The 41092-nt window shown below is 74.4% G+C and carries 41 protein-coding genes and 2 pseudogenes (1 of these 43 running past the window's edge); 29 read left to right on the top strand and 14 right to left on the bottom strand.

The annotated features are described in order from the left end of the window. Window positions 1-77 precede the first annotated feature (77 nt). From AB0I41_RS18500 to rraA, 6 genes and pseudogenes are all read left to right on the top strand, one after another. Window positions 78-641: a tripartite tricarboxylate transporter TctB family protein gene (locus AB0I41_RS18500; protein WP_357108681.1), complete on the top strand. Its 564-nt coding sequence runs from the start codon at window positions 78-80 to the stop codon at window positions 639-641. Continuing rightward, the gene (locus tag AB0I41_RS18495) at window positions 642-2144 is read left to right on the top strand and encodes a tripartite tricarboxylate transporter permease (protein WP_357108656.1); all 1503 of its coding nucleotides are present in this window, start codon (window positions 642-644) and stop codon (window positions 2142-2144) included. Further along, entirely contained in the window at window positions 2141-2533 is a 393-nt protein-coding gene (locus AB0I41_RS18490) for a universal stress protein (protein ID WP_357108653.1), read from the top strand. The genes AB0I41_RS18495 and AB0I41_RS18490 overlap by 4 nt, the downstream gene beginning before the upstream one ends. A gap of 5 nt (window positions 2534-2538) precedes the next feature. After that, window positions 2539-3177, top strand: a pseudogene (locus tag AB0I41_RS18485) (MFS transporter); the annotation flags it as partial. A 28-nt stretch (window positions 3178-3205) separates the two neighbouring features. After that, window positions 3206-3775 carry an MFS transporter gene (locus AB0I41_RS18480; protein ID WP_357108651.1) on the top strand — a complete coding sequence of 190 codons (570 nt, stop codon included), beginning with the start codon at window positions 3206-3208 and terminating at the stop codon, window positions 3773-3775. Next, the gene (rraA, locus tag AB0I41_RS18475; protein WP_357108678.1) at window positions 3769-4251 is read left to right on the top strand and encodes a ribonuclease E activity regulator RraA; all 483 of its coding nucleotides are present in this window, start codon (window positions 3769-3771) and stop codon (window positions 4249-4251) included. The genes AB0I41_RS18480 and rraA overlap by 7 nt, the downstream gene beginning before the upstream one ends. A gap of 9 nt (window positions 4252-4260) precedes the next feature. On the opposite strand, the gene AB0I41_RS18470 is transcribed toward rraA, so the two are convergent. After that, entirely contained in the window at window positions 4261-5070 is an 810-nt protein-coding gene (locus tag AB0I41_RS18470) for a hypothetical protein (RefSeq protein WP_357108649.1), read from the bottom strand. Window positions 5071-5144: 74 nt separating this feature from the next. Here AB0I41_RS18470 and AB0I41_RS18465 point away from each other — a divergent pair, with 74 nt between their 5' ends. Both AB0I41_RS18465 and AB0I41_RS18460 read left to right on the top strand, forming a co-directional pair. Then, window positions 5145-6089: a Ppx/GppA phosphatase family protein gene (locus tag AB0I41_RS18465; protein WP_357108646.1), complete on the top strand. Its 945-nt coding sequence runs from the start codon at window positions 5145-5147 to the stop codon at window positions 6087-6089. A gap of 76 nt (window positions 6090-6165) precedes the next feature. Beyond that, entirely contained in the window at window positions 6166-6972 is an 807-nt protein-coding gene (locus tag AB0I41_RS18460) for a sugar phosphate isomerase/epimerase (RefSeq protein ID WP_357108642.1), read from the top strand. 19 nt (window positions 6973-6991) lie between these two features. Here AB0I41_RS18460 and AB0I41_RS18455 read toward each other — a convergent pair whose 3' ends face one another. From AB0I41_RS18455 to AB0I41_RS18445, 3 genes are read right to left on the bottom strand one after another with little or no spacing between them, the layout of a single operon-like run. Beyond that, entirely contained in the window at window positions 6992-7564 is a 573-nt protein-coding gene (locus AB0I41_RS18455; RefSeq protein WP_357108640.1) for a CGNR zinc finger domain-containing protein, read from the bottom strand. 19 nt (window positions 7565-7583) lie between these two features. Then, window positions 7584-8750 carry a glutathionylspermidine synthase family protein gene (locus tag AB0I41_RS18450; RefSeq protein ID WP_357108637.1) on the bottom strand — a complete coding sequence of 389 codons (1167 nt, stop codon included), beginning with the start codon at window positions 8748-8750 and terminating at the stop codon, window positions 7584-7586. Window position 8751: 1 nt separating this feature from the next. Continuing rightward, window positions 8752-9030, bottom strand: coding sequence for a hypothetical protein (locus AB0I41_RS18445; protein ID WP_357108634.1), 279 nt, complete (start codon window positions 9028-9030; stop codon window positions 8752-8754). Between the two features lie 141 nt (window positions 9031-9171). On the opposite strand from AB0I41_RS18445, the gene AB0I41_RS18440 reads away from it, so the two are divergent. After that, complete coding sequence (locus AB0I41_RS18440) at window positions 9172-10092, top strand: proline dehydrogenase family protein (protein ID WP_357108631.1); 921 nt, start codon at window positions 9172-9174, stop codon at window positions 10090-10092. A gap of 1 nt (window position 10093) precedes the next feature. Here the strand turns inward: AB0I41_RS18440 and AB0I41_RS18435 are convergent. Then, window positions 10094-10216 (bottom strand): annotated as a pseudogene (locus AB0I41_RS18435) (VOC family protein); the annotation flags it as partial. A gap of 60 nt (window positions 10217-10276) precedes the next feature. Here AB0I41_RS18435 and AB0I41_RS18430 point away from each other — a divergent pair. From AB0I41_RS18430 to AB0I41_RS18385, 10 genes are all read left to right on the top strand, one after another. Then, window positions 10277-11068 (top strand): alpha/beta fold hydrolase, encoded by a 792-nt coding sequence (locus AB0I41_RS18430; protein ID WP_357108629.1) that lies wholly within the window; start codon window positions 10277-10279, stop codon window positions 11066-11068. Next, window positions 11061-11639 carry a WHG domain-containing protein gene (locus AB0I41_RS18425; protein ID WP_357108626.1) on the top strand — a complete coding sequence of 193 codons (579 nt, stop codon included), beginning with the start codon at window positions 11061-11063 and terminating at the stop codon, window positions 11637-11639. The genes AB0I41_RS18430 and AB0I41_RS18425 overlap by 8 nt, the downstream gene beginning before the upstream one ends. Further along, window positions 11639-11974, top strand: a complete 336-nt coding sequence (locus AB0I41_RS18420; protein WP_357108624.1) for a YrdB family protein — start codon at window positions 11639-11641, stop codon at window positions 11972-11974. The genes AB0I41_RS18425 and AB0I41_RS18420 overlap by 1 nt, the downstream gene beginning before the upstream one ends. A 599-nt stretch (window positions 11975-12573) precedes the next feature. Next, the gene (locus AB0I41_RS18415) at window positions 12574-13953 is read left to right on the top strand and encodes an efflux RND transporter periplasmic adaptor subunit (RefSeq protein ID WP_357108621.1); all 1380 of its coding nucleotides are present in this window, start codon (window positions 12574-12576) and stop codon (window positions 13951-13953) included. A gap of 59 nt (window positions 13954-14012) precedes the next feature. Continuing rightward, on the top strand, window positions 14013-14906 hold the full coding sequence (locus AB0I41_RS18410) for an ABC transporter ATP-binding protein (protein ID WP_357108675.1): 894 nt from the start codon (window positions 14013-14015) through the stop codon (window positions 14904-14906). Further along, on the top strand, window positions 14903-16087 hold the full coding sequence (locus AB0I41_RS18405) for an ABC transporter permease (protein WP_357108618.1): 1185 nt from the start codon (window positions 14903-14905) through the stop codon (window positions 16085-16087). Before AB0I41_RS18410 ends, AB0I41_RS18405 begins: the two co-directional genes overlap by 4 nt. 248 nt (window positions 16088-16335) lie before the next feature. After that, complete coding sequence (locus tag AB0I41_RS18400) at window positions 16336-16545, top strand: helix-turn-helix domain-containing protein (RefSeq protein WP_088960133.1); 210 nt, start codon at window positions 16336-16338, stop codon at window positions 16543-16545. 219 nt (window positions 16546-16764) lie between these two features. Then, window positions 16765-16866: an AURKAIP1/COX24 domain-containing protein gene (locus tag AB0I41_RS18395; RefSeq protein ID WP_007465623.1), complete on the top strand. Its 102-nt coding sequence runs from the start codon at window positions 16765-16767 to the stop codon at window positions 16864-16866. A 120-nt stretch (window positions 16867-16986) separates the two neighbouring features. Next, entirely contained in the window at window positions 16987-18060 is a 1074-nt protein-coding gene (locus tag AB0I41_RS18390; RefSeq protein ID WP_357108615.1) for an NAD-dependent epimerase/dehydratase family protein, read from the top strand. A gap of 296 nt (window positions 18061-18356) precedes the next feature. Beyond that, on the top strand, window positions 18357-19214 hold the full coding sequence (locus tag AB0I41_RS18385) for a lysophospholipid acyltransferase family protein (protein ID WP_357108673.1): 858 nt from the start codon (window positions 18357-18359) through the stop codon (window positions 19212-19214). A 43-nt stretch (window positions 19215-19257) separates the two neighbouring features. On the opposite strand, the gene AB0I41_RS18380 is transcribed toward AB0I41_RS18385, so the two are convergent. The 4 genes from AB0I41_RS18380 to AB0I41_RS18365 form a co-directional block, all read right to left on the bottom strand. Then, window positions 19258-20133 carry an HAD-IB family hydrolase gene (locus tag AB0I41_RS18380; RefSeq protein WP_357108612.1) on the bottom strand — a complete coding sequence of 292 codons (876 nt, stop codon included), beginning with the start codon at window positions 20131-20133 and terminating at the stop codon, window positions 19258-19260. 112 nt (window positions 20134-20245) lie between these two features. Further along, the gene (locus AB0I41_RS18375; RefSeq protein WP_357108610.1) at window positions 20246-21115 is read right to left on the bottom strand and encodes a DUF5667 domain-containing protein; all 870 of its coding nucleotides are present in this window, start codon (window positions 21113-21115) and stop codon (window positions 20246-20248) included. A 232-nt stretch (window positions 21116-21347) separates the two neighbouring features. Next, on the bottom strand, window positions 21348-22283 hold the full coding sequence (locus tag AB0I41_RS18370; RefSeq protein ID WP_357108607.1) for an ECF subfamily RNA polymerase sigma factor, BldN family: 936 nt from the start codon (window positions 22281-22283) through the stop codon (window positions 21348-21350). Beyond that, window positions 22280-22435 carry a hypothetical protein gene (locus AB0I41_RS18365; protein ID WP_357108604.1) on the bottom strand — a complete coding sequence of 52 codons (156 nt, stop codon included), beginning with the start codon at window positions 22433-22435 and terminating at the stop codon, window positions 22280-22282. Before AB0I41_RS18365 ends, AB0I41_RS18370 begins: the two co-directional genes overlap by 4 nt. Window positions 22436-22712: 277 nt before the next feature. Here AB0I41_RS18365 and AB0I41_RS18360 point away from each other — a divergent pair, with 277 nt between their 5' ends. Genes AB0I41_RS18360 through AB0I41_RS18350 form a run of 3 tightly spaced genes read left to right on the top strand, consistent with a single transcriptional unit; the run spans window position 22713 to window position 25285 of the window. After that, a complete protein-coding gene (locus AB0I41_RS18360) occupies window positions 22713-24371 on the top strand; it encodes an AMP-binding protein (protein ID WP_357108602.1) in 1659 nt (552 codons plus the stop codon). Next, the gene (locus AB0I41_RS18355; RefSeq protein ID WP_357108600.1) at window positions 24361-24615 is read left to right on the top strand and encodes a glutaredoxin family protein; all 255 of its coding nucleotides are present in this window, start codon (window positions 24361-24363) and stop codon (window positions 24613-24615) included. The genes AB0I41_RS18360 and AB0I41_RS18355 overlap by 11 nt, the downstream gene beginning before the upstream one ends. A gap of 19 nt (window positions 24616-24634) precedes the next feature. After that, the gene (locus tag AB0I41_RS18350; protein WP_357108597.1) at window positions 24635-25285 is read left to right on the top strand and encodes an HAD hydrolase-like protein; all 651 of its coding nucleotides are present in this window, start codon (window positions 24635-24637) and stop codon (window positions 25283-25285) included. 40 nt (window positions 25286-25325) lie between these two features. Here the strand turns inward: AB0I41_RS18350 and AB0I41_RS18345 are convergent, their stop codons facing one another. Together AB0I41_RS18345 and AB0I41_RS18340 are read right to left on the bottom strand one after the other, a co-directional pair. Then, on the bottom strand, window positions 25326-25979 hold the full coding sequence (locus tag AB0I41_RS18345) for a response regulator transcription factor (RefSeq protein ID WP_357108594.1): 654 nt from the start codon (window positions 25977-25979) through the stop codon (window positions 25326-25328). A 37-nt stretch (window positions 25980-26016) separates the two neighbouring features. Further along, window positions 26017-27309, bottom strand: a complete 1293-nt coding sequence (locus tag AB0I41_RS18340) for a sensor histidine kinase (protein ID WP_357108590.1) — start codon at window positions 27307-27309, stop codon at window positions 26017-26019. Between the two features lie 433 nt (window positions 27310-27742). Here AB0I41_RS18340 and AB0I41_RS18335 point away from each other — a divergent pair, with 433 nt between their 5' ends. Genes AB0I41_RS18335 through hemB form a run of 5 tightly spaced genes read left to right on the top strand, consistent with a single transcriptional unit; the run spans window position 27743 to window position 33445 of the window. Then, complete coding sequence (locus AB0I41_RS18335; RefSeq protein WP_357108587.1) at window positions 27743-28513, top strand: redox-sensing transcriptional repressor Rex; 771 nt, start codon at window positions 27743-27745, stop codon at window positions 28511-28513. Beyond that, window positions 28510-29880, top strand: coding sequence for a glutamyl-tRNA reductase (locus AB0I41_RS18330; RefSeq protein ID WP_357108584.1), 1371 nt, complete (start codon window positions 28510-28512; stop codon window positions 29878-29880). The genes AB0I41_RS18335 and AB0I41_RS18330 overlap by 4 nt, the downstream gene beginning before the upstream one ends. Beyond that, complete coding sequence (gene hemC / locus AB0I41_RS18325; protein ID WP_357108581.1) at window positions 29877-30872, top strand: hydroxymethylbilane synthase; 996 nt, start codon at window positions 29877-29879, stop codon at window positions 30870-30872. The genes AB0I41_RS18330 and hemC overlap by 4 nt, the downstream gene beginning before the upstream one ends. Then, entirely contained in the window at window positions 30869-32449 is a 1581-nt protein-coding gene (locus AB0I41_RS18320) for a uroporphyrinogen-III synthase (RefSeq protein WP_357108578.1), read from the top strand. The genes hemC and AB0I41_RS18320 overlap by 4 nt, the downstream gene beginning before the upstream one ends. Before the next feature lie 12 nt (window positions 32450-32461). Then, window positions 32462-33445, top strand: a complete 984-nt coding sequence (gene hemB, locus AB0I41_RS18315; RefSeq protein WP_357108575.1) for a porphobilinogen synthase — start codon at window positions 32462-32464, stop codon at window positions 33443-33445. Window positions 33446-33707: 262 nt separating this feature from the next. Here the strand turns inward: hemB and AB0I41_RS18310 are convergent, their stop codons facing one another. From AB0I41_RS18310 to AB0I41_RS18300, 3 genes are all read right to left on the bottom strand, one after another. Beyond that, window positions 33708-36983, bottom strand: coding sequence for a lamin tail domain-containing protein (locus AB0I41_RS18310; protein ID WP_357108572.1), 3276 nt, complete (start codon window positions 36981-36983; stop codon window positions 33708-33710). 96 nt (window positions 36984-37079) lie between these two features. Then, window positions 37080-38096, bottom strand: a complete 1017-nt coding sequence (locus tag AB0I41_RS18305; protein ID WP_357108670.1) for a GNAT family N-acetyltransferase — start codon at window positions 38094-38096, stop codon at window positions 37080-37082. 72 nt (window positions 38097-38168) lie between these two features. Further along, complete coding sequence (locus tag AB0I41_RS18300; RefSeq protein ID WP_357108570.1) at window positions 38169-39602, bottom strand: lytic murein transglycosylase; 1434 nt, start codon at window positions 39600-39602, stop codon at window positions 38169-38171. Between the two features lie 56 nt (window positions 39603-39658). Between AB0I41_RS18300 and AB0I41_RS18295 the strand changes: the two genes are divergently transcribed. Both AB0I41_RS18295 and AB0I41_RS18290 read left to right on the top strand, forming a co-directional pair. Beyond that, a complete protein-coding gene (locus AB0I41_RS18295) occupies window positions 39659-39880 on the top strand; it encodes a zinc ribbon domain-containing protein (protein ID WP_357108567.1) in 222 nt (73 codons plus the stop codon). Window positions 39881-40034: 154 nt separating this feature from the next. Continuing rightward, window positions 40035-41092: the beginning of an adenylate/guanylate cyclase domain-containing protein gene (locus tag AB0I41_RS18290; protein ID WP_357108564.1), read on the top strand. 1774 nt of this gene lie beyond the right edge of the window; the window shows 1058 of its 2832 coding nt (coding positions 1-1058); it begins with the start codon at window positions 40035-40037; its stop codon lies off the right edge, out of view.

Raw genomic sequence — 41092 nt, 5'->3', positions numbered from 1 at the left:
ACCCGGCGGGCTGCCCCGCCGGGTCGGCGGCCCCCGCCGCGAGCGACGCCGAGCCGGCCGCGGAGCGTACGCCCCACCTGCCCGAGCAGGCGCGGCCCGGCGCGGCCGACGTCCCGCCGAGCGACGCGGACCCGGCGGCCGAGGCCGCCCCGGCGCGCAAGCCGGACCGGGCCCAGTACGGGGTGTGCGCGTTCCTCGCCCTGGTCGGCGCGCTGGTGATCTTCGACGCGACCCGGATCGGGCACGCCCTCAACACCGCCGACCCGATCGGCCCGAAGCCGGTGCCGATCCTGCTCGGCGTGCTGCTGCTGATCGTCGCGGCGGTCTACGCGGTCGACGTGGCCCGCGGCGGCGCCGGTGAGCCGGAGGCCGGCGAGGACGTCGACCTGAGCAGCCCGATCGACTGGCGGACCGTGCTGCTGCTGATCGGCGCGTTCCTGGTCAACGCCGTGCTGATCGACCGGCTCGGCTGGGTGATCAGCGGGACCCTGCTCTTCTGGGGCTCCGCGTTCGCGCTGGGCAACCGGCACTACGTCCGCAACCTGCTGATCGCCGTCGCGCTGTCGCTGATCACGTTCTACACGTTCGCCATCGGGCTCGGCGTCAACCTGCCCGCCGGCGTGCTGCAAGGGATCCTGTAGATGGACAACCTCGGCAATCTGCTCGACGGGTTCGCCAACGTGGTGACCCCGATGAACCTGCTGATCGCGCTGCTCGGCGTCACCATCGGCACCGCCGTCGGGGTGCTCCCCGGCATCGGGCCGGCGATGACCGTGGCGCTGCTGCTGCCGGTCACCTACGGGATGGAGCCCACCCAGGCGTTCATCATGTTCGCCGGCATCTTCTACGGCGGCATGTACGGCGGCTCGACCACCTCCATCCTGCTCAACACCCCTGGCGAGTCGTCCTCGGTGGTGACCGCGATCGAGGGCAACAAGATGGCCAAGGTGGGCCGGGCCTCGCAGGCCCTGGCCACCGCCGCGATCGGCTCGTTCGTCGCCGGCACCATCGCGACCCTGGCGCTCGTCCTGGTGATGCCGCCGGTGGTGACGTTCGCGGTCAGCCTCGGTGCGCCGGACTACTTCGCGGTGATGCTGCTGTCGTTCGTCGCGGTCACCGCGGTGCTCGGCTCCTCCCGGGTACGCGGCTTCGCCTCGCTGCTGATCGGCCTGGTGATCGGCGTGATCGGCATCGACCAGAGCGGCCAACAGCGCCTCACCTTCGGGCTGCCGCAGCTCGCCGACGGCATCGACGTGGTCGTGGTGGCGGTCGGCATCTTCGCCGTCGGCGAGGCGCTCTGGATCGCCGCGCACCTGCGCCGCCGGGCCGCGGAGGTGATCCCGGTCGGCCGGCCGTGGATGGGGAAGCAGGACTGGAAGCGGTCCTGGAAGCCGTGGCTGCGCGGCACCGCGTTCGGGTTCCCGTTCGGGGCGCTGCCGGCGGGCGGGGCGGAGATCCCCACCTTCCTGTCGTACACCACCGAGAAGAAGCTCACGAAGCACCCGGAGGAGTTCGGCCGGGGCGCGATCGAAGGCGTCGCCGGCCCGGAGGCGGCCAACAACGCCTCCGCCGCCGGCACGTTGGTGCCGCTGCTGGCGATCGGCCTGCCCACCAACGCCACCGCCGCGGTGATGCTGGCCGCCTTCCAGCAGTACGGCATCCAGCCCGGTCCGTTGCTGCTCACGCAGGAGTCCGGCCTGGTGTGGACGCTGATCGCCAGCCTCTTCGTCGGCAACCTGCTGCTGCTGGTGCTCAACCTGCCGCTCGCCCCCGCCTGGGCACGGCTGCTGCGGATCCCGCGCCCGTACCTGTACGCCGGGATCCTCTTCTTCGCCACGATGGGCGCGTACGCGGTCAACGCCTCGCCGTTCGACCTGTTCCTGCTGCTCACCCTCGGCCTGCTCGGGTTCGGCATGCGCCGCTTCGGGCTGCCGATCCTGCCGCTGATCGTCGGGGTGATTCTCGGGCCCCGCGCCGAACTGCAGGGCCGGCGGGCGTTGCAGCTCTCCGGTGGTGAGCTGCACGGGCTGGTCGGCGGCTGGGTGTCCTGGCTGATCTACGCCATCGTCGCGGTGGTCCTGCTCTGGCCGCTGCTCCGGCGGTTCGTGGTCCGACCTGTTCGGGAAAGGCTGGTGACCGGATGACCATCCTGGTGGGGTACGTCCCCTCGGCGCTCGGTGAGGCGGCGCTGCGTGCCGCGGTGGAGCAGGCCCGGTTCCGGGACGAGGCGCTGCTGGTGGTGAACACCTCGCGCGGCGACGCGTACGTCGACCCGCGCTTCGCCCAGGAGGGCGACCTGGAGCGGGTGGTCCGCGAGTTGACCGCGGACGACGTGCCGCACACCGTCCGGCAGCTCGTCCGGGGCAAGGACGCGGCCGAGGAGATCGCGGAGATCGTCGAGGCGGAGGAGATCTCGCTGGTGGTGATCGGCATCCGGCACCGCACCCCGGTGGGCAAGCTGATCATGGGGTCGACCGCGCAGGAGATCCTGCTCCGGGTGCCGTGCCCGGTGCTCGCGGTGAAGGCCGACTGAGTGGGATGTCCCGCGCTGTCCACGGGGGCCCCGGGCTGACCGGGGTCCCCGTGCGTACCCAGACGGGCCTGCTGCTCACGCACACCGTCGTGGTGCAGGCGGTCACCTTCATGCTGCGTCCGGCGTCCGCGTACCGGGCGCTGGACCTGGACGTGCCGGCGGCCTGGCTCGGCGTGCTCGGGGCCAGCTTCGCCGTCGTACCGCTGGTGCTGGCGGTCCCCTCCGGCCACGCGGTCGACCGGTTCGGCGAACGCCGGATCGTGCTGGCCGGGTCGGGTCTGCTCACCGCCGCCGGCGCCTGCTTCGTGCTCTTCGCGGACTCGGTCGCCGGCCTGGTCGTGGCCAGCATGGTCCTCGGCACCGCGCACCTCTGCGCGGTGGTCGGGCAGCAGGCGCTGGTCGCCAACCGCACCCCGGCGAACCGGTACGACGCGGCGTTCGGCTACTACACCTTCGCCGCCTCGCTCGGCCAGGCGCTCGGCCCCGGGCTGATCGTGGCCTTCGGCGGGAACCGCCCGATCCCGGACACCGGGGCGATCTTCCTCGGCGCCACCGCGCTCACCCTGCCGCTGCTGGTGGCCGCCGCGTTCCTCCGCCCGTCGGGGCACCACCGGCAGCCGGCCGGGCCGGCCGCCCGGCGGAATGGGCGGCCTGCTCCGCCAGCCCGGACTGGTGCGCGCCCTCGCGGTCAGCTGCGTCGTCCTCGCGGCGGTCGACATCACCCTGGTCTACCTGCCCGCCCTCGGCGCCGAGCGGGGCATCGCCGCCGGCTCCATCGGCGTACTGCTGGGGTTGCGGGCGGTCGCGTCGATGGCCTCGCGGCTGCTGCTCGGCCGGCTGGTCGCCGCCGTCGGCCGGCGCCGGCTGCTGGTCGGCACCGTCGCGCTCTCCGCCGCCGGTCTCGGGCTGCTGCTGCCGCCCCTGCCGCTCTGGGCGATGGTGGTGGTGGTCACGGTCTCCGGGCTGGGCCTGGGCGCCGGGCAACCACTGACCATGTCGTTCCTGGCCGAGTCCGCCCCGCCCGGGCTGCGCGGTCGGGCGATGTCCCTGCGACTCACCGGCAACCGGCTCGGCCAGGTGATCATCCCGAGCGTCGCCGGTGCGCTCGCCGCCGGCGCCGGAGCGGCGGGCGTGCTCGCCTGCACCGCCGCCGGCCTGGCCGGCGCGGCCGTCGCCGCGGCCGGCCTGCACCGGAGCCCACCCGCCGATCCGGCCGAACCAGAGAGGGAAGAACCATGCTGACTCCCACCGCCGACCTCTACGACCGGTACGGCGACGTGCTCGGCTCGTGCGACACCCAGCTGCGCCAGTACGGTGGCGTCCGCGCCTTCGCGGGGCCGGCCGTCACGGTGCGCTGCTTCGAGGACAACGCCCTGGTCAAGTCGATCCTCGCCGAGCCGGGGGCGGGCCGGGTGCTGGTGGTGGACGGTGGTGGATCGGTGCACACCGCCCTGATGGGCGACCTGATCGCCGGCAGCGCGGTGGAGAACGGGTGGGCCGGGGTGGTGATCAACGGCGCGGTCCGGGACGTCACCGCGCTGGCCGCCCTGCCGATCGGCATCAAGGCGCTCGGCGCCAACCCGCGCAAGAGCGCGAAGACGGGAGCCGGCGAGCGGGACGTGCCGGTGTCGTTCGGCAACTGCGTCTTCACGCCCGGGGCCGAGGTGCACAGCGACGACGACGGCGTGGTCGTCCTGCCGGCCGACGTGCGGGAGTAGCGCCGCCGGTCAGCGCTCGCTGGCCGGGTGCGGGGCGACCTGGCCCTGGCTCAGCCGGGCCCCGCACAACTCCGCCAGCTTCACGTACGCGGGCGCGCCGATCAGCGCGGTCAGCTCCGGGCCGTACGAGACGTACATCGGCTCGGTGCCGACGTGCGCGTCGGTGGAGGAGGTGCACCACCAGTCCAGGTCGTGCCCGCCCGCGCCCCAGCCCCGCCGGTCGAACTCGGTCAGCGTCGAGACCAGCACCTTGGTGTTGTCGGGCCGCTTGCTCCACTCCTGCTCGCGGCGGATCGGCAGCTGCCAGCAGACGTCCGGCTTGTATTCCAGCGGGTGCACCCCGTCGCGCAGCGCCTGGCCGTGCAGGGCGCAGCCGCCACCGCCGGGGAAGTCGGCGTCGTTGAGGAACACGCACGGCGCGTCGACCTCGCGGGTGGCGGTGCGCCGGGCCGGGTTCTTGCCGTCGATCGTGTCGTTCTCGGTCCAGTTCTTGAAGCCCCTGCGGAAGTGCTGCCAGGTCTGCGGGGTGAGCCGCTTGACCGCGGCCCGGACCCGCTTCTCGTCGTCGGAGTCGGTGAAGAACGCGCCGTGCGAGCAGCAGCCGTCGGCGGCCCGGCCGGCGATGATGCCGTGGCAGCCCTTGCCGAAGACGCACGTCCAGCGGGAGAGCAGCCAGGTCAGGTCGGCCCGGACCAGGTGCCGCTCGTCGGCCGGGTCGACGAACTCGATCCACTCGCGGGGGAAGTCGAGCTCCACCTCACGGCTGCGCGGGTCGTCCGGGTCGTCCACCAGCCCGTGCACTTCCACCTGGCTCGTCACCCGGACCAGCGTACGCGGGGTGAGCGGCGCCGGCCGGCGAGCCACGGAAACGCGTTGGCCCTAGGGTCGACAGCATGCGGATGGGTGTCCTCGACGTCGGTTCCAACACGGTGCACCTGCTGGTGGTCGACGCCCACCACGGGGCGCACCCCTGGCCGGCGCACTCGGAGAAGGTGGTGCTCCGGCTGGCCGAGCAGATCGGCCCGGACGGCGCGCTGACCGAGGAGGGCGCCGACGGTCTGGTCAAGGCGGTCGGCATGGCGCGGAGCGCCGCCGCCGGGCTGGCCGTCGACGACCTGCTCCCGTTCGCCACCTCCGCGGTGCGCGACGCCACCAACGCCGCCGAGGTGCTGGCCCGGGTCCACGACGAGACCGGGGTACGGCTGGAGGTGCTCTCCGGCGCGGACGAGGCGCGGATGACCTTCCTCGCGGTCCGGCGGTGGTTCGGCTGGTCGGCCGGGCGGCTGCTGGTGATGGACATCGGCGGCGGCTCGCTGGAGTTGGCGGCCGGCATCGACGAGGACCCGGACGTCGCGGTCTCGCTGCCGCTGGGGGCGGGGCGGTTGAGCCGGGAGCGGCTGCGGATGGACCCGGCCGGGCAGGCACCGCCGTCCGCCGAGGCCGTGGAGGAGCTGCGGGAGTACGTCGACGCGCTGCTCGACCCGGTGGTGGAGAAGCTGACCGGGGTGGGCTGGGAACGTCCCGTCGCCACCTCCAAGACCTTCCGGATGCTGGCCCGGCTGGCCGGCGCGGCACCCTCCGGCGCCGGGCTCTGGGCCCGGCGCAGCCTCACCCGTACCGGCCTGCGGCAGGTGATCGGCTTCATCCGGCACATCCCGCCGGCCCAACTGGCCGAGCTGGAGGGGGTCAGCGCGGGGCGGGCGCACCAGCTGCTCGGCGGGGCGGTGGTGGCCGAGGCGGTGCTGCGCCGCCTGGACGTACCGTCGCTGGACATCTGCCCGTGGGCGCTGCGGGAGGGCGTCATCCTCAGACGATTGGATCAGCTGGAGCCGATGTGATCCGTGTCGGTCGTTCTGCGTCATTTGACGCTGCTCGTCCTGAAGCGTGGTGACCGGTCGGGCTACCCTGAGAGGTGTGACTTCCCGCGTCCCGGTGCTCCTGTCCACCTCCTCGGTCTTCCCTGAGCGGACCGCCGCGGCGTTCCAGCTGGCCGCGGCGCTCGGCTACGACGGCGTCGAGGTGATGGTCTGGACCGACGCCGTGAGCCAGGACGCCGGCGCGCTGCGCGGCCTCTCCGAGCACTACGGCGTGCCGGTCCTCTCGGTGCACGCGCCGTGCCTGCTGGTGACCCAGCGGGTGTGGAGCCCCGACCCCTGGGAGCGGCTGCGCCGGTCGGGGGAGCTGGCCGCGACCCTGGGGGCGCCGACGGTGGTGGTGCACCCGCCCTTCACCTGGCAGCGGGACTACGCGCGCAACTTCGCGGGCGGGCTCGACGCGATCGCCGGCGAGTACCCGGACCTGCGCTTCCCGGTGGAGAACATGTACCCGGTGCGGATGGCCGGCCGGCAGTTCGTGCCGTACGTGCCGGGCTGGGATCCCACCGGGGCCGGGTACGCCTCCTACACCCTCGACCTGTCGCACTGCGCCGCCTCGCACACCGACTCGCTGGCGATGGCGGACCGGATGGGCGACCGCCTGGCGCACGTGCACCTCGGCGACGGCACCGGCGAGGGGCGCGACGAGCACCTGGTGCCCGGGCGCGGCAGCCAGCCCTGCGCCGAGCTGCTGCGCTCGCTGGCCGGCCGGGGCTTCACCGGCTCCGTCGCCGTCGAGGTGACCACCCGGGGCGCGAAGAGCCGCGCCGTCCGCGAGGCCGACCTCCGCGAGGCCCTGGCCTTCGCCCGCGCCCACCTCACCGCCCCCTCCCCGATCGACGCCTGACCCCACCCGCCGGGGTGGGTCAGCGGGCGGGGGTGAGGGAGTCGGGTTGGGTGGGGACGGGGAGTTGATCGACGGCGGCGCGCTTGCGGGCGCGGTGGGCGGCCACGTGGGAGCGGGTGGCGCAGCGCTCCGAGCAGAACCGCCGGCAGCAGTTGGACGAGGTGTCCAGGTAGACGTTGCCGCAGCGCTCGTCGGCGCAGACCCCGAACCGGGCGCTGCCGTACTCGCAGAGCCAGACCGACAGGCCCCAGACCGCGCCGGCCAGGTATTCCGCGCTGACCGACGCGCCCCGGCTGGTCACGTGCATGTGCCAGTCGCTGGAGTCGTGGCCGGAGATCCGCGGCTGCACCGGGAACGCCTCCAGCAGGGCGTTCAGCTCGGCCACCGCCTGGACGTCCCGCCCCGAGGTGCCGTACTCGAACACGTCACGCAGGCGCTTCTGCGCCCGCCGGAAGATCGCCAGGTCCCGTTCGGCGACCTCGTCGCGCATCCACGCGTTGTCGTCCGGGAAGAGGGCCCGCAGGTCGTCGAGGTCGTCCAGAGGGGCGTTGACGAGGTCAACGCCGGTCCGGGCGTACGCGTCGAAATTCACGCCACCAACGGTAGACGACTCACGGGGTGCGCGGCGCGTCGATGTAGTGCGGCAGGAACCGCGCGTAACCGTCGGTGATGAGGCTTCCGCTCTCCCGGACGCCGACTCCGGCCGACTCGCCGTCCACGATCCAGCTCCCCAGCACCGTACGGTTGCCGGCGAACTCCGGCAGCGCCCGGAACTCCTGGTAGCAGAAGCCCTCGTCGCCGTAGCCGCCCGGACTGGTGATCTCGGCGTCGCCGGTGACGATCCGCACCGACGCGCCCTCCCGGCCGAGCAGCGGCTTCGCCACGTACTCCGGCATCCCGCGCGGCGAGTCCAGGTAGGCCGGCAGCAGGTACTCGTGGCCCGGGTACAGCTCCCAGAGCACGGCGAGCAGCGCCTTGTTGGACAGCAGCAGCTTCCAGGCCGGCTCGATCCAGGTGGTCGGGGTGCCCGGCTCCAGCGCCGCCGGCCCGTACGGCTCGGCCAGCATCCACTCCCACGGGTAGAGCTTGAAGCAGGTGGTCACCGGCCGGTCGTCCGCGTCGACGAAGCGCCGGCCGTTCCAGCCGACGTGCTGGATCGGCAGCAGCGTGACGTCCAGCCCGGCCTGGCGGGCGGTCTCGGCCAGGTACCCGGCGGTGATCTGGTCCTCGCCGGACTCCTCCTCGTTCGACCAGGCCACGTGCACCCGCCTGTCGTGCAGGCCGGCGCCGATCTTCGCCCAGGCGCCCACCAGCCGCTCGTGCAGGCTGTTCCACTGGTCGGCGTCCGGGTGCGTCTGCTCCAGCCAGTACCACTGGATGATGCTCGCCTCGACCAGGGCGGTGGGGGTGTCGGCGTTGTACTCCAGCAGTTTCGGCGGCCAGCTGCCGTCGTACCAGAGGTCGAAGCGGCCGTAGAGGGTCGGCGGCCGCTCGCGCAGCGACCGGGCGACCGCCTCGGCGGCCCAGGCCGGGATGCCGAACTCGGCGTACCGGCCGCGGGCGACGACGTGCTCGGCCGCGGCCACCGACATCCGGTGCAGTTCCTCCGTCGCCTCCTCCAGCCGCAGTACCTCGGCCAGGTCGAAGACGTACGCGGCCGTCTCGTCCCAGTACGACATGGTCCCGCCGTCGGGCAGTTCGGTGTCGACGTACACCAGGCCCTGAGCGCGGATGGTGGCGTCCCAGTTCGGCCGGGGGGTGGCCGCCTCGCGCCGCACCTCAGCCGCCGCAGGAGGCGAGGTGCGTGCCGAAGCCGCCGCGCTCGGGCAGGGCCGCGGCCACCGGCCGGGGCTCGGCGCCGCCCGCGCCGGTGGTGACGGCCGGGACCCGCAGCGCCAGCGCGACGGTGTCCCCGCCGCCGGCCGGGCCGAGGGCGCAGTCGTCGTCATCATCGTCGTCGGAGGTCAGGTTGCAGCCGGAGAGGGCGAGCGCCAGGGCGGTGAGCGCGCCGAGCTGCACGGAGGCCGACCGGAGCCGGCGGCGGGGGTGTCGATCCACGGCATCGTTGTAGCTGATCGACACCACTCCCGTCGTCCCCCGGACGGTGCCCGTGATGCGGTTGGGACGCCTGTCACCGGCCGTCCCGGCGGCCCGGCCGCCCCCCGGCGGAGCCCGGCGCACGGGCGATACGCTCGGCTCATGCTCCGTTCCGTCATCCTCGCCGCCTCCCGGTCATCCCAGGTCGAGCGGCTCATCGCGACGGCCCCGTTCACCCGGGACGTCGTCCGCCGGTTCGTCGCCGGCGCCGGCACCGACGACGCGTTGCGCGCGACCCGCGAGCTCGTCGGCGACGGCCTCGCGGTCACCCTCGACAACCTCGGCGAGGACACCGTCACCTCCGAGCAGGCCAACGCCACCCGCGACGAGTACCTCAAGCTGCTGAAGCTGCTCTCCGCCGCCGGGCTCACCCCGGCCGCCGAGGTCAGCGTGAAGCTCTCCGCGCTCGGCCAGAAGTTCGACGAGCAGTTGGCGTACGACAACGCCCGGGCGATCTGCGCGGCGGCCGACGAGGCGGGCACCACGGTCACCCTCGACATGGAGGACCACACCACCACCGACTCGACCCTGAGCGTGCTGGCCGACCTGCGCAAGGACCACCCGTCGACCGGCGCGGTGCTCCAGGCGTACCTGCGGCGGACCGAGTCGGACTGCCGCGAGCTGGCCGGTGCCGGGTCCCGGGTACGGCTCTGCAAGGGCGCGTACAAGGAGCCGGAGTCGGTGGCGTACCAGTCGGCCCGCGAGGTGGACAAGTCGTACGTCCGCTGCCTGAACGTGCTGATGTCCGGGGACGGCTACCCGATGCTGGCCACCCACGACCCGCGCCTGATCGCCATCGGCGAGGACCGGGCCCGCTGGTTCGACCGCGGCCCGGACCGCTTCGAGTTCCAGATGCTGTACGGCATCCGGCCGGAGGAGCAGGCCCGGCTGGTCGGCGAGGGGTACACCGTGCGGACCTACCTGCCCTACGGCGAGGACTGGTACGGCTACCTGATGCGCCGGCTCGCCGAGCGGCCCGCGAACCTGATGTTCTTCGGCCGGGCGCTGGTCTCCAAGAAGTGACTCAGCCGTTCGACCAGCCCCGGGTGCTCAGCACCAGCCGGTAGCCGTCCGGATCGGCCACCGTCACCCCCCAGCGGTCCCAGTACGGGCCGGCGGAGACCCTCGTCCCGCCGGCCCGTTCCAGTGTCGCGACCGTCAAGCCCCACCCTTGACGGACAAGGCTAATTGCATTAGCTTTTTGGCTATGAAGATTAGCCAGCTGGAGCGGGACGGCGGCACCATCGCGTACGAGGTGCACGGCGAGGGCCCGCTGGTGGTCCTCTCGCACGGCATGGGGGAGAACCGGCGGTCCTTCCGTCACCTGATCCCGCTGCTGGTCGAGGCCGGCTACCGGGTGGCCTCGGTGGACGTCCGGGGGCACGGCGACTCCAGCGCGCACTGGCCGTCGTACGCCCCCGCCGAGGTCGGCGCCGACCTGCTGGCCGTGGTGCGTACCCTCGGCGGCCCGGCCACCCTGGTCGGCAGCTCGTCCAGCGCGGCGGCCGTGGTCTTCGCCGCCGGCGACGCGCCCGAGCTGGTCAACGGCATCGTGCAGATCGGCGCGTTCGTCGCCGAGCCCAGGCCCAACCCGGCGATGCGGCTCGCCCAGGCGGCGGTGCTGCGCAGCCCCCGGCTGTTCGGCATGTTCCACCGGACGCTCTTTCCCTGCGACCGGCCCGCCGACGACGCCGCGTACCGCAGGGAGCTGGTCGCCGGCCTGCGCGGCCGGATGGCGGCGGTCCGTGGGGTGATCGCGCCGGTCGCCCCGTACTGGACGGCGCGGGCGGCCGACGTGCGGCAGCCGGTGCTGGTGCTGATGGGCGCGCAGGACCCCGACTTCGCCGACCCGGGAGCCGAGGCGCGCGCCGCCCGCCGGCTCTTCGCCACCGCCGAGGCCCGCATGATCGCCGACTCCGGCCACTACCCGCACGCCGACCGGCCGGCGGCCACCGCCGCCCAACTGGTCGAGTTCCTGGCGGTGACCTCCCGTGCCTAGGGCCGGGCTCACCCCGTCGACGGTGGTCCGCGAGGCGGCCCGCCTCGCCGACGAGGTCGGCTTCGAGCGGCTGACCCTGGCCGCGCTGGCCGGCCGGCTCGGCGTCGCGCTGCCCAGCCTCTACAAGCACGTCAAGGGCGCCGACGCGTTGAGTCAGAAGCTGGCCGCGCTGGCCGTCGCCGAACTGGCCGCCGAGATGACCTCGGCGGCTGCCGGGCGGGCCGGTCGGGACGCGCTGCGCGCGGTCGCCGATGCCTGGCGGGGATACGGCCACCGGCATCCCGGCCGCTATCCCGCGGCGCAGCAGGTGCCCGACGCGAGCGACCCCGAGCACGTCGAGGCCGGCCGGCGGGCGGTCGACGCCGTCTACGCGATCCTGCACGGGTACGGCCTGACCGGCGACGCCGCGGTCGACGCGGCCCGGATCTTCCGCAGTGCCGTGCACGGGTTCGTGACCCTGGAGGCGGCGGGCGGGTTCGGGCTGCCTCGGGAGATCGACCGTTCCTTCGATCAACTGGTGGCCACCCTGGACATCGCGTTCCGGAACTGGCCCGACCCGGGGAGGTCCTGATGACGGCCGTGCTGCTGGCATTCGCCTTCCTGCTGGAGCTGGCCCTGCTCGTCGCCGCCGGCTGGTGGGGGTTCACCCTCGACGCCCGCCTGCCGGTGCGGCTGCTCGCCGGGCTCGGTGCGCCCCTGCTGATCGCGGTCCTCTGGGGGACCTTCTGCTCGCCCCGGGCGGCCGTGCCGCTCCCGGCCGCCGCCAAGTACGCCGCCCAGGCGGCCTGCTTCGTCACCGGCGGCGTGCTGCTCGCGCTGGCCGGCCGGCCGGTGCCGGCGGTCCTGCTGGTGGTCCTGTGGGTGGCGGACAGCGTCCTGCTCCGCCTCGCGGGCGAGCCGGTCTGATCCCCGCCCTGCCGCGCGGCCGAGCCGGACGCCCGGTCCGACCTCGGTCCCCTCCGCTGCGTCTGCCGGGCCGTTGGCGGGGCCGGGGCCGTCCGGCTGCCGTGCCCACCTGTGGTGTCCTTTGGAACTGATGTCGTAAACGAATCAGTCGGTCCTGACGGAGAGCAGAGCTACCTCGCCCGTACCGCTTCACGCGCCCGTCGCCGGGCATGGTCGTCGTCGCCGGACACCGGCCGCCGCCACCAGCCGCTACCATCGGCGCGTTCCCACTGCTCCGCCCGTCTCCCACTGCCATCGGTGCCTTCCCACTGCGTCGCTGCGGTGTGCGGCCGATTCGTTGTCGCTGCGGTCCGGGGCTGATTCGTTCACGTCATCAGCTCCAAAGGACGCCAGCACGACGTCCGGTCCCGGCCCGTCCGGTCCCGGCCCGTCCGGTCCCGGCCCGTCCGTCCCCGCCGCGTCGGTCCCGGCGGGCGGGGCGGGGCGGTGCCTGGGCCGGGCTCTGGTGAGACCGGACGCAGGATCCAGGAACCGGTGCCCGAGTGTCCGGCAGACCAGCGCATGGTGCTGTTCGTGCGCTGCCCCCTTAGCATCGAGCGGTGCGCCGCCCCCACCCGCCGCGGCCCCCCAGAGCCACGCGGCCCCGCCTGCTCACCGTCCTGGTCGCCGTCAGCGTCCTGATGGCCACCACCGCCGCCTCATGCGGCGACGAGAAGTCGAACGTCACCTCGGCCACCGCGGAACGATCCGCGGTGGCCGAGGTCATCGACGCCCCGGCGACCGTGACCGCCCGGGCCGCCGCCACCCTCACCGCCCCCGCCGACGGCATCCTGGCCAGCCTGCGAGTCCAGCCCGGGCAGCGGGTGAAGCGCGGCCAGGTCCTCGCCGTGGTCGACTCGCCCTCCGCTCAGCAGCGGCTCCGCCAGTCGAAGGAGGCGCTGATCGCCGCGAAGCGCGCCGGTCGGGGCGTCGGCACGGGTGACCTGACCGGCAGCCGGCGCGGCACCGACAAGGCCGCCGACGAGGCGTTCGATGTCGCCCGGGACGCCGCGAACAAGATCGCCGACGAGCAGCTTCGGGACGCGCTGCTGACCCAGGTGATCTCCGCGCAGAAGCAGTACGCCGCCGCCGCGCGCAGCGCCGATCAGGCGGTCCGCTCGGTGCAGCGGGGCGTCGCGGGGTTGAACTCCGCCGTGGGTGCGCTGTCGTCCGCGCAGCGGCTCCAGGCCCAGCAGGCGTACGACCTGGCGAAGGCGACCGTCGACGCGCTGACCCTGCGCGCCCCGATCGGGGGAGTGGTCCAGCCGGGCGGCACCCCGGCCGGTGGCGGAACCGGTCTCGACGCGCTGCTCGGCGGCGGTCAGCTGCCCGCCGGTCTCGACCCGTCGGCGCTGGCTCCGGCCCAGGCGGCGCCCCCGCCGGGGGTGGACGACGCGATCGGTGCCGGTGGTCGGGTCACCGCCGGTGCGGCGATCCTGACCATCGTGGACACCGGCGCGCTCGGCCTGGCCGCCGAGGTGGACGAGACGGACGTGCTGCTGGTCCGGCCCGGGCTGACCGCGACGGTCGAGCTGGACGCGGTCACCGGGGCGGCGTACGAGGCCACGGTCCGCTCGGTCGACGTGCTACCCACCAGCTCCGCCCGGGGCGGGGTGACCTACCGGGTGCGCCTCGCCCTCGGCGCCGGGAAGCTGGGCGAGGGCGGGCCCGCGCCGACGCCCCGCCCCGGCATGAACGCCATCGTCCACCTCCAGGTACGCCAGGCCGTCGACGCGATCACGGTCCCCGCCTCGGCGGTCTTCTCCGCCGACGGTCGGGACTCGGTCTGGGTGGTCCGCGACGGGAAGGCCGACCGCGCCCCGGTGACCGTGGGCGTGCAGGGGCCCGACCTGGTGCAGATCCTCGACGGGGTGCAGGCCGGCGACCGGGTGGTGATCCGCGGCGCCGACGAGGTCACCGACGGCCAGGAGGTCCGGTGACCGCCCCGACGGGCGGGTCGGGCGCTGCTCCGACGGGGCCGCCGCCTCGGCCGCCTGCGATCGAGGCGGTGGACGTCTCCCGGACCTATGAACTCGACGGGGTGGCGGTGCCGGCACTGCGCGGCGTGTCGCTGACCGTGGCGCCGGGGGACCACGTGGCCGTGGTCGGGCCGTCCGGCTCCGGCAAGTCGACGCTGATGCACCTGCTCGGCGGGCTGGACCGGCCCACCGGCGGACGTCTGGTCATCGGCGGCCAGGACGTGGGCACCCGCTCCGCGGCGGAGTTGGCGACGCTGCGCAACGAGACCATCGGCTTCGTCTTCCAGGCGTTCCACCTGCTGCCGCGGACGTCGGCGGTGGACAACGTGGCGCTGCCGTTGGTCTACCGTGGCGTCGGGGCCCGGCAGCGGCGCGAGCGGGCGGCGGCGATGCTCGGCCGGGTCGGCCTGGGACATCGGCTTCACCACCGCCCCAACCAGCTCTCCGGCGGCGAGCAGCAGCGGGTGGCGATCGCCCGGGCGCTGGTCACCGATCCGACGGTGCTGCTCGCCGACGAGCCGACCGGCAACCTGGACACCGTGACCGGCCAGGCGGTGCTGGCCCTGCTGGAGCAGCTCAACGCCGAGTCCGGAGTGGCCCTGGTGCTGGTGACCCACGACAGCGAGGTGGCGGCCCGGGCCCGGCGGCGGATCGCGATGCGCGACGGGGTGGTGGTCTCCGACACCGCGTCGACCGTTCATGATCGACCGCCGTCCGGGGGCGTGGACGGACCTGACACACTGGGGGACGCTCCCAGCGCGGAGCCCCGGTCCGCGTCCGGAAGCGGCCCGGGGCACCCGTCCGGTGGCTCCGGTGGCGCCATCGGAGCCACCGGACGCCTTCCGCGCGATCCGGCGGCCGATGGGCGTACCGCGGAGCCGGCGGGCGGCGAGCAGGCCGGAGGGGCGTCGTGAGGGTCGCCGAGGCGTGGCGGGTGGCGCTGGACGCGCTGCTGGCCAACCGGATGCGCAGCGCGCTGACCATGCTCGGCGTGATCATCGGGGTGGCGTCCGTGGTGCTGCTGGTGGCCATCGGCACCGGTACGAAGCAGAAGGTCGAACAGCAGGTCGAAGGGCTCGGCTCGAACCTGCTGCTGGTGGTGCCGGGCCGGATCGACGTGGGCACCGCCCCGGTGGTCTCCCCGCTGACCCTCGCCGACGTCGACGCGGTGTCCCGGGTGGTCGGCGACCCCGGCCGGGTCGCGGTCACCATCGCCTCCGGCGCGACGGCCCGGGCCGGCAACCGCTCCGACTTCACCACCGTGCAGGGGGTGCTGGAGACCACCCCGGCGGTCTTCACCCGCTCGCTCGCCCGGGGCCGCTACCTCACCGGCGCCGATGTGGACACCAGCCGGCGGGTGGCGGTGCTCGGCGCGTCGGTCGCCCGCGCGCTCTTCCCCGACCGGGACCCGCTCGGCCAGCAGGTCGCCCTCGCCGGCGTCCGGTTCCGGGTGATCGGCGTCTTCGCGCCGCTCGGGCAGAGCCTCGGCGTCGACCGGGACGACGAGGTGCACGTGCCGGTCACCGCGGCACAGCGGCTCTGGGGCACCCAGCGGGTGGACGGCATCGCGGTCAAGGCCCCGGACCGGGAGCGGATCGGCGAGCTGGGGGACCGGATCGTCGCCGAGTTGTCCCGTCGGCACCCGGACACCGAGTTCAGCGCGGTCACCCAGCAGCAGATTCTCGGCGTACTCGGTGACATCCTCGGGGTGCTCACCGGCGTGCTCGCCGCCATCGCCGGCATCTCGCTGCTGGTCGGCGGGGTGGGCGTCTCCAACATCATGCTGGTCTCCGTGCGCGAACGGACCCGGGAGATCGGCCTGCGCAAGGCCGTCGGTGCCCGCCCCCGCGACATCGGCGTGCAGTTCCTGCTGGAGGCGGTGCTGCTCACCGCGATCGGCGGGCTGACCGGGATGGCGCTCGGCGTGGGCGCCGCGCTGCTGGTGGACGCCTTCTCGCCGATCCCGGCCGCGATCACCTGGTGGTCGCTGGCGCTGGCGTTCGGGGTGTCGGCGGCGGTGGGCATCGTCTTCGGCGTGGTGCCGGCGCAGCGGGCCGGCCGGCTCGACCCGGTGGTCGCCCTCCGCGCCGAGTGAGCCCGTCCGCCGCGTCCGCCGACGGGGGCGCGGAGTTGCGCCGCCACCGGTCCCGGGAATGGGACGGGCGGCGTGCACGGGGGTGAAACGGCAGATCACGGTCGGGTGAACGGCGGCCCGTACATGATCAGTTGTACGAAGGGATCGCGCCGGTCACAGCGGCCCCGCTACCGTACTGGTAACACGCGCGTTGCCGCCCGGACGGAAGCTCCGGTCGCTCGGCACGCATGGGATGGGTCGGGTGAGCCATGGCCGGGTCGCAGTCCGACGGTCGGCTGTCGGATGTCAAGTTCCTGACCGTCGCCGAGGTGGCGTCGGTGATGCGGGTGTCCAAGATGACGGTCTACCGCCTGGTGCACAGCGGTGAACTCACCGCGGTACGGGTCGGCCGGTCGTTCCGGGTGCCCGAGCACGCGGTGCACGACTATCTTCGGGGCGCTTTTCAGGAAACCGCCTGACCCGCCCCTGGGCGGTCCGCCGAGTGCGACGTAACGGGCATCGACGGGGGCGCGTTGGTCCTGCTGACGCGCTCCCGCTACCCTGGACCCGATCGTGACCCTCACCGGTGAGCCCCGACGCCACCAGGCTGGTCCGGTCCGTTGTCCGCAAGCGGTCACCGGCGCCACCGACGTGGCGCCCCTGGTCCGCCCCGCACGTTTGCATTGAAAGGCTGTCGTATGGGCTCGGTGGTCAAGAAGCGCCGCAAGCGCATGGCTAAGAAGAAGCACCGCAAGCTGCTGCGCAAGACCCGCGTCCAGCGTCGCCGTCTCGGCAAGTGACCGATGCCGGGCCACGGCCCGGCATCCGGCACCACTTGCCAACAGTCGACCCTCGGAGGCTCAGGTGATCAGGCCGCGGACGTCCCGGCTCGATCCCGCCCGCCGGTCAGGGCGTGCGAGATGACCCCCGGTGGCACCTCAGGTGCTCCGGGGGTCGTCGTCGTGACCGGGGTCGGCCGCTACCTCGGCGCGCACGTCGCCGCCCGGCTCGCCGCCGACCCGCGCATCGAGCGGGTGATCGGCGTCGACCCGGCCACCCCGGGCCCCGAGTTCACCGACCTGCTCGACCGGGTCGAGCGGATCCGGCTCGACCTCGGCTCGCTCGGCGGGCTCCTCGCCGACCTCGACGTCGACGCCGTGGTGCACCTCGCCCTGGTCAGCGCCCCCGACCCGCAGCACGGGGGCCGGGCGGCGATGAAGGAGCAGAACGTCATCGGCACCATGCAGCTGCTCGCCGCCTGCCAGCGGGCGCCGCGGCTGCGCAAGCTGGTGGTCCGCTCCTCGACCGCCGCGTACGGCGCGTCCTTCCGCGACCCGGCGGTCTTCACCGAGGAGACCGAGCCGCGCGAGGTGCCGCGCGGCGGTTTCGGCCGCGACATCCTCGACATCGAGGGGTACGTCCGCGGGTTCCGCCGCCGCCGTCCCGACGTCACCGCGACGGTGCTGCGCTTCGCGCCGTTCATCGGCTCCACCGCCGACACCACGCTCACCCGCTACTTCTCACAACCGGTGGTGCCCACCGTCTTCGGGCGCGACCCGCGGTTGCAGTTCGTGCACTCCGACGACGCCCTGGAGGTCCTGCACCGGTCGATCGCCGAGGACCACCCGGGCACCTACAACGTCGCCGGGCCGGGGGTGCTCTCGCTCTCCCAGGCGATCCGCCGGGCCGGTCGGGTCGCCGTACCCGTGCTGGAGCCCGGCCTGTCCGGGGCCGCCGCGCTCGCCCGCAGCCTCGGCTTCGGCCGGTACGGCCTCGACCAGGTCGACCTCTTCGTGCACGGCCGGGTGGTCGACACCAGCCGGCTGGAGCGGGAGTACGACTTCACCCCGCGCTCCACCGCCGCCGCGTTCGACGACTTCATCCGCGCCCACCACCGCGGGGTGGTGCTCACCCGGGACAGCCTCGCCGCCGCCGAGCAGTTGGTGCTCGAGAGCATCCGGCAGGTCCGGTCGGCCGTCCGGGAGCGGTCGTGAGCCGACCCGACGAGCGCCCCGACGGCCGGTACGACGTACCGCTGGGCGTGACCGGACCGGACGCGCAGCCGGCGCGGCGCAACGGGCACCGGCGCACCACGGTCGCCGGCGCCCCGGATCCGGTGGCCCTGGACGAGCCGGACACCTCCGCCACCGACGAGCCGGTCCCGTCCGCCCCCGAGGGGTCGACCCCGTCCGGCACCGGCGAGCCGGGCACCGGGGGGCGGGACCGGTCGACCGGCGGTGACGCGGACGAGGCCGGGCGGGTCCCGGCGACCGCGCCGGGCGGGCCGGCGGTGCCGGACCGGCCGGGGGACCACTGGGACAACAAGGTCGCGGCCGGGCTGGCCTTCCTGCGCCGGCGGCTCTCCGGCGAGTACGAGGTCGACGAGTTCGGCTTCGACCCGGAACTGACCGACTCGGTCTTCCACCCGCTGCTGCGGCTGCTCTACCGGGACTGGTTCCGCACCGAGGTCACCGGGCTCGAGCACGTGCCCGCCGACGGGGCGGGCCTGGTCGTCGGCAACCACTCCGGCACGGTGGCGCTGGACGCGCTGATCCTCTCCACCGCCCTGCACGACCAGCACCCGGCGCGCCGCTACCTGCGGCTGCTCGGCGCCGACCTGGTCTTCCGGATGCCGGTCGTCTCCGAGATCGCCCGCAAGACCGGCGGCACGGTCGCCTGCAACCCGGACGCCGAACGGCTGCTCGGCAACGGTGAACTGGTCGGCGTCTTCCCGGAGGGCTTCAAGGGCGTCGGCAAGCTCTACTCCGACCGCTACAAGCTGCAACGCTTCGGCCGGGGCGGCTTCGTCTCGGCGGCGCTGCGCACCGGCACCCCGATCGTGCCGGTCGCCATCGTCGGTGGCGAGGAGACCTACCCGATGCTCGCCGACATCAAGCCGCTCGCGCGGCTGCTCAAACTCCCGTACTTCCCCGTCACGCCGACCTTCCCGTGGCTCGGGCCGCTGGGCATGGTGCCGCTGCCGAGCAAGTGGCTGATCGAGTTCTGCCCGCCCATCCCGACGGCGCACCTCATCGACTCCGCCGACGACCCGCTGGTCGTGTTCAACCTCGCCGACCAGGTCCGCGAGACCATCCAGCACACCCTGCACAAGCTGCTGGAGCGTCGCCCCGACCCGTTCGGCCCCTGACCGCCGCAGAGCATCGGGCCGTCGCCCGTCAGGCGGCGGCGGGCTACCGGGTGCGGCGGCGGCGGTGCAGGGCCAGGCCGGCGCTGACCGCGCCGGCGAGCAGCCCGGCCGCGGCGGTCGACGGTACGGCGATCTTGACCGCCCGGCGCCCGGTGCGGAAGTCCCGGACCTCCCAGCCCCGCTCGCGGGCCTGCCGCAGCAGCGCCCCGTCCGGGTTGATCGCCACCGCCCGCCCGACGGCGGTGAGCATCGGCAGGTCGTTGGCCGAGTCGCTGTAGGCCGCGCAGCGGCTGAGGTCCAGCCCCTCGACCGCGGCGAGCTGGCCGACCGCCTCCGCCTTGGCCGGCCCGTGCATCAGGTCGCCGACCAGGCGGCCGGTGTACGCGCCGTCGACTACCTCGGCCACCGTACCGATCGCGCCGGTCAGGCCGAGCCGGGTGGCGATCACCCGGCCGATCTCCACCGGGGCGGCGCTGACCAGCCAGACCCGCTCGCCGGCGTCGAGGTGCCGCTGGGCGAGTCGGCGCGTACCGGCCCAGATCCGGGGGGCCATCAGCTCGTCGAAGATCTCTTCGGCGAGGCGTTCGATCTCGTCCACCCGCCAGCCCTCGATGAAGGCCAGGGCGGCCTCCTTCGCCTGCGACATGTCGACGGCGTTCTCGGTGGCCAGCAGCCGGAACCGGGCCTGCTGCCAGGCGAACCGGGCCAGGTCGCCGGTGGTGAAGTACTTGCGGGCGGCGAGCCCGCGGGCGAACCAGTAGATCGACGCGCCCTGCATCATCGTGTTGTCCACGTCGAAGAAGGCCGCGACGGTGGGGTCGGGCTCCGCGGGGACGGGTCGGTCGACCTCAGCGTCGGCCCAGCCGGCGGTGTGCCCGTGGACGTCGGTGCTGACCGTGACCTTGCGGCTGCGGGCCATGCGGACCTCCCTCCGTACGACGACCGCGAGTGCCTGCGCCCCTGAGCCTAGTCGGGGGTCGGTTACGCGCGGCCGTCCGAAGGCGCAACGGTGGTGTGAACGGCTCCGCCGGTCAGCGGTCGCTCGGGCAGGTCGACGGGGTCGGGCCGAGGGCGTCGCTGCCGGCCGGCGCGGGCAGGCCGCAGGCGATGGCGGCGCGCAGCACGTCGGAGCGCTTGTGGATCGCGTCCAGCAGGGCCAGCGAGCGCCGGGTCCGGTCCCGCTCGGCGCGGGTGGCCCCGTCGAGCAGTCCACCGACCGCCTTCCGTTGCCCGGTCACGAAGGTGTTCACCGCGTCCAGCCCGGCCGGGTCGGAACGCTGGGCGGCGGTGGTGGTGAGCAGCCGTACGCCCTGGCGGGTGTCGGCGTCCATGTCGTCCATCACCGCGCTGAACCCGGCCGGATCGCCGCGGAGCGTGCCGGCCTCGTCCAGCCGGGTGCGGGCGAAGTCGAGGAAGAGCTGGCCCCGGCTGAGGCCCGAGCTGGCCAGGGCGAGCTGGGCGCGCTCGGTGGACCGCTTCATGCCGTACAGCGCGTCGCCGGGGACCGCGTCCTCGCTGGCGGCGGAGATGCCCGACACGGCGACGGCGCCGGCGGCGATACCGACCAGGATGGCGCCCCGGGCGCGGACCTGACGCGCGGTCACCGCGCCCAGCAGCGAGCCGCGCGGGGTGGCGTCGACCGTGCCGGCCGGTGTGGTCCCGGCCGCGCCGATGCCCTCCCGCTCCGCGGTCGCCACCAGCATGGCGCGGAGTCCGGTGCGGAACTCGGCGTCGACCTCGACGTCCGGCCGCTCGGCGACGAGCCGCTGCCCGACCGCCACCAGGGCGGTGAGCCGGTCGTCGGCGCGGGACCGGACGTGGTGACGCCGACCGCCGTTCGCCTCGTCGAGAAGCTGGGCGAAACGTGCGGCCCGACGACGGGAGAAGAGGTCACTGTCCACCGTAGGCACCCCCTCTCGCTGGTCACGGCCGGTCGGCCGCGGTGGTTCCCAGCGACCGGCAGCGGCGTACGCCGACGGACGAAGGTGTTGGCCGGCCGCGCTGCCCCGGACCGGATCGGTCCGGGGACGCCGGGGCAACCACCGGTCGCACCCGGAGAAACGGTCCGTGCCGGGCACGGGTTACGGGGCGGCCGCTGCCGAAATCACGAAGAGTGATCTTCGTCACCGGGGATCAGGGCTGGAAACCGTCCGGGAGCAGGCGGGCGAGGGCGCGGACGGCGCGGTATTGCAGGGCCTTGATCGCACCCTCGTTCTTGCCCATCGTGCGGGCCGTCTCAGCCACCGAGAAGCCCTGGAGGAAGCGGAGCACGATGCATTCCTGCTGCTCCGGGTTGAGCTGCTTGACCGCGGTGAGCAGCGCGACGTTGGTGATGTGCTCGACCACCGCCGCCTCCGGGCTGCCCTCCGGGCCGCGGTCCTCCCGGTCGGCGTCGAGCACGTCGCCGGTGGTGACCTCCAGCCGGTAGCGGCCGGACTTGAAGTGGTCCGCCACCAGGTTGCGGGCGATGGTCACCAGCCAGGCGCCGAGGTCGCGGCCCTGCCAGGTGAAGCTGCCGATCCGCTTGAGGGCCCGGAGGAACGTGTCCGAGGTGAGGTCCTCCGCCAGTTGGCGGTTGCCGACCCGGAAGTAGACGAAGCGGAAGACGGTGTCGACGTACCGGTCGTAGAGCAGGCCGAAGGCCTCGGCCTCGCCGGCCTGCGCGCGCTCCACCAGCGCCCAGACCTCGGTGGCCGGGTCGGACGGGTCGGGCCGGCTGGGAAAGCCGGTGGCCGGCGTCGTGGCCGCCGGGACCGCGGGCAGGACGGCGGTGTCGGCGGCGGGCACGGCCGGCAGCACGGCGGTCTCGGCCCCGGACGGGTCGGCCACCGCGGGCGGCTCGCCGACCCGCCGGCTCTGCGCCGGCATGGTGGGGCGGGCCGGCGACGCGACCCGGCCACCGGCCGGCATCGCGTTGCCACCGGGTACGGCCGGCCGGGGCGGGGCCTCGTTGTGCCGGTTGCGCAACCGATCGGAGCCGAGACCCGGGTCCAGCCGCTCGTTGGGCGACGTCCGGGGTGTCGGGCCGGTCAGGCCGGCGGGCCGTTCCGCGTAGCCGAAGGTGGTCACCGCGCCTCCCCGGTCCGCTCCACGACCGGCCGGGCGGGGCGGCGACGGGGCACCGCGGCGTCCGGCCTGCCCCGGGCGGGCAGGGCCGGGTGGGGGTGTGCCGACGTACGGCAGATCCCCTTGAGGTGCTGGTCCAATGCGCTCACAGGCACGGGGGCCTCCTCGGGCTGAGGGGTGTCGACTCACGGCAAATCGGGTGAGCCGACCCGAGTGATGATAGGGCCAACGTCACCCGCACGTGGCAAGTCCGTTACACAGGGCCGAAGTATTTCCCGCCGCGTCGCACGGATGGCGGACCGTTTGTCCGTCGTGTGCGGTTGACTTTCACGTCGTGACTCGATCCGGAGTGGAAGTCCTGGTCGGAGCGGACGTACCCCGCCGTCGGCGGGTCGGCGTGTCGCCGGGTGGCGGCGCGCCCGTGCCGCGGGCATGGTCCGCCGGGGTGCTGCTGTGCCAGACTCAGCGACCGTGCAGGACGCCTCCGACAGCTCCGCGCCCGACCTCGTCGACCGGCTCCGCCGCGCGGCCGCCGACCACGGCGACCGCCCCGCGTTGCACTGGCGTGAGGTGACCCTGACCTGGTCCCAACTGGACGCCCGGGTGACCGCCGTGGCCCGGGCCCTGGCCCGCGCCGTGCCGGCCGGGTCGGCCGACCCGCCGGCGCGGGTGGCGATCGCGTGGGCGAACACGCCGGACTTCGTGGTCGCCTACCTCGCCACGCTGCGCGCCGGGCTGGTCGCGGTGCCGGTCAACCCCGGCCTCACCGCCCGGGAGCTGCGGCACGTGCTCGCCGACTCCGGCGCGACGCTGCTCTGTGGCACCGAGGCCGTCCAGGACCGGGTGGCCGGTCTCGCCGACGAACTGCCGGCGCTCACCGCCGTACACACCACCCTGCCCGAGGATGCGGGGGAGCCGCCGGCGCGGCCCGGCGGCGACCTCGCGGTGCTGCTCTACACCTCCGGCACCGAGGGGCGGCCCAAGGGCGCGATGCTGCCGCACCGGGCGCTGGCCGCGAACCAGGACCAGGTGGGCCGGATCTCCCCGCCGGTGGTCGGCCCCGGAGACACGGTGCTGCTCGCGTTGCCGCTGTTTCACGCGTACGGATTGAACTCGGGGCTGGGAGCGGTGGTCCACCATGGCGCGACCGGGGTGCTCGTCGACGAGCTCGGCCCCGGCTGCGCGCTCGACGAGATCGCCCGGCACCGGGTCAGCGTGCTGGTCGGCGTACCGTCGATGTTCCTCGCCTGGTCCACGGCGGACGCCGGCGCGGTCGCCGCGGCCATGGCGTCGGTGCGGGTCGCGGTCTGCGGCGCGGCGCCGCTGGACCCGGCCACCGCGGCGCGCTTCACCGAGGTCACCGGCCGTCCGGTGCACGTCGGGTACGGCCTGACCGAGACCGCCCCGGTGCTCACCTCCACCCTGGTCGGCGGCGAGCCGAAGCCCGGGTCGATCGGCCGGCCGCTGCCCGGCGTCGAGTTGCGCCTGGTCGGCGGCGACGGGGCCGACCTGTGGCGGGACGGCGTCGCCGAGCCGGACGACGACCCCGACGACGACCCCTGGCTCGTCGACTCCTCGCCCGGCACCGACCCCGGCCAGATCGTGGTACGCGGGGCGAACCTGTTCGCCGGCTACTGGCCGGACGGTCGGGGCGGCCCGGACGCGGACGGCTGGTGGGCCACCGGCGACGTCGCCTACGCCGACGACGACGGGGACCTCTTCCTGGTCGACCGGCTGGGCGAGCTGATCCTGGTCAACGGCTTCAACGTCTACCCGCGCGAGGTCGAACTGGTGCTCGACGCACACCCGGGGGTGGCCGGCTCGGCTGTCCTGGGTGTGCCGCACCCGCGCACGGGTGAGACTGTGCGGGCGTACGTGGTGCCGGCGCCGGGGCATCCGGTCACCGGCGAGGAACTGCTCGCCCACTGCGCGCGTAACCTGGCCCGGTTCAAGTGCCCGACCGCCGTCGAGTTCGTCGACGAACTCCCGTACTCGGTGATCGGGAAGGTACGCAAGACCCAGCTGCGGTCGGCGCCGTCCCCGGCGGCGCCGCCCCGGCCCCGACGCACGGAGGTCCCCGATGTCCAGTGACGCCCGGCTCACCCTGATCACCCGGCCCGGCTGCCACCTCTGCGAGGACGCCAAGGCCGCGCTGGACCGGGTGGTGGCGGTCACCGGCGACCGGTGGGTGGAGAAGGACGTCACCGGCGACGTCGAGCTGGAGCGGGAGTACGGCGACCGGCTGCCGGTGGTGCTGCTCGACGGCAAGGAGCACGGCTACTGGCGGGTCGAGGAGGAGCGGCTGCTGCGGGACCTGACCACGCCGCAGCTCTGACCAGGTTTATGGTGCTGCGATGACCCCGGCGCGCGACCACCTGGTGTGGGACTGGAACGGCACCCTGCTCAACGACCTCAGCCTGGTGGTGGCGGCCACCAACGTGGCCTTCGCCAGCGTCGGCGGCCCGCCGGTGACCTCCGAGGAGCACCGGGTGCGCTTCCGCCGGCCGATCGCCGACTACTACGCCGAGATGCTGGGGCGGGCGGTCGACGCCGAGGCGTTCGGCGCGCTCGACCGGATCTTCCACGACGCGTACCGGGCCGGGTTGACCAGCTGCGCGCTGGCCGACGACGCGCTGGCGGCGATCGGCGCCTGGCCGGGCAGCCAGTCGCTGTTGTCCATGTGGTTCCACGACGAGCTGGTGCCGACCGTGCAGACCTACGGACTGACCCCGCACTTCGCCCGGGTGGACGGGCTGCGCGCCACGGTCGGCGGGGGCCACAAGGCGGAGTGGCTGGAGAAGCACCTGGCCGAGCTGGGGCTGGCCGGCGACTCGGTGGTGCTCATCGGCGACTCGGTCGACGACGCGCACGCCGCGGAGAGCGTCGGCGCCCGCTGCGTCCTCTACACCGGCGGCCTCTCCGACCCGGCCGCCCTCCGCGCCACCCCCCACCCCACCGCCGACACCCTCACCGAGGCCGTCACCCTCGCCACCACCCTTCCCTGACCCACGCGCCCCCGGGCCCTCTCGTGGGGGTGGGGGCGGGTCAGGCGCGGAGGTGGGTGAGGACGGCGAGGACCCGGCGGTGCTGGTCGGTGTCGGGGGGCAGGTGCAGCTTGGTGAAGATGTTGCGGACGTGCTTCTCCACCGCGCCGTCGGTGACCACCAGGGACTTCGCGATGGCGGTGTTGGAGCGCCCCTCGGCCATCAGCGCCAGCACCTCCCGTTCGCGCGGGGTCAGCTCGCGCAGCGGGTCGTCCCGGCGCCGGCGGACCAGCAGCTGGCCGACCACCTCCGGGTCGAGCACGGTGCCGCCGGCGGCCACCCGGGCCAGCGCGTCGAGGAACTCGTCGATCGCGGCCACCCGCTCCTTGAGCAGGTAGCCGATCCCGCCGCCGCCCCCGCCCGCGGTGCTCAGCAGGTCGTCGGCGTACGACACCTCGACGTACTGGGAGAGCACCAGGATCGGCGTACGGGGGACCAGCTGGCGGGCCCGTACGGCAGCGCGTAGCCCCTCGTCGGTGTGCGTGGGCGGCATCCGCACGTCCACGATCGAGACGTCCGGCCGGTGTTCCACCACCCCGTCGACCAGCGCCGCACCGTCCCCGACGGCGGCCACCACCTCGTGTCCCTGCTCGGTGAGCAGCCGGACCAGGCCCTCCCGGAGCAGTACGGCGTCGTCGGCGATCAGCACTCGCATGCAGCGATGTCTACCACGGCCGGGCGCATGCCCGGGGTCACAGCGGCAGCTCGGCCCGCACGACGGTCGGCCCGCCGACCGGGCTGTCCACCCGGAGCAGGCCGCCGGCGGCGCGTACCCGGTCGGCGATGCCGGCGAGGCCGTGCCCCTTCGCCACGTGTGCACCACCGGCCCCGTCGTCACCGACGGTGACTTCGAGCCGGTCGTCGTGGCGTACCACGGTCACCGCGCAGCCGGTCGCGCCGCTGTGCTTGGCCACGTTGGTCAGCGCCTCCGCGACCACGAAGTAGGCGGTGCTCTCCACCAGCGGGTCGAGCCGGCCCTTCGGGTTGCCCAGCCGATCGTCGAGGGTCAGGTCGACCGGCACCAGGCTCCGGCCGGCCAGGGCGGCGACGGCGCTGGGCAGGCCCCGGTCGACCAGCACCGGCGGCGCGATGCCCCGGGAGAGTGCCCGCAGCTCGGCCAGGGTGTCCCGGGTCTGGGCGATCGCCTCGTCCAGGGTCCGGGCGGCGGCCCCCGGGTCGGTGGCGAGCTGCTGCCGGGCCCGGCTCAGGTCCATCGCCAGCCGGACCAGCCGCTGCTGGGGGCCGTCGTGGATGTCCCGCTCCAGCCGGCGCAGCGCGGCCGCCTCGGCCGACACCGCCGCCCGCTTCTGCTCTTCCAGCACGGTGATCCGGTCCCGCATCTCGGCCACCCCGGTCAGCAGGCCGCGCGCGAAGCCGGCCTGGAGCAGCGCGCAGCCGCGGACCACGATCGGCAGGGTGAGCAGGAAGATCAGGCCGATCGCGGTGTTCAGGCCGATCCGGGCGACGGGCCCGCCACCGAGGCCGAGCAGTTCGGCGAGGCCGCGGTCGTCGGGGCCGTACGGCAGGGCCCAGTCGTACGTGGGGTAGAGGGTGCCGGCGAGCGCGACGGCCCACCAGGCCACGGTGATCCCGAACGTGACGACCGCCACCACCGACCGGGAGATGCCGTGCGCCAGGTCGAGCCAGGACTGCCCGTCCCGGATCGGGGTGAAGATCCGCCGCCAGGCGCCGGCCGCCGGGGGCGGGGTCAGGTAGCGGGGGCGGATCCGGGGCATCCGGAGCACCGTGGGCAGCCGCAGCCGCTCCACGTCGGCCAGGCCGCGTGCGGTGTACAGGGTGCCGGTCATGATCGGCAGGCCCACCACCAGCACCGCCAGCCCGACGCCGAGCGCGAGGCCCGCCGTCAGCACCACCAGGCCGAACAGCGCCAGGGGGAGGCCGAGCAGGACGTACCCGGTGTCGCGCAGCAGTTGTCGGCTGACGCTCGGTGCCGGCGTGGCCGAGGCGCCGGTGGTGGTGGTCATGCTCCGAGGCTAGGGAACGTCCGGCCCCGGAGCCCATCCGGCGGGCCGTCCTCTCGGCGGTCGGGTTGGCCCTACCGCCCGCCGGGCCGGGCCGCGCCGCCCCGGTCGGCGCGGCCGTCCCGCGCCCGGCGGACCCGTCGCGGCGCGGGAGAGGGGTACGCCACGGCCTCGTGCGATTGGTCAGAGAAGTCGGGATTGAGCAATAATCGGCGTGCGGCGCCGGCGAAGGCTGCCGGATCGATCTTGCGGAATGGAGGGCCTGGTGGGGCGGCGTCGCGAGTCAGCAAGATCGCGATTTGTGCAGCTCTTCACAAGCGCCTACTCTCTAGTTCCGACGCGCCCCGCTAGCACGGCCGGCACCCTCGGTCGCCAGCGGGGGTCCCGATTCGGCCGGGTACCGGAGCTGGCCGAGGATCGCACCGCACGGAGTCTCATGAGTCAGCACCGTCACCCTGGCGCGCCCAACCGCGCCGGTGCCGTACCGGCGCTCCCGGATCTCCCGGAGGCGACCGTCGCGCGGCTCCCCGAGTACCTCCGAGCCCTGCACAATCTCGCCGAAAGCGGTCACGAGACGGTCTCCAGCGAGGGGCTGGCCGGCGCCGCCGGGGTCAACTCGGCCAAGCTCCGCAAGGACCTCTCCCACCTCGGCTCGTACGGCACCCGGGGCGTCGGCTACGACGTCGCGCTGCTGGTCGACCAGATCGAGTACGTGCTCGGGCTCACCCAGCGCCGGGCCGTCGCCCTGGTCGGGGTGGGTAATCTCGGTCACGCCCTGGCCGGCTACGACGGCTTCGCCAGCCGGGGCTTCCGGATCGCCGCGCTCTTCGACGCGGACCCGTCCCGGGTCGGCGAGGTGATCAACGGCCTGGTCGTGCAGCACGTCGACGACCTGGGTCGGGTGGCCGCCGAGGAGGCGATCTCGATCGGCGTGATCGCCACCCCGGCCTCGGCCGCCCAGCCGGTCGCCGACCAGCTCGTCGCCGTCGGCGTGACGGGCATCCTGAACTTCGCTCCGTGCGTACTCTCGGTGCCAGAGGGGGTCGACGTGCGCAAGGTCGACCTCGCCATCGAGCTGCAGATCCTGTCCTTCCACGAGCATCGCAAGGCGTCGCTGACCGCGCTCCCCGCCACCGGCGGGTCCGCCCTCACGGCTCTGCCCGGCGGGCTCGCGGCCACCGACACCCAGGAGGCGATCGGCACGTGAAACTGCTCGTCGTCGGCGCGTCCCACCGCACCGCCCCCATCGCCACCCTGGAGCAGTTGGCGGTCGCCCCCGCCGACCTCACCCGCACCCTGGACCGCCTGGTCGCCCTGCCGTACGTCTCCGAGGCGGTGCTGGTCTCCACCTGCAACCGGGTGGAGGTCTACGCCGCCGTGTCCGGTTTCCACGGTGGGCTCGGCGACATCTGCGCCGTCCTCGCCGAGCAGGCCGGCGCCCCGCCGGCCGCGCTCGCCAACCACCTCTACGTGCACTTCGACGCCGCCGCGGTCGACCACGTCTTCCGGGTCGCCGCCGGGCTGGACTCGATGGTGGTCGGCGAGGCGCAGATCCTCGGCCAGCTGCGGGACGCGTACCACTGGGCCACCGGGGCCGACTCGGCCGGGCGGCTGCTGCACGAGCTGATGCAGCAGGCGCTGCGGGTGGGCAAGCGGGCGCACGCCGAGACCAACATCGACCGCGCCGGGCAGAGCGTGGTCACCGCCGCGCTGGACCTGGCCGCCGGCCACCTCGACGGTGACCTCTCCGGTCGCCCCGCCATGGTGGTCGGCGCGGGCGCGATGGGCGCGCTGAGCGTGGCGACGCTGTCCCGGCTGGGCGCCGGGCCGCTCACCGTCACCAACCGGGGGGCCGACCGGGCGGTACGCCTGGCCGAGTCGTACGGGGCGAGCGCCGTGCCGATGGCCGAGCTCGTCGACGCGCTCTCCACAGTGGACATCGTAGTGGCCGCCACCGCGGCCACCGAACCGGTCCTTACCCTCGACGTGGTGACCCGGGCGCTCGCCGGCCGGGACGCCGACCGGGGCCCGCTGGTCCTGCTCGACCTCGCCGTGCCGCGCGACGTCGAGCCCGGGGTGGCCGGGCTGCCCGGCGTCGAGGTGATCGACATCGACCGGATGGCCGCGCTGCTCGCCGACGGCCCGGCCGCCGCCGACGCCGCCGAGGTCACCCGGATCGTCACCGCCGAGGTCGAGACGTTCCTGAGCTGGCTGCGCGGGGCCGACGTGGCGCCGACCGTGGCCGCGCTGCGGGGCCGCGCCGACGACGTGGTCAGCGCCGAGCTGCGCCGGCTCGCCCAGCGCCGGCCCGACCTCGACGACGACCTGCGCGCCGAGGTCGCGCGGACGGTGCACCGGGTGGTGCAGCGGCTGCTGCACCAGCCCACCGTGCGGGTCCGCCAGCTTGCCGCGGAGCCCGGCGGCGACCAGTACGCGGCCCTGCTGCGGGAGCTGTTCGACCTCCAGGTGCCGCAGACCTCCCCGGTCGACACCGTTCCCGACGTCGTCGAGAACGCCGACAGCCGGCCTTTCTTCGACGTCGTCGACGTCCCACCCACCGGAGGTGAGCGATGAGCAGCCCCCTGCGCCTCGGTACCCGGGGCAGCGCCCTGGCGATGGCCCAGTCCGGCCACGTCGCCGAGGCCCTGACCGCAGCCACCGGCCGCGAGGTCGAGCTGGTCGAGGTGGTCACCGCCGGGGACCGCTCGGCGGCCCCCGTGCACCGGCTCGGCGTCGGCGTCTTCGTCTCCGCCCTGCGGGACGCGCTGACCGCCGGCGCCATCGACCTCGCGGTGCACTCGTACAAGGACCTGCCCACCGCCGGGGCGGCCGGGCTGCACATCGCGGCGGTGCCGGCCCGGCAGGACCCGCGCGACGCGCTGGTCGCCACGGGCGGCCGTACCCTCGCCGAGCTGCCGCCGGGCGCCGTGGTCGGCACGGGCGCGCTGCGCCGGATCGCCCAGCTGCACGCCCTCGGGTTGCAGCTGGAGGTCACCCCGATGCGGGGCAACGTGGACAGCCGCCTGCGCCGGGTGCTCGGCCCGGACGCCGACCTCGACGCCGTCGTCCTGGCCCGGGCCGGCCTGGCCCGGCTGGGCCGGACCGACGTGATCACCGAGACGCTCGACCCGATGCTGATGCTGCCCGCGCCCGCCCAGGGCGCGCTGGCGGTGGAGTGCCGGGCCGACGACCCCGACCTGGTCGAGCTGCTCGCGGTGCTCGACCACGCACCGTCCCGGGCCGCGGTCACCGCGGAACGGGCGCTGCTGGCCACCCTGGAGGCCGGGTGCAGCGCACCCGTCGCCGCCTATGCCGTCGTCGCCGAAGGCGAGCCTGCCGGCTCGAGTGCCGGGGGCGACGCCGGTGAGGAGATCTACCTGCGCGGGGCGGTGATCAGCCCGGACGGCACCCGAGACCTCCGGCTGTCCCGCACCGGTACGCCCGCCGACGCGGCGGAGATCGGCAAGGCACTCGCCGCCGAACTCCTCGAACTCGGCGCCGACTCGATCCTCGGCCACGAAGGACACACCGGCCCGGGGACCCAGCAATTTGGGAGCACAGAATGACCCGCACCCGTAAGCCCGTAGGCCGCATCGCGTTCGTCGGGGCCGGTCCCGGCGACCCGGGCCTGCTGACCCGCCGGGCGCACGACGCCCTGGTCGACGCCGACCAGGTGGTGTACGACCGGGGTGTCCCCGAGTCGCTGCTCGCCGCCGTCCGTGCCCAGGCCAGGTCCGACGCCCAGTTCACGCCCGCCGAGGGTGCTCCGGGCGACGTGGCCAAGGTGCTCATCTCCGCCGCCCGGTCCGGACTGAACGCGGTGCACCTGGTCGCCGGTGACCCGTTCGGTCACGACTCGGTGGTCAAGGAGGTGCAGGCGGTGGCGCGTACCGCCGCGCACTTCGAGGTGGTCCCGGGGGTCGGGCAGGCCGAGGGCGTGGCCACCTACGCCGGGGTGCCGCTGCCCGGCGTACGCACCGCCGCCGACGTCGAGGACGTCAGCACGCTGGACTTCGACGCGCTGGCCGCGGCCGTCGGCCGGGGCTCGCTGGCGCTCGCGGTGGACGCGGGCGACCTGGCCGCCGTCCGGGACGGCCTGCTGGCCGCCGGGGTGGACGGCACCACCGGCGTCGGGGTGACCGGCGACGGCACCGGCGAGACGCAGTACACCACCACGTCGACCGTCGACTCCTTCGTCGCGGCGGCGCTCGGCTTCACCGGCCGGGTGGTGCTCACCGTCGGTGCGGGCGTCGGCCAGCGCGACAAGCTGAGCTGGTGGGAGAACCGCCCGCTGTACGGCTGGAAGGTGCTGGTGCCCCGCACCAAGGAACAGGCCGGCGTGATGAGCGCCCGGCTGCGCGCGTACGGGGCGATCCCGTGCGAGGTGCCGACCATCGCGGTCGAGCCGCCGCGTACCCCGGCCCAGATGGAGCGGGCGGTCAAGGGCCTGGTCGACGGCCGGTACGCCTGGGTGATCTTCACCTCGGTCAACGCCGTCCGGGCGGTCTGGGAGAAGTTCGCCGAACACGGCCTGGACGCCCGCCACTTCGGCGGCGTCAAGATCGCCTGCATCGGCGAGGCGACCGCCGACGCGGTCCGCGCCTTCGGCATCCAGCCGGAGCTGATCCCGTCCGGGGAGCAGTCCTCCGAGGGGCTGCTGGCCGAGTTCTCGCCGCACGACGAGATCCTCGACCCGGTGGGCCGGGTGCTGCTGCCGCGCGCCGACATCGCCACCGAGACGCTCGCCGCCGGGCTCACCGAGCGCGGCTGGGAGGTCGACGACGTGACCGCGTACCGGACCGTCCGGGCCGCCCCGCCGCCCGCCGAGATCCGGGACGCGATCAAGTCGGGCGGGTTCGACGCGGTGCTCTTCACCTCGTCCTCGACCGTCCGGAACCTGGTCGGCATCGCCGGAAAGCCGCACGCGCGTACCGTGGTGGCAGTCATCGGGCCCAAGACGGCGGAGACCGCGACGGAGTTCGGCCTGCGGGTCGACGTGCAGCCTGCGCACGCCTCGGTGCCCGATCTGGTGGAGGCGCTCGCCGCCTACGCCGTCGAGTTGCGCGAGAAGCTCGCCGCCATGCCGGCCAAGCAGCGCCGCGGCTCGAAGGTGCAGGGGCCGACCGCCCTGAGGTTCCGCTGACAGGAGGCTCCCGTGCCGTACCCCGAGTCCCGGCCCCGCCGGCTGCGTCGTAACGCGGCCGTGCGGCGGCTGGTCTCCGAGACCCGCGTCGACCCGGCCGAGCTGGTCGTGCCGATGTTCGTCAAGGAGGGACTGACCGAGCCACGGGCCGTCGCGTCGCTCCCGGGGGTGCTCCAGCACTCCCGGGACTCGCTGCGCAAGGCCGCCGTCGAGGCGGTCCAGGCCGGAGTGGGCGGGATCATGCTCTTCGGGGTGCCGGCCTCGCGGGACGCCACCGGCTCCGGCGGCATCGACCCGGACGGCATCCTCAACGTCGCCATCCGGGACGTCGTCTCCGAGGTGGGCGACGCCACCGTGGTGATGAGCGACCTCTGCCTGGACGAGTTCACCTCGCACGGGCACTGCGGCCTGCTCACCCCGGACGGCGGCGTCGACAACGACGCCACCCTGGCCGCGTACGCCGAGATGGCGGTGGCCCAGGCCGCCGCCGGGGTCGGCGTGGTCGGGCCGTCCGGGATGATGGACGGCCAGGTCGGCGTGGTACGCCGGGCGCTCGACGCCGCCGGTCACCAGGACGTGGCGGTGCTGGCGTACGCGGTGAAGTACGCCTCGGCCTTCTTCGGCCCGTTCCGGGACGCGGTGGAGTCGGCGCTGGAGGGCGACCGGCGCACCTACCAGCAGGATCCGGCGAACCTGCGCGAGTCGCTGCGCGAGGTCGAGCTGGACATCGCCGAGGGCGCCGACATGGTGATGGTCAAGCCGGCGCTGCCCTACCTCGACGTGGTGTCGGCGGTCCGGGCCGCGGTGGACGTCCCGGTCGCCGCCTACCAGGTCTCCGGGGAGTACGCGATGGTCGAGGCGGCCGCCGCGAACGGCTGGATCGACCGCGAGCGGACGATCCTGGAGACGCTCACCTCGATCCGCCGGGCCGGCGCGCAGATCATCCTCACCTACTGGGCGGTCGAGGCCGCCCAGCTGCTCCGCCAGAGCTACTGAGCACCCCGCCGCACCTGCTCCATCCGATGGCCGTGACCGGCGGCACCGCGTGGCACCCGTCGCGCCGTGCCGCCGAGAGCTGTCGTGTCGCCGCGCTGTGTCGCCGCGAGATGCCACCGCCGGCGCCGCAGCCAGTGGGGAGGTGCGGGTGGCGCAGCACCGCCACCTGCCGCCGCCGAAGGACATGCGGGAGCGGTACTGAGACGGCCCGCCGCCCCGGGGAGAACCCGGGCCGGCGGGCCGTCGTCCGTACCTCGAACGGTCAGTCGTCGTTCGTGATGGTGCCGACCGCCAGCGGGTCGGCGAGTCGCAGGTTCAGCGGGCCGGCGACCGCGAACGCGATCGTCTCGTCCGCCTCGACCTTCCGGTCACCGCGCACGGTCACCGGGAAGGCCAGCGAGGTCTGCCCGGCGGGCAGGACCCGGCAGCCGACGTACGACTCGAAGTCCGACCCGGCCGTGGCGGTCAGGCCCACCGTGGCCGCGCAGATCGTCGTCGGCACGGAGAGCGGCCGCGAGACGGTCGCGGTGAACGTCACCGTGCTCGTGCCCTTGTCGCCCTCGACCACCGAGGCGTCGCCGACGCGCAGCGACGGCTGGGCCCGGAACCGGGCGACCTGCGGGTCGTGGTCGCTGGAACCGCGCGACCCGTCACCGGTGAACTCGGCCGGCCAGTCGGCGTTGATGTGCGCCGCCCGTACCTGCACCAGGTCGTCGTGGAGCCTGCCGTTGACGAACAGGTGGTCCAGCGTCTGCGCCTGCCCACTGAAGCTGTACGAGTACGCGGACGAGGGCACGTCGGCGACCAGGTCGTCCCACAGGTTGCGCAGGCCGGCCTGGTAGAGCGGGGCGAGCTGGTCCGACGGGGTCGGGTTGTCGCCGGTGGCGATCGGGTCGTCCGGGCGGGGGAAGACGTTCAGGTCCCCGCCGTAGACCACCCGGGCGTCCGGGTCCGACTTCTCGATCGCGGTGACGATCGCGGCCCCGTAGGCGGCCTGCTCGGTGCGCTGCCCGACCCGGCTGTCCGGGCCGGAGGAGTAGTGGTTGCTCAGCGCGTACAGGGTGAACTCCTCGGTCGCGCCCGGCGCGGCCTTCACCACGAACTTGCCCAGCTGCGGCGCGCGGGTGAAGACGTTGTTGCCGTCCTTGCCGGTGGAGGTGTCCGTGTCGGCCGGCAGTACCGCGTTGAGCGCCTTCGGGTTCTGCACGTCCGCGTTGGACGCCAGCCCCTCCGACCGGTACTGCACCGTCGGCGCGGCGCCGAACAGCGGGTCGGTTGCGGTCACCCCGGCCAGCGACAGCCGGTCGGTGCGGTAGAGGAACGCCGCGGTGATGCCGCGCGCGTCCGCGCCGGTGCGGTCGTACGTGGCGGCGTACGCCGGGCCGCCGGCCGCCGCGACGGCGAGGGCCAGTTCCTGGATGGTGTCCGGGGCGCCGTCGGCGTCGTTGGTGTCACCGCAGACCAGCTCGGCGCCACTGACCGAGCAGATGTCCTGGTCCTCGGCCTCCTGCACCAGGATCAGGTCCGGGCCGTGCAGGTCCTTCGCGATCTGGTCGGCGAGCGAGGTCAGGTGCTGCCGGTAGTCCTCCTCCGAGGCGGGCACGTAGTCGAACGGCGGCCGGACCCCGGTGCAGCCGGGGTTGCCGGCGAAGTCGCAGCCGTCGAACGGGTCGTCCCGGTAGTCGTACAGGTTCTCCACGTTGTAGGTCGCGACCGCGACCTCCCGCGACCGGTCGGCCGGCTGCGGCGGGTTGTTCTTCGACGGGTCGGCCCCGGCGGCGAACTCGGCCGACTCGACCTGCACGCCGTACTTGGAGAAGGAGTATCCGACCGCGCCGTACGCGTCCGCGCTCAGCGTGTCGAAGGTGTGCGCCGGCGGCAGCATCGCCGTGCTGTCGCCGGTGCGGCCCTTGATGCCCGTGCTGCCCAGCAGGACGCGCTGGCCGTTGCCGTCGTCGAAGCGGCGGGTCGGGTCGTTGTCCAGCGGGTGCGCGTCCCGGAACACCCGGCGGGCGTACGGGTCGGCGCGGTTCAGCAGCGGGTCGTCCCGGTCGACGACCCAGGTCTCGGCGTCGGCGCTGGAGGAGAAGACGTCCCGCCCGCTCACCGCGCCGCTGCCGGCCCGGACCTTCAGCCGGGCACCCTCGTGCCGCTCCCACCAGCGCTGCGCCTCGACCAGGGCGGCCGGCGGCGCCGCGACGGACACCTCGACCTCGCTGTCGACGTCCAGGCCGGAGGCCACCTTGCGCACCAGCGAGGCGCTGGAGAGCTGGGTGGAGTTGGAGAACTCGGAGACCCGGGCGCGGAGCACCACCTCGTCGCCCACCGTCGGCGTGTAGCCGCCGACCAGCGTGGTGAACGAGCCGGTGAAGACGAAGATGCCGTCCGAGCTGGTCGGGTCGCCGTCGGTGGCGCCCACGCGGCTCTGCAGCCAGAAGCCCCGCTGCTCGGCACCGGCCGAGGTGCGCGACAGCGACAGCTGGGTGATCACGCCGCGTACGTCGTACAGGGCGCTGCTGGTGCCGTTGCCCGAGGCGGGGGCCAGCGGGGAGCGGTCGGCCGGGCCGGACTCGGCGTCCGTGGTGGGGCCCTGCACCTCGCCGACGGTCAGCTCGCGGGTCACCTGCACGGCCAGCGTGCAGGTGGCGGTGCCGCCCTCGGCGTCGGTCGAGGTCAGCGTCACCGTGTACGCCCCGGCGGGCAGGTCGGCGCTCGCCGTCACGGTGGCCCGGGCGGTGCCGCCGACCGCGTCGGCCGGGGTGAACGCCGTACGGCTGACCGAGCCGGCGGCGGGCGCGGGGGTGACCGCGGTGACGGCCAGGTCCACGACGGTGTCGTCGGCGTCGGTGGCGGTGACCTCACGGCTCACCGCGGTGCCGGCCGAGGTGGTCAGCGTGCCGCCGCAGTTCAGCGTGGCGGGCTGGTCGACCGGGCCGCCGCCGTCCACGGTGTGCGTGCCCAGGCCGTCGAAGGTGTCGGTCGGGAAGCCCGCCCACTGGGCGGCCGGGTCGAACGCGTCGGACGGGTCAGTGTCCCCGATCGAGACCGACGCCAGCCGCCGCAGGGTGTTGTCGGCGGTGCTGGTCAGCCCGGTGCCCCACTCGGTGCCCGGGTCGACGCCGACCTGGCCGATCGAGTCGAGCACCGTGCCGGCCCTGCGCAGCACGATCGCGTCGTCGCCGTTGAACAGCGACGCGCCGCTGGTCTGGTCGGCCTGGGCGAGCACCGCCGGGGCGGCCGAGGAGGCGGCGAAGACGAAGACGTCGCCGGCGGCGACCGTGCCGCTCAACGCGATGTTCGTCGGCGTGGTGGAACCGTTGAAGTAGAGCTGGAGCTGGTAGCCGCCGGCCGTGAGGTCGACCGGGGAGCCGGTGCCGTTGAACAGCTCGATCGCCTTGTTGTTCGACGAGCCTTCGACGTACTCGGAGATGAACAGGTCGGTGGGTGCGGCGCTGGCCGCGGTGGGTGCGACGCCGATGACCGGAATGGTGACGGCGGCGGCGGTTGCGAGCGCGGCGAATCTGCGGCGCGGGCGCATGAGGCCTCCACGATGGGTGGAAATGAACTAGCGCACGTTAAGGGTTGTCGCTGGCCGCCGTCCATCCCCCGGGAGGCCGGGCGGTGAATTCGAGGGTCAGCGAGCGGCGTCCAGCCGGTGCACCAGCTCGGCGACATCCACGCTGTATTCGCACCATTCCCGGTCGGGTCGGTAGCCCAGCTCGGCGTTCACCTTGAGCATCGCCTCGTTGGCCTGGGCGTTCCAGGTCTGCACCTCGGTCAGGGTCGGCTCGGCCGAGCGCAGCTCCAGCAGCATCCGGGCCTTGATCGCCCGGTCGATGCCGTAGCCGCGGTGGTCCTGCACCACGATCGTGTCGTACTGGTCGGCCCGGGTGGGGTGCTGCGCGGGCACCACCACCTCGGTCAGCCCGGCGACCTCGCCGGAGTGCTCGTGCAGGGCCAGCACGATGTACGGCTTCATGCCCCGCCGGTGCAGCGTGTCCAGGCTGTCCCGCAGCCGCTGCGGGTCGTACGAGCTGGGGCGCAGCTCGCCGTCGTCGACGTCGCGCACCTCGGCCTTGGCCCGCGCGTACGCCTCGATCAGGTCGTCCGGTGGCCCGCCCGGGCAGAACTCCAGGTGGTATCCGGCGCCGACACCGGTCGACATCTCGGCCAGCGTCGGCCAGTCCACCGCGCGCAGGTCGAGCACGCTGCGGGTCTCGACGTACTCCCGGGTGAAGCCGAGCGACTCGTAGAAGGCGACGGCCGGAGTGTCCCCGACCACCTCGACGCCGATCGACCGGAAGCCCTCCTGGTAGACCCGGCGGGCGGCGATCAGCACCAGCTCGCGGCCCAGCCCGCTGCGCCGGGCCGCGGGGTGCACCAGCACCTCCAGCACGCCGATGTCACCGAGCAGCAGCGCGTGCACGTGGCCGAGGATCGGGCCGGGCCGGCCGTCCTGCCCCGGCTCGGCCTGGGCGACCCAGGAGATCCGCCGCTCGCCCGGCATCACCTCGGAGAGGTATTCCCGCAGGGAACTCTCCCGCCAGGGCGGATCCTGCGGGAGATCCGCCGCCAGGACCGCGTTCAGCGTGTCCAGCACGGACGCGACCTCGTCGGACGACGCGGTCCGGGGATCCCACTCGCGCACCATCACCCGTCTAGCTTGCCGTCAACGGCTGCCGGGGGGAAGTGTCCGGTCCGGCAATGTATGCGAACGATCACTTCACGTACGGCTGGCCACCCCGTACTGGTTGGCCTTGTCGAAGACGTCCTGCGCGTAGCGGCGCACGTCGTTGTAGGAGAGGATGGCGCCCCACCAGTCGCCCGGGACGGTCATGTTCCGGCCGCCCTTGCAGAGATAGCGTGCGGCGGCGAGCGCCGCGTCGTCCAGGTCGTGGGGGTCCTTGCGGCCGTCGTTGTCGGCGTCGACGCCGATCTCCTGCCAGGTGGTCGGGATGAACTGCATCGGCCCGATGGCCCGGTCGTAGACGGTGTCCCGGTCGAAGAGCCCCCGGTCGGTGTCGGTGATCCGGGACCGGCCGCCCTGCCCGTCGAGCGGATCGCCGATGATCTCCGGCTCGGCCCGGCCGGTGGACTGGAGGCTGGCGCCGTTGGCCTGCCCGTGCCGGGACTCGACGTACCCGATCGCGGCGAGCGTGGTCCAGCTCAGCTGGCAGCTCCGGTTGGTCTCGGCGAGCACCAGCTCGGCGTAGCCGTACGCCTGCATGGCCACCGGCGAGATGCCGACCCGCGCGCCGGTGGTCTGTGCCCAGCCGGCCAGGGCGTCCGCCGGGCGTCCGGTGGTGGGCGCGGCGACCGGACCGGTCGGCGACACGCCGCCGGGCGGCGCGGTGGTGGACGGCAGCGCGGTCCCGCCGGGTACCGCGGTCGCGCCGGGCAGCGCACCCGGCGCGGGTACGGCGACGGCGCCCTCGGTCTCGTCCACGGCGACCGGCTTCGGCGACCGGACGGCCGACGGGACCACCACGGCGCCCACCGCCGCGGTGGCGGCGACCAGCGCGAAGAGGAACACCCCGGGCAGGGTCAGCCGGCCGCTCGGGCGTCGGGACCAGGCCCGGGTGGCCCGGGCCGCGCCGACCACCGCCTGCCGGGGCCGTGGGAGCCGGACGGCGTGCGCGAACGGCACCCGCCGCCGTCCCGGCCGGTCCCCGCCCGCCGCGTCGACCTTCGTCGCCCCGGACCCTGCCGCGCCGTCCGCCCCCGGCTCGGTCTGGGCGGCGCCGGCGGTGCCTCCGGCCGGGGTCTGCGCCGCGTCGGCGGTGCTCCCAGCCGGGGTCGGGTCGGCCTGCGCCGTGCCAGCCGTGCTCTCGACCGCCGTCGGGTCGGCGTCGGACTTCGCCCCGGTGCCGGCGGCCCCGTCGGTGGCGGCTCCGTCGGTGGCGGCCGAGGCTACGGACGGCACCACAGCGCCACCGTCGGTCGGCTCCACGGTGGCCGGAGTGTCCGTCCCGATCCCGGTGCCGGCGGCGGTCGTGGTCGACGGCTCGGCGGCGGCCCGCAGCCGGGCGACGAAGGGGCGGCGGGGACGGGGGACCGGGGCCGGGTCGGGCGCGGCGCCGGAGCCGGCGAGCGGCCCGTCGGGCGGCGTCGCCGGTCGCAGGGGCCGCACCGTCGATCGTTCCTCGCCGCTCACCACCCGTCGAGTATCACCCATCTCCGCGCGGACGTCAGGCCCGGTCGTACGCTGGGAGCATGCCCCGGTACGAGTTCCGCTGCCGCGCCTGCGGCGACACCTTCGAGGTCAACCGCCCGATGGCCCGGGCCGGTGAACCGGCGTCCTGCCCCCAGGGGCACGCCGACACGGTCAAGCTGCTCTCCACCGTCGCGGTGACCGGCCGGAGCGGCGGTGGCCCGGTGGGCGGCGCCCCGGCGGCGCCGGCCGGCGGCTGCTGCGGCGGTGGCGGCTGCTGCTGAGCGGCCCGGCCCCGGCCCCTTCGGCGGCGCGGACCGTGCCGGTGACCGGTGGTGACGGCACCTTGGGTCGGACGCCGTCCGTCCGTTCTCACGATGCGTGACGGCCCGACCATAGGGCAGCATGAAGCCGACGTCAGGGGCGGAGGTTCCACGCATGTCGCCACGGATCCACCTCCCGAGCGGGTGGGTGACCTTCGTGTTCACCGACATCGAGGGTTCGACCCGGCTGGCCCAGCTGCTCGGGTCGGGCTACCGCCCCGTGCTGCGGGAGCACCGCCGGCTGCTCCGGGACACCCTCGCCGGCACCGACGGCGCGGAGCTGCTGACCGAGGGCGACTCGTTCTTCCTCGCCTTTCCCGACGCGGCGGCGGCGCTGACCGCCTGCCTGACCGCGCAGCGGGCGCTGTCCACCCACGACTGGCCCACTCCGGAGGCCACCCCCCGGGTCCGGATGGGACTGCACACCGGCTACGCGGAGCCGCGTGACGGCGAGTACGCCAGCCCCGAGGTGCACCGGGCCGCCCGGGTGGCCGCCGCCGCACACGGCGGGCAGGTGCTCTGCTCGGCGTCGACCGCCCGGCACGCCGACCCGCTGCCGTGCGGCGCGTCCCTGCTCGACCTCGGCCTGCACCGGCTGCGCGGCTTCGACGACCGGGAGCGGCTCTTCCAGCTGGTCGCGTCCGGACTGGAACGGCAGTTCCCCCGGCCGCGCACCGCCGACGCGGTGGCCCACAACCTGCCTACCCAGGTCACCTCCTTCATCGGCCGGGAGACCGAGCGGGCGGAGCTGGACCTGCTGGTCCGCCGGCACCGGCTGGTCACCGTGCTCGGCGCGGGGGGCGCCGGCAAGACCCGGATGGCCGTGGAGCTGGCCTCCGGGATGGTTGAGGCGCACCCGGACGGGGTGTGGTTCGTCGACATCGCCACGGTCACCGACCCGGGTCTGGTGGCGTTCGCGGTCGCCGCGGTGCTCGGGCTGCGCCCCGAGCCGGGCCGTCCGATGCTGGACACCCTGGTCGAGTACGCCGCCGCCCGGCGGATGCTGGTGGTGCTGGACACCTGCGACGCCCAGCCCGCCGCCTGCGCCGAGGGGATCTCCCGGCTGCTCGCCGGCGGGGTCGGGGTGCGGGTGCTGGCCACCAGCCGGGAGTCGTTCGGCCTGCCCGGCGAGGTGGTCTGGCGCATCCCGCCGCTCTCGGTGGACCCGCAGCC

The organism is Micromonospora sp. NPDC050200 (genome assembly GCF_040656135.1).
In the GTDB taxonomy this organism is placed as follows: domain Bacteria; phylum Actinomycetota; class Actinomycetes; order Mycobacteriales; family Micromonosporaceae; genus Micromonospora.
This window is presented reverse-complemented; position numbering and strand designations above follow the sequence as displayed.

What these genes read in the sequence shown, in the direction of transcription:
- AB0I41_RS18495 (WP_357108656.1), top strand. Translation starts at nt 642, where the DNA reads ATGGACAACCTCGGCAATCTGCTCGACGGGTTCGCCAACGTGGTGACC.
- AB0I41_RS18490 (WP_357108653.1), top strand. Translation starts at nt 2,141, where the DNA reads ATGACCATCCTGGTGGGGTACGTCCCCTCGGCGCTCGGTGAGGCGGCG.
- rraA (WP_357108678.1), top strand. Translation starts at nt 3,769, where the DNA reads ATGCTGACTCCCACCGCCGACCTCTACGACCGGTACGGCGACGTGCTC.
- AB0I41_RS18465 (WP_357108646.1), top strand. Translation starts at nt 5,145, where the DNA reads ATGCGGATGGGTGTCCTCGACGTCGGTTCCAACACGGTGCACCTGCTG.
- AB0I41_RS18440 (WP_357108631.1), top strand. Translation starts at nt 9,172, where the DNA reads ATGCTCCGTTCCGTCATCCTCGCCGCCTCCCGGTCATCCCAGGTCGAG.
- AB0I41_RS18430 (WP_357108629.1), top strand. Translation starts at nt 10,277, where the DNA reads ATGAAGATTAGCCAGCTGGAGCGGGACGGCGGCACCATCGCGTACGAG.
- AB0I41_RS18420 (WP_357108624.1), top strand. Translation starts at nt 11,639, where the DNA reads ATGACGGCCGTGCTGCTGGCATTCGCCTTCCTGCTGGAGCTGGCCCTG.
- AB0I41_RS18400 (WP_088960133.1), top strand. Translation starts at nt 16,336, where the DNA reads ATGGCCGGGTCGCAGTCCGACGGTCGGCTGTCGGATGTCAAGTTCCTG.
- AB0I41_RS18395 (WP_007465623.1), top strand. Translation starts at nt 16,765, where the DNA reads ATGGGCTCGGTGGTCAAGAAGCGCCGCAAGCGCATGGCTAAGAAGAAG.
- AB0I41_RS18390 (WP_357108615.1), top strand. Translation starts at nt 16,987, where the DNA reads ATGACCCCCGGTGGCACCTCAGGTGCTCCGGGGGTCGTCGTCGTGACC.
- AB0I41_RS18380 (WP_357108612.1), bottom strand. Translation starts at nt 20,133, where the DNA reads ATGGCCCGCAGCCGCAAGGTCACGGTCAGCACCGACGTCCACGGGCAC.
- AB0I41_RS18360 (WP_357108602.1), top strand. Translation starts at nt 22,713, where the DNA reads ATGGTCCGCCGGGGTGCTGCTGTGCCAGACTCAGCGACCGTGCAGGAC.
- AB0I41_RS18355 (WP_357108600.1), top strand. Translation starts at nt 24,361, where the DNA reads ATGTCCAGTGACGCCCGGCTCACCCTGATCACCCGGCCCGGCTGCCAC.
- AB0I41_RS18350 (WP_357108597.1), top strand. Translation starts at nt 24,635, where the DNA reads ATGACCCCGGCGCGCGACCACCTGGTGTGGGACTGGAACGGCACCCTG.
- AB0I41_RS18345 (WP_357108594.1), bottom strand. Translation starts at nt 25,979, where the DNA reads ATGCGAGTGCTGATCGCCGACGACGCCGTACTGCTCCGGGAGGGCCTG.
- AB0I41_RS18340 (WP_357108590.1), bottom strand. Translation starts at nt 27,309, where the DNA reads ATGACCACCACCACCGGCGCCTCGGCCACGCCGGCACCGAGCGTCAGC.
- AB0I41_RS18335 (WP_357108587.1), top strand. Translation starts at nt 27,743, where the DNA reads ATGAGTCAGCACCGTCACCCTGGCGCGCCCAACCGCGCCGGTGCCGTA.
- hemC (WP_357108581.1), top strand. Translation starts at nt 29,877, where the DNA reads ATGAGCAGCCCCCTGCGCCTCGGTACCCGGGGCAGCGCCCTGGCGATG.
- AB0I41_RS18320 (WP_357108578.1), top strand. Translation starts at nt 30,869, where the DNA reads ATGACCCGCACCCGTAAGCCCGTAGGCCGCATCGCGTTCGTCGGGGCC.
- AB0I41_RS18310 (WP_357108572.1), bottom strand. Translation starts at nt 36,983, where the DNA reads ATGCGCCCGCGCCGCAGATTCGCCGCGCTCGCAACCGCCGCCGCCGTC.
- AB0I41_RS18305 (WP_357108670.1), bottom strand. Translation starts at nt 38,096, where the DNA reads ATGGTGCGCGAGTGGGATCCCCGGACCGCGTCGTCCGACGAGGTCGCG.
- AB0I41_RS18295 (WP_357108567.1), top strand. Translation starts at nt 39,659, where the DNA reads ATGCCCCGGTACGAGTTCCGCTGCCGCGCCTGCGGCGACACCTTCGAG.